This window comes from Vibrio sp. S12_S33, assembly GCF_963889785.1.
GTDB classification, from domain to species: Bacteria; Pseudomonadota; Gammaproteobacteria; order Enterobacterales; family Vibrionaceae; genus Vibrio; species Vibrio aestuarianus.
Genome location: NZ_CAWPQZ010000016.1, coordinates 1 through 57,671 on the forward strand (window position 1 = coordinate 1; position 57,671 = coordinate 57,671).

58 protein-coding genes and 1 rRNA gene (1 of these 59 running past the window's edge) are annotated in these 57,671 nt (G+C 44.5%); 37 read left to right on the plus strand and 22 right to left on the minus strand.

The features are described from left to right. Window positions 1-77: ribosomal RNA gene (locus AACW06_RS09420) — 16S ribosomal RNA — on the minus strand; the annotation flags it as partial. Between the two features lie 547 nt (window positions 78-624). Here AACW06_RS09420 and AACW06_RS09425 point away from each other — a divergent pair. Continuing rightward, window positions 625-1,173: a gamma carbonic anhydrase family protein gene (locus AACW06_RS09425; protein ID WP_192074873.1), complete on the plus strand. Its 549-nt coding sequence runs from the start codon at window positions 625-627 to the stop codon at window positions 1,171-1,173. A 1-nt stretch (window position 1,174) separates the two neighbouring features. Here AACW06_RS09425 and AACW06_RS09430 read toward each other — a convergent pair whose 3' ends face one another. From AACW06_RS09430 to AACW06_RS09445, 4 genes are all read right to left on the minus strand, one after another. Beyond that, a complete protein-coding gene (locus AACW06_RS09430; protein WP_168523794.1) occupies window positions 1,175-1,441 on the minus strand; it encodes a DUF1488 family protein in 267 nt (88 codons plus the stop codon). Then, on the minus strand, window positions 1,441-2,274 hold the full coding sequence (gene aroE / locus AACW06_RS09435; RefSeq protein WP_053312204.1) for a shikimate dehydrogenase: 834 nt from the start codon (window positions 2,272-2,274) through the stop codon (window positions 1,441-1,443). Before aroE ends, AACW06_RS09430 begins: the two co-directional genes overlap by 1 nt. Before the next feature lie 65 nt (window positions 2,275-2,339). Next, entirely contained in the window at window positions 2,340-3,254 is a 915-nt protein-coding gene (gene hemF / locus AACW06_RS09440) for an oxygen-dependent coproporphyrinogen oxidase (protein ID WP_053312203.1), read from the minus strand. Between the two features lie 20 nt (window positions 3,255-3,274). After that, a complete protein-coding gene (locus tag AACW06_RS09445) occupies window positions 3,275-3,832 on the minus strand; it encodes an L-threonylcarbamoyladenylate synthase (protein ID WP_192074874.1) in 558 nt (185 codons plus the stop codon). A 197-nt stretch (window positions 3,833-4,029) separates the two neighbouring features. On the opposite strand from AACW06_RS09445, the gene purE reads away from it, so the two are divergent. Together purE and AACW06_RS09455 are read left to right on the plus strand one after the other, a co-directional pair. Further along, the gene (gene purE / locus AACW06_RS09450; RefSeq protein ID WP_192074875.1) at window positions 4,030-4,515 is read left to right on the plus strand and encodes a 5-(carboxyamino)imidazole ribonucleotide mutase; all 486 of its coding nucleotides are present in this window, start codon (window positions 4,030-4,032) and stop codon (window positions 4,513-4,515) included. Between the two features lie 4 nt (window positions 4,516-4,519). Then, window positions 4,520-5,650, plus strand: a complete 1,131-nt coding sequence (locus AACW06_RS09455) for a 5-(carboxyamino)imidazole ribonucleotide synthase (RefSeq protein WP_192074876.1) — start codon at window positions 4,520-4,522, stop codon at window positions 5,648-5,650. Between the two features lie 77 nt (window positions 5,651-5,727). Here AACW06_RS09455 and AACW06_RS09460 read toward each other — a convergent pair whose 3' ends face one another. From AACW06_RS09460 to AACW06_RS09475, 4 genes are read right to left on the minus strand one after another with little or no spacing between them, the layout of a single operon-like run. Further along, window positions 5,728-6,300, minus strand: coding sequence for a DNA topoisomerase family protein (locus tag AACW06_RS09460; protein ID WP_141652931.1), 573 nt, complete (start codon window positions 6,298-6,300; stop codon window positions 5,728-5,730). A 26-nt stretch (window positions 6,301-6,326) separates the two neighbouring features. Next, the gene (locus AACW06_RS09465; protein ID WP_176312369.1) at window positions 6,327-6,803 is read right to left on the minus strand and encodes a DUF494 family protein; all 477 of its coding nucleotides are present in this window, start codon (window positions 6,801-6,803) and stop codon (window positions 6,327-6,329) included. A gap of 2 nt (window positions 6,804-6,805) precedes the next feature. Then, entirely contained in the window at window positions 6,806-7,915 is a 1,110-nt protein-coding gene (gene dprA / locus AACW06_RS09470; RefSeq protein ID WP_176312370.1) for a DNA-processing protein DprA, read from the minus strand. Beyond that, a complete protein-coding gene (locus AACW06_RS09475; RefSeq protein ID WP_192074877.1) occupies window positions 7,915-9,036 on the minus strand; it encodes a LysM peptidoglycan-binding domain-containing protein in 1,122 nt (373 codons plus the stop codon). Before AACW06_RS09475 ends, dprA begins: the two co-directional genes overlap by 1 nt. A 140-nt stretch (window positions 9,037-9,176) precedes the next feature. On the opposite strand from AACW06_RS09475, the gene def reads away from it, so the two are divergent. The 6 genes from def to AACW06_RS09505 all read left to right on the plus strand — a co-directional run bounded on the left by def (window position 9,177) and on the right by AACW06_RS09505 (window position 15,444). Next, window positions 9,177-9,686, plus strand: coding sequence for a peptide deformylase (def, locus tag AACW06_RS09480; protein ID WP_210731353.1), 510 nt, complete (start codon window positions 9,177-9,179; stop codon window positions 9,684-9,686). A 16-nt stretch (window positions 9,687-9,702) separates the two neighbouring features. Further along, window positions 9,703-10,650, plus strand: a complete 948-nt coding sequence (gene fmt, locus AACW06_RS09485; protein WP_192074878.1) for a methionyl-tRNA formyltransferase — start codon at window positions 9,703-9,705, stop codon at window positions 10,648-10,650. 57 nt (window positions 10,651-10,707) lie between these two features. Further along, on the plus strand, window positions 10,708-11,988 hold the full coding sequence (gene rsmB / locus AACW06_RS09490; protein ID WP_192074879.1) for a 16S rRNA (cytosine(967)-C(5))-methyltransferase RsmB: 1,281 nt from the start codon (window positions 10,708-10,710) through the stop codon (window positions 11,986-11,988). A 74-nt stretch (window positions 11,989-12,062) separates the two neighbouring features. Beyond that, on the plus strand, window positions 12,063-13,439 hold the full coding sequence (gene trkA / locus AACW06_RS09495) for a Trk system potassium transporter TrkA (RefSeq protein ID WP_192074880.1): 1,377 nt from the start codon (window positions 12,063-12,065) through the stop codon (window positions 13,437-13,439). Between the two features lie 12 nt (window positions 13,440-13,451). Then, window positions 13,452-14,897 (plus strand): TrkH family potassium uptake protein, encoded by a 1,446-nt coding sequence (locus tag AACW06_RS09500; protein WP_176312375.1) that lies wholly within the window; start codon window positions 13,452-13,454, stop codon window positions 14,895-14,897. Window position 14,898: 1 nt separating this feature from the next. Further along, window positions 14,899-15,444: a DUF3157 family protein gene (locus AACW06_RS09505; RefSeq protein ID WP_176312376.1), complete on the plus strand. Its 546-nt coding sequence runs from the start codon at window positions 14,899-14,901 to the stop codon at window positions 15,442-15,444. On the opposite strand, the gene trhA is transcribed toward AACW06_RS09505, so the two are convergent. Continuing rightward, window positions 15,441-16,094 carry a PAQR family membrane homeostasis protein TrhA gene (gene trhA / locus AACW06_RS09510; protein ID WP_192074881.1) on the minus strand — a complete coding sequence of 218 codons (654 nt, stop codon included), beginning with the start codon at window positions 16,092-16,094 and terminating at the stop codon, window positions 15,441-15,443. The genes AACW06_RS09505 and trhA overlap by 4 nt on opposite strands. Before the next feature lie 80 nt (window positions 16,095-16,174). After that, window positions 16,175-16,969, minus strand: a complete 795-nt coding sequence (locus AACW06_RS09515) for a sporulation protein (RefSeq protein ID WP_192074882.1) — start codon at window positions 16,967-16,969, stop codon at window positions 16,175-16,177. Between the two features lie 298 nt (window positions 16,970-17,267). On the opposite strand from AACW06_RS09515, the gene AACW06_RS09520 reads away from it, so the two are divergent. From AACW06_RS09520 to AACW06_RS09540, 5 genes are all read left to right on the plus strand, one after another. Next, complete coding sequence (locus tag AACW06_RS09520; protein WP_141652930.1) at window positions 17,268-17,435, plus strand: hypothetical protein; 168 nt, start codon at window positions 17,268-17,270, stop codon at window positions 17,433-17,435. 107 nt (window positions 17,436-17,542) lie between these two features. Continuing rightward, window positions 17,543-17,809 (plus strand): YihD family protein, encoded by a 267-nt coding sequence (locus AACW06_RS09525; protein WP_053312188.1) that lies wholly within the window; start codon window positions 17,543-17,545, stop codon window positions 17,807-17,809. Window positions 17,810-18,085: 276 nt separating this feature from the next. Next, window positions 18,086-19,504, plus strand: a complete 1,419-nt coding sequence (gene ccoG / locus AACW06_RS09530; protein ID WP_192074883.1) for a cytochrome c oxidase accessory protein CcoG — start codon at window positions 18,086-18,088, stop codon at window positions 19,502-19,504. A 46-nt stretch (window positions 19,505-19,550) separates the two neighbouring features. Then, window positions 19,551-20,537, plus strand: a complete 987-nt coding sequence (locus AACW06_RS09535; protein ID WP_053312186.1) for a serine/threonine protein kinase — start codon at window positions 19,551-19,553, stop codon at window positions 20,535-20,537. Between the two features lie 29 nt (window positions 20,538-20,566). After that, a complete protein-coding gene (locus AACW06_RS09540) occupies window positions 20,567-21,166 on the plus strand; it encodes a thiol:disulfide interchange protein DsbA/DsbL (protein ID WP_192074884.1) in 600 nt (199 codons plus the stop codon). A gap of 49 nt (window positions 21,167-21,215) precedes the next feature. Here AACW06_RS09540 and AACW06_RS09545 read toward each other — a convergent pair whose 3' ends face one another. Further along, window positions 21,216-22,094, minus strand: coding sequence for an acyltransferase (locus AACW06_RS09545; RefSeq protein WP_192074885.1), 879 nt, complete (start codon window positions 22,092-22,094; stop codon window positions 21,216-21,218). 194 nt (window positions 22,095-22,288) lie between these two features. Between AACW06_RS09545 and AACW06_RS09550 the strand changes: the two genes are divergently transcribed. Continuing rightward, window positions 22,289-23,251, plus strand: a complete 963-nt coding sequence (locus AACW06_RS09550; protein WP_192074886.1) for a DUF2860 domain-containing protein — start codon at window positions 22,289-22,291, stop codon at window positions 23,249-23,251. A gap of 9 nt (window positions 23,252-23,260) precedes the next feature. On the opposite strand, the gene AACW06_RS09555 is transcribed toward AACW06_RS09550, so the two are convergent. Further along, window positions 23,261-24,784, minus strand: coding sequence for a YifB family Mg chelatase-like AAA ATPase (locus AACW06_RS09555; protein WP_192074887.1), 1,524 nt, complete (start codon window positions 24,782-24,784; stop codon window positions 23,261-23,263). 479 nt (window positions 24,785-25,263) lie between these two features. On the opposite strand from AACW06_RS09555, the gene ilvG reads away from it, so the two are divergent. The 6 genes from ilvG (at window position 25,264) to acuI (ending at window position 32,676) form a co-directional block, all read left to right on the plus strand. After that, window positions 25,264-26,910 carry an acetolactate synthase 2 catalytic subunit gene (gene ilvG / locus AACW06_RS09560; protein ID WP_192074888.1) on the plus strand — a complete coding sequence of 549 codons (1,647 nt, stop codon included), beginning with the start codon at window positions 25,264-25,266 and terminating at the stop codon, window positions 26,908-26,910. Next, window positions 26,910-27,194 (plus strand): acetolactate synthase 2 small subunit, encoded by a 285-nt coding sequence (gene ilvM / locus AACW06_RS09565; protein WP_192074889.1) that lies wholly within the window; start codon window positions 26,910-26,912, stop codon window positions 27,192-27,194. Before ilvG ends, ilvM begins: the two co-directional genes overlap by 1 nt. A gap of 12 nt (window positions 27,195-27,206) precedes the next feature. After that, on the plus strand, window positions 27,207-28,145 hold the full coding sequence (gene ilvE, locus AACW06_RS09570) for a branched-chain-amino-acid transaminase (RefSeq protein ID WP_053308888.1): 939 nt from the start codon (window positions 27,207-27,209) through the stop codon (window positions 28,143-28,145). A gap of 16 nt (window positions 28,146-28,161) precedes the next feature. Further along, a complete protein-coding gene (gene ilvD, locus AACW06_RS09575) occupies window positions 28,162-30,003 on the plus strand; it encodes a dihydroxy-acid dehydratase (protein WP_053308887.1) in 1,842 nt (613 codons plus the stop codon). Window positions 30,004-30,006: 3 nt separating this feature from the next. Then, window positions 30,007-31,545, plus strand: coding sequence for a threonine ammonia-lyase, biosynthetic (gene ilvA, locus AACW06_RS09580; protein ID WP_192074890.1), 1,539 nt, complete (start codon window positions 30,007-30,009; stop codon window positions 31,543-31,545). A gap of 150 nt (window positions 31,546-31,695) precedes the next feature. Further along, the gene (gene acuI / locus AACW06_RS09585) at window positions 31,696-32,676 is read left to right on the plus strand and encodes an acrylyl-CoA reductase (NADPH) (RefSeq protein ID WP_192074891.1); all 981 of its coding nucleotides are present in this window, start codon (window positions 31,696-31,698) and stop codon (window positions 32,674-32,676) included. 70 nt (window positions 32,677-32,746) lie between these two features. Here acuI and AACW06_RS09590 read toward each other — a convergent pair whose 3' ends face one another. Both AACW06_RS09590 and AACW06_RS09595 read right to left on the minus strand, forming a co-directional pair. Further along, entirely contained in the window at window positions 32,747-33,691 is a 945-nt protein-coding gene (locus tag AACW06_RS09590; RefSeq protein WP_192074892.1) for a LysR substrate-binding domain-containing protein, read from the minus strand. Between the two features lie 135 nt (window positions 33,692-33,826). Further along, window positions 33,827-34,012: a hypothetical protein gene (locus AACW06_RS09595; RefSeq protein WP_192074893.1), complete on the minus strand. Its 186-nt coding sequence runs from the start codon at window positions 34,010-34,012 to the stop codon at window positions 33,827-33,829. A gap of 136 nt (window positions 34,013-34,148) precedes the next feature. On the opposite strand from AACW06_RS09595, the gene tusA reads away from it, so the two are divergent. Then, on the plus strand, window positions 34,149-34,397 hold the full coding sequence (tusA, locus tag AACW06_RS09600; protein WP_053308891.1) for a sulfurtransferase TusA: 249 nt from the start codon (window positions 34,149-34,151) through the stop codon (window positions 34,395-34,397). A 72-nt stretch (window positions 34,398-34,469) separates the two neighbouring features. On the opposite strand, the gene AACW06_RS09605 is transcribed toward tusA, so the two are convergent. After that, window positions 34,470-34,730 (minus strand): hypothetical protein, encoded by a 261-nt coding sequence (locus tag AACW06_RS09605; RefSeq protein WP_192074894.1) that lies wholly within the window; start codon window positions 34,728-34,730, stop codon window positions 34,470-34,472. Window positions 34,731-34,892: 162 nt separating this feature from the next. Further along, entirely contained in the window at window positions 34,893-35,447 is a 555-nt protein-coding gene (locus AACW06_RS09610) for a TMEM165/GDT1 family protein (RefSeq protein WP_053308882.1), read from the minus strand. A 414-nt stretch (window positions 35,448-35,861) separates the two neighbouring features. Between AACW06_RS09610 and glyQ the strand changes: the two genes are divergently transcribed. The 3 genes from glyQ (at window position 35,862) to AACW06_RS09625 (ending at window position 40,312) form a co-directional block, all read left to right on the plus strand. Beyond that, complete coding sequence (gene glyQ / locus AACW06_RS09615; protein WP_192074895.1) at window positions 35,862-36,779, plus strand: glycine--tRNA ligase subunit alpha; 918 nt, start codon at window positions 35,862-35,864, stop codon at window positions 36,777-36,779. A 1-nt stretch (window position 36,780) separates the two neighbouring features. After that, window positions 36,781-38,847 (plus strand): glycine--tRNA ligase subunit beta, encoded by a 2,067-nt coding sequence (gene glyS / locus AACW06_RS09620; protein ID WP_192074896.1) that lies wholly within the window; start codon window positions 36,781-36,783, stop codon window positions 38,845-38,847. 214 nt (window positions 38,848-39,061) lie between these two features. Further along, window positions 39,062-40,312 carry a valine--pyruvate transaminase gene (locus AACW06_RS09625; protein WP_192074897.1) on the plus strand — a complete coding sequence of 417 codons (1,251 nt, stop codon included), beginning with the start codon at window positions 39,062-39,064 and terminating at the stop codon, window positions 40,310-40,312. Between the two features lie 82 nt (window positions 40,313-40,394). Here AACW06_RS09625 and AACW06_RS09630 read toward each other — a convergent pair whose 3' ends face one another. The 5 genes from AACW06_RS09630 to dnaA form a co-directional block, all read right to left on the minus strand. After that, entirely contained in the window at window positions 40,395-40,832 is a 438-nt protein-coding gene (locus AACW06_RS09630) for an Hsp20 family protein (protein WP_192074898.1), read from the minus strand. A gap of 453 nt (window positions 40,833-41,285) precedes the next feature. Then, window positions 41,286-43,706, minus strand: coding sequence for a DNA topoisomerase (ATP-hydrolyzing) subunit B (gene gyrB, locus AACW06_RS09635; RefSeq protein WP_176246124.1), 2,421 nt, complete (start codon window positions 43,704-43,706; stop codon window positions 41,286-41,288). 18 nt (window positions 43,707-43,724) lie between these two features. Then, window positions 43,725-44,804 (minus strand): DNA replication/repair protein RecF, encoded by a 1,080-nt coding sequence (gene recF / locus AACW06_RS09640; RefSeq protein ID WP_192074899.1) that lies wholly within the window; start codon window positions 44,802-44,804, stop codon window positions 43,725-43,727. 9 nt (window positions 44,805-44,813) lie between these two features. Then, on the minus strand, window positions 44,814-45,914 hold the full coding sequence (dnaN, locus tag AACW06_RS09645) for a DNA polymerase III subunit beta (protein ID WP_192074900.1): 1,101 nt from the start codon (window positions 45,912-45,914) through the stop codon (window positions 44,814-44,816). Between the two features lie 73 nt (window positions 45,915-45,987). Further along, complete coding sequence (gene dnaA / locus AACW06_RS09650; RefSeq protein WP_053308874.1) at window positions 45,988-47,391, minus strand: chromosomal replication initiator protein DnaA; 1,404 nt, start codon at window positions 47,389-47,391, stop codon at window positions 45,988-45,990. Window positions 47,392-47,699: 308 nt separating this feature from the next. Here dnaA and AACW06_RS09655 point away from each other — a divergent pair, with 308 nt between their 5' ends. From AACW06_RS09655 to AACW06_RS09710, 12 genes are all read left to right on the plus strand, one after another. Continuing rightward, window positions 47,700-48,449: an amino acid ABC transporter substrate-binding protein gene (locus AACW06_RS09655; protein ID WP_168523843.1), complete on the plus strand. Its 750-nt coding sequence runs from the start codon at window positions 47,700-47,702 to the stop codon at window positions 48,447-48,449. A 67-nt stretch (window positions 48,450-48,516) separates the two neighbouring features. After that, entirely contained in the window at window positions 48,517-49,188 is a 672-nt protein-coding gene (locus AACW06_RS09660; RefSeq protein WP_192074901.1) for an amino acid ABC transporter permease, read from the plus strand. Beyond that, window positions 49,185-49,922: an amino acid ABC transporter ATP-binding protein gene (locus AACW06_RS09665; protein ID WP_053308871.1), complete on the plus strand. Its 738-nt coding sequence runs from the start codon at window positions 49,185-49,187 to the stop codon at window positions 49,920-49,922. The genes AACW06_RS09660 and AACW06_RS09665 overlap by 4 nt, the downstream gene beginning before the upstream one ends. Window positions 49,923-50,128: 206 nt before the next feature. After that, window positions 50,129-50,266, plus strand: coding sequence for a 50S ribosomal protein L34 (gene rpmH / locus AACW06_RS09670; protein ID WP_010319951.1), 138 nt, complete (start codon window positions 50,129-50,131; stop codon window positions 50,264-50,266). Window positions 50,267-50,278: 12 nt separating this feature from the next. Further along, entirely contained in the window at window positions 50,279-50,635 is a 357-nt protein-coding gene (gene rnpA, locus AACW06_RS09675; protein WP_080996273.1) for a ribonuclease P protein component, read from the plus strand. After that, entirely contained in the window at window positions 50,602-50,862 is a 261-nt protein-coding gene (yidD, locus tag AACW06_RS09680; protein ID WP_080996272.1) for a membrane protein insertion efficiency factor YidD, read from the plus strand. The genes rnpA and yidD overlap by 34 nt, the downstream gene beginning before the upstream one ends. Before the next feature lie 2 nt (window positions 50,863-50,864). Beyond that, window positions 50,865-52,484 carry a membrane protein insertase YidC gene (yidC, locus tag AACW06_RS09685; RefSeq protein ID WP_192074902.1) on the plus strand — a complete coding sequence of 540 codons (1,620 nt, stop codon included), beginning with the start codon at window positions 50,865-50,867 and terminating at the stop codon, window positions 52,482-52,484. Between the two features lie 113 nt (window positions 52,485-52,597). Beyond that, window positions 52,598-53,959 carry a tRNA uridine-5-carboxymethylaminomethyl(34) synthesis GTPase MnmE gene (gene mnmE, locus AACW06_RS09690; protein WP_192074903.1) on the plus strand — a complete coding sequence of 454 codons (1,362 nt, stop codon included), beginning with the start codon at window positions 52,598-52,600 and terminating at the stop codon, window positions 53,957-53,959. Between the two features lie 43 nt (window positions 53,960-54,002). After that, entirely contained in the window at window positions 54,003-54,437 is a 435-nt protein-coding gene (gene mioC / locus AACW06_RS09695; RefSeq protein ID WP_192074904.1) for an FMN-binding protein MioC, read from the plus strand. Between the two features lie 481 nt (window positions 54,438-54,918). Continuing rightward, window positions 54,919-56,817 (plus strand): tRNA uridine-5-carboxymethylaminomethyl(34) synthesis enzyme MnmG, encoded by a 1,899-nt coding sequence (gene mnmG / locus AACW06_RS09700; RefSeq protein ID WP_192074905.1) that lies wholly within the window; start codon window positions 54,919-54,921, stop codon window positions 56,815-56,817. Further along, on the plus strand, window positions 56,814-57,446 hold the full coding sequence (gene rsmG, locus AACW06_RS09705) for a 16S rRNA (guanine(527)-N(7))-methyltransferase RsmG (RefSeq protein ID WP_192074906.1): 633 nt from the start codon (window positions 56,814-56,816) through the stop codon (window positions 57,444-57,446). Before mnmG ends, rsmG begins: the two co-directional genes overlap by 4 nt. A gap of 15 nt (window positions 57,447-57,461) precedes the next feature. Beyond that, window positions 57,462-57,671: the start of a ParA family protein gene (locus AACW06_RS09710; RefSeq protein WP_053308864.1), read on the plus strand. Its footprint extends 564 nt past the window's final position; only the first 210 of its 774 coding nucleotides appear in the window; the start codon lies at window positions 57,462-57,464; its stop codon lies beyond the right edge, outside the window.

Here is a 57,671-nt window from a genome sequence, read left to right on the forward strand (position 1 = left end):
AAATGTTACCGCTCGACTTGCATGTGTTAGGCCTGCCGCCAGCGTTCAATCTGAGCCATGATCAAACTCTTCAATTAAAGTTTTGTTGGTCCTAAGACCGGCTCAATGAATACTGACTTCAAAACTGCTCTTACTCGAAAGTAAAAGTAATTTTAAAGCTATTGTTGTTCCAACAGAACAACAATGAATTGACTGTGCCAAAATCAAGTAAACTTGATTCTGATTGGTCACTCAGTTCATTGATAAATCTTTTTCGATTATCATCAACGAGTGCCCACACAGATTGATAGGTTTATATTGTTAAAGAGCGTTCTTCGTTTGGTTGCCGTAGCTCCCTTGGAAGAGGCGGCCATTCTAGCGAGATAATTTTTTGTGTCAAACACTTTTTTAAATTATTTCGTCTTACCGATTTGGCCTACTGATTGACTGGCTAGTGGGCTTGAACCCTTACTGGCTGTGCCGTGTCAGTGAGGCGGCATTATAGAGATCGCCATCACATTGGCAACCCCTTTTTGCGTTTTTTTTTGATTTTTTGTTTGTTGGTGTATTTTTTATTCAAATAGGTTGTTTTTACCACTATTTCTGTTTCATTTACCCATCTCATCACTATAAAAGGAAACAACTATGTCATCGATTCGCAGTTATAAAGGTATCTCTCCAAAAATTGAACGCAAGGTTTATATAGATAGCAGTTCAGTACTTGTGGGCGATATTGTACTAGAGGAAGATGTCAGTATATGGCCATTAGTGGCTGCCAGAGGTGATGTTAACCATATCTACATTGGTAAGCGCTCCAATATTCAAGATGGTAGCGTTTTACATGTTACGCATAAAAACAAAGAGAACCCGAACGGTTATCCATTACTGATTGGTGAGGATGTGACTATCGGACATAAGGTGATGCTTCACGGTTGTACAATTCATGATCGCGTTTTAATTGGTATGGGGGCGATAGTATTAGATGGTGTGATCGTGGAATCAGACGTTATGGTTGGGGCTGGCAGTTTAGTACCACCTAATAAGGTACTTGAAAGTGGCTACCTCTATGTTGGGTCTCCAGTGAAACAAGCGCGCCCATTAACTGATAAAGAACGCGCTTTTTTACTTAAATCTTCCGCAAACTATGTGCAAAACAAGAATGACTATCTAACAAGTGTCAAAACAGTGGAATAGCCTACTCGCTAATTTCAACCTGGCCTTGCACATTAAACTCTTCATCTTCTATTAATGTTTCCGCTAGCTCTTCCAGATCAAAACGCCATTGTGCGAAGACTTGAAGAGCTTGTTGGCTATTCTCTATTGCTTCACCAGAAATTTTGCTCAAAACAGAAATAGAAACAACACACTCGATCAGCGCTCCCACATGTTGTGCAGGAAACACCACACTTTGACTTGCTTGATGCCAATATTGCATATCTGGAAATAAAATGGCTTGGTTCATTATTGTCCTTCTAAGTTTTTTCTAAGTTCTCTCAAGATCTGTCTAGAGCCAGGTCTTAAGCCACGCCATAACATAAAGCTTTCCGCCGCCTGTCCAACCAACATACCCAAGCCGTCATAGACATGAGCACAACCGTTGTTATGCGCCCACTGATTAAAACTCGTTAGCCCCTTACCATACATCATGTCATAAGCAACTGTATTATCACCAAATATTTTGACGGAAATATCAGGACACTCACCATTTAAACTCGCTGATGTCGAGTTAATCACAACATCAAATGACTGATCAATCTGATCCATTGGGATAGCATCGATATCACCAAAATCTTGGAAAACATCTGCAAGTTGCTGCGCCTTAATAAAAGTTCGATTAGTGATGACCAGTTTCTTTGGCTGTTGGTCTAGGAGATCTTTAATCACACCTCGAGCAGCTCCACCTGCGCCCATTAATAAAATGGTTGCTTCTTTTATTTGCACTTGGTGTTGCAACAAATCCTGAACTAATCCTGCGCCATCGGTGGTATCGCCAATGATCTCACCATCATCCAGTTTCTTTAACGTATTCACGGCACCAGCTAGTTTCGCACGTTCAGTCAAGCGATCCGCAAACTGATAAGCATCTTCTTTGAATGGCGCAGTCACATTGCAGCCTCGGCCACCATTAGTAAAAAAAGTATCAGCCGCATTCCTAAAACCATCAACAGGAGCAAGCAATGCCTGATATTTCATTTCCTGATTGGTTTGACGAGCGAAAAGCGTATGGATAAAAGGAGATTTACTATGTCCAATTGGGTTACCAAATACTGCATATTGATCAATGTGATGAGCCATATCCCTGCCTACCTAAAATCAAAAAGGATCACTGTTGTGACCCTACCATTGGAATACGCTTTTTGTCACCACTCTCTTGGGACTAAAAACTGTTTTAATTTTGCTTCTGCGCTATTTTCATCAGGTTGATAGCTATATTCCCAACGAGCCAAAGGAGGCATCGACATTAAAATTGATTCGGTCCGGCCACCACTTTGTAAACCAAACAATGTTCCGCGGTCATACACTAAGTTGAATTCAACATAACGTCCACGGCGGTAAAGTTGAAATTGACGCTCTCTTTCACCATATTCCATCTCTTTACGGCGTTCAATGATCGGTAAATAAGCATCGGTATATCCTTGACCTACCGCCTGCATATAAGCAAAGCATCGCTCAAAACCCCAAGCGTTTAAATCATCGAAAAACAAACCACCAATACCGCGTGTTTCATTGCGGTGCGGAAGAAAGAAATACTTATCACACCATGCCTTATGCTCGGCATAAACGCTCTCACCAAATGGAGTACACAACTGTTTCGCAGTGTCATGCCATGACTGGGCATCTTCTTCGAAGGGATAGAATGGCGTAAGGTCAAACCCACCGCCAAACCACCAGATAGGCGCTTCACCTTCTTTTTCTGCTATAAAAAATCGCACGTTTGCGTGTGAAGTCGGTATATAAGGGTTATTAGGATGCATCACTAATGAAACACCCATTGCTTCAAATTTTCGACCCGCTAATTCAGGACGATGAGCCGTAGCCGATGCTGGCATTTCTTTGCCTGCAACATGGGAAAAATTAACACCACCTTGTTCAAAGACATGACCATTTCGCATCACACGAGTTCGACCACCGCCACCTAGTCGCTCTCCCGGCTCGCGATGCCACGCATCTTCCTCAAACAGGGCTTGCCCATCGGCTTGCTCTAATTGCAAACAAATGGAATCTTGCAGCTCAAGCAAAAATTGCTTCACTGCTTGTTTATCAATGGTTGGCATCGCTTACTTCCTTGGCAGGGTTAGCCCTGTCTTAATACTTGTGATGTTTTTGCGTCACGAATCTCACTTGGTTTATTTCGACCGCCAGTCTCACCGTCTAAAATCGCCACCAGTCGTTCACCTAATTGCAATTCGACTTCTTGCGTGGTCATGCAAGGGGGAAGACCCGTCAAATTCGCGCTGGTAGAGGTTAACGGTTTTCCATAAGCATTACACAGCTTTTGAACCAAAGGATGATCCGTCACACGTACAGCAATTGAATCAAATTGGCCACTCACCCATTCCGACACTTTATCGCTGGTTGGCATAATCCAAGTCACAGGCCCAGGCCAAGTAGCATGGACACGTTCAAGCTGCTCTTTGGTCAACTGGCTTTCATCAATATAAGGCAGCAATTGCTCATAAGATGCGGCAATTAAAATTAAGCCTTTATCCACTGGGCGCTGCTTCAACGTTAACAATTTTTGAATGGCATCAGGGTTATCTGGGTCACACCCCACCCCAAACACGCCCTCGGTTGGGTAGGCGATAACTTCACCATCACGCAATGCTTGCAAGGTATGCTCAAAATTATTCACAAAAACATCCATAAGTTAGATCTGATCTTGAGGCTAAGTGTACAAACTCTGATGGAAACAGGCTAAAGCTATTTGTTGATAAAATGTATCAATCGATAAATTAGGCCGACGCAAACGTTTTCCTAAAGAAAAAATACTCGTATAATGCGCGCAAATCACCTGATCACCCAATTTTAAGATGTTTGAAGGAGTTTGAGATGAAAGTCGGAATTATCATGGGTTCTAAATCCGATTGGCCAACCATGAAGCTAGCAGCCGAGATGTTGGACCAATTTGGCATCGCTTACGAAACCAAAGTGGTTTCAGCACACCGCACTCCTCAACTTCTGGCCGATTACGCTAGCGGTGCAAAAGATCGCGGTATTAAAGTGATTATCGCTGGAGCTGGCGGTGCGGCGCACCTTCCAGGAATGACAGCGGCTTTTACAAGCCTACCTGTTTTAGGCGTTCCGGTGCAGTCAAAAGCCTTAAAAGGGATGGACTCATTACTCTCTATCGTACAAATGCCAAAAGGCATTGCTGTAGGTACACTAGCGATTGGTGAAGCGGGCGCAGCCAATGCTGGGCTATTAGCAGCACAGATCATTGGAACCAGTGATAAAACGGTAATGACCAAAGTGGAAGCCTTTCGCACCCAACAAACAGAAACGGTCTTAGCTAACCCTAACCCAGCTGAGGACTAATACTATGCACGTTTTAGTATTGGGGGCAGGTCAACTCGCTCGCATGATGGCCTTAGCTGGTGCCCCACTGAATATTCAAATATCCGCTTTTGATGTCGGGAGTGGCAATATCGTACACCCGCTGACTTTGCATGTTATTGGTCACGGGCTAGAGAATGCCATCCAGCAAGCCGATGTAATAACAGCGGAGTTTGAACACATCCCACATGACATTCTCGCTATTTGCGAGCAAAGCGGGAAGTTTTTACCTAGCGTAGAAGCTATCAAAGCTGGTGGCGATCGTCGTCTTGAAAAAACGCTACTGGATGAAGCTCACGTCAAAAATGCCAAATATTTTGTGATTAATTCACGTGAAGATTTCGATGCAGCTATTGCTCACATCGGCCTTCCTATGGTGTTGAAAAGTGCCTTGGGTGGTTACGATGGTAAAGGTCAATGGCGTTTGAAAGGTGCACAACAAGCCGATGAAATTTGGCCTGAAATGCAAGCTTGTATCGACGCAACACCAACTCAAGCTATCGTCGCTGAAGAGTTTGTTCCTTTTGACCGAGAAGTATCGCTGGTTGGCGCACGCGCAAAAGATGGCAGCATTGCCGTTTATCCGCTAGCTGAAAACGTCCATACCGATGGTGTATTAAGCTTATCGACAGCCATTGATGACCTTGAACTACAGCAGCAAGCCCAAGAGATGTTCAGCGCGGTAGCAAAACGATTAGATTATGTTGGGGTTTTAGCGTTAGAGTTTTTTGATGTGCAAGGAGCGTTACTGGTTAATGAGATTGCCCCACGCGTACACAACTCAGGTCACTGGACACAACAAGGCGCTGAAACTTGTCAATTTGAGAACCACTTACGTGCGGTGTGTGGCCTTCCTTTAGGGAGTACAAAACTGGTTCGCCCGACAGTGATGATTAATATTCTAGGCGAAGATACCTTACCTGAAGAAGTGCTCGCAACCGAAGGTTGTCACGTACACTGGTATGGTAAAGAGAAACGTATTGGACGTAAAATGGGACACATCAATGTCAGCGCTGACTACAGTGCAGAGCTGCAACGCACGCTTTGCCATTTAGCAGACGTACTGGATGCAAATGCATTTCCTGCCGTGCATCACTTTGCAAAGCAGTTAAAATAGAGCAATACCTTAGAGAATGCGCTGACGGTTGTATTCTCTCGCTAAGATCTAAAATGGCACGTTAACCGTGCTATTTTTTATTCGTTTTCAACTTGAGTATGTGCACATTTTCGATCGGCACATTGGTGTTTAACACCACTAGCCAGCTTTTTCTCTACCAATAATCCAAATCCACACTTTTCACATTTACCGGCTACTGGTGGCTGATTAACGGCAAACTTACATTTAGGGTAGTTATCGCAGGCGTTAAAAGTTTTACCATGACGGGTTTTTCGCTCAACCAAGTGTCCTTTCAAGCATTCGGGGCAAAGCAGTTTTTGGTGTGATGTGTCTTCTTCTGGAGTATCTAAACTCTGAATATGATGACAGTTAGGGTAATCACTACAGCCAATAAACATCCCATAACGACCTTGGCGCAGTACAAGCTCATGCCCGCACTCAGGACAAGGGACTCCTAACTCTTTGATTATATGCCCGTCATTTTGGTGCAATGAACGAATATAGCCGCACGCAGGATACTGTGTGCAGCCTAAAAACGGGCCATGTTTGCCATGGCGGATCTGTAACTCTCCGCCACATTGAGGACAAGGCTCGTGCTGCAACGCATGTTCATGCGCGGAAAAAAGTTGTTGATCAATTTTACGGCTCATAACGCTCAACTAGATGGACGGTGAGATCAATGCAAAATGCCTTGCTCTTTGGTGTACAACAACTCTTCCATAAGCGTATAAGCATTTTCATTGCCTGGTACGTTAAACAGCACCATTAAAATGATCCACTTTAAGTCATCCAACTCAAATTCATTGGTTTCTAACCCCATGATTCGATCTATCACCATCTCGCGAATCTCAGGCGTTAGAACTTCAACCTGTTCAAGGAACAAGAGAAAGCCTCGGCTTTCTAGATCCAATCTTTCCATCTCTTGCGGGGTATACATCCGCATGGATGTGGTTGCACTGGTCGCAATCGCAGAATGAGCATCAGTTTGCTGTAATGCTGCCAGCTCTTCTAACCAGTTAAGGGCTTTGTAGATATCTTTTTGGTGAAAGCCTGCTCGAAGCAATTCATCTTCAAGCTCATCTTGGTCTACTTGTAACTCTGCATCGCTATGGATGTAGGTTTCAAACAGATACATCAGTATATCCATCATCATAGCTAGCCCCTCCCCTTACGAATATAGCCACCGGAAACTGCAACAACATGCCCTGAAAGCTCAAGCTCTAAGAGCTGCATCATGACTTCATGCACAGGTATATGGGTCCTACTGGCAAGAATATCAACTGGCGTAGCCTCTACTCCTACGTTAGCTAACAGTTCGGCAAATGGCAATTGCTGATCACATTCTGCGGCAAATAAATCTGGTTGCGCTATCTGTTGGCGTAATGACCAATCAACTAAAGTACCAATTTCATCCAGCACCTGTTGTGCATTTTGTACTAAACAAGCCCCAGTTCGGATCAATTGATTACTGCCACGGCTACTTAGATTGGCAATAGAGCCGGGGATCACAAACACATCTCGGCCTTGTTCTGCCGCATAACGCGCAGTGATCAGTGAACCGCTTTTTTCAGCCGCCTCTACCACCACGACTCCGGTCGATAAACCGCTAATGATACGATTACGCCTTGGGAAATTATCAGGACGCGGTTTGGCATACGGGCGAAATTCAGACACAAGAGCGCCGCTTGCCGCCACACGCTCTGCTAATTTTTTATGGCGAGCGGGGTAAATACACTCAAGTCCAGAGCCAAGTACGGCAATGGTTTCACCACTGCCTTGCAAAGCTCCGTCATGGGCATGACCATCAATACCTAATGCCAACCCACTGGTGACTATCAAGCCATGTTGCACGAAATCACGAGCAAATTGGTGCGCAATACGTTGCCCATCAGGGCTGGCATTGCGGCTCCCTACCATTGCAATTTGTGGATCCGATAACGCTTCAACTCTTCCTTTAATAAACAGTAACGGTGGTGCTGAATCTATTTCTTTCAATAACGGCGGGTAATGAACACATTGCGATGTCACTATATGATGAGACGTACTGGCTTGTAGCCATTTCAAACACTTATCCGCTTCTTGCGGCGCATGATGACGCAGGTAGTCGATCTGTTCAGACGTTAAACCAACCGCTAGCAGTTGACTGGTTGAATATTGAACCACATTAGTTAAAGAATCTAATGTGGCTAAACGCGAAAGTTTTTTTCCTCCCAGCTTGGGAATAGAACTTAACATCAGCCATGCGGCTAAATCTGTGGTTTGCATTAACTGGCGCTTTCAGATTGAGGTTTTGACTCAGACTCGCTAGAGGCTTCTGATACCAGTGGCGATACCGCTAAAATATCCCGGCTAATCGGTATTCGGCTATTGGTTATCAAGGCTAAGCTAAAATACTCATAGCAATGAAGTACCATTAAGCTACCTACGCTATTACCTGGCAGTTGAATTTCATCCTCTGCTGACATCTTGACATCATTATTTTTCTCTTTGAGAACGGGCACCGCTGCTCCTTCTTGCCTCAAATCAAACATACTGCCTTGACGAAGTTGATCTTGCGCGCCCTTATCAATCACCACCACTTGATTCTGTCCCGCATAATCTCCCCCAGTGAGTGAACCTAAAATATGCGCGACACTATTTATCGGTGACGGGGATGGATAAAAAGTCGTGGCGAATGTTAACGCCGTGCCCTCTGTTTCTGGCAAGGCAATATCATTAAGCCTAATCTCTTGTTGCAAAGCGGTAATCGTTAACTCTGAATACGCATGCTCGGTCGCCGCAAGCTCAGCGGTCGCAATCAAACGCAGAGCGATCATCTCGTTACTGGGGATAGTTTCATCGTCACGCACAAACTGGCCAACTTGACGATAAATACCCCAGCGGCTGTGGTTCTGTTTACCAGAGATGTAAAGCGGCTCTTGCGCAGTAAGATAGCGATGACCACTACTTGCTCCTAACACGCGCTGACTACGTTGCACTACTTGTTTCTCGACTAGACGGTCAGTATGCAGGTATCGCAGCAGTAGACTCTCTTCAACAATTGGTAACGCACTTTTCGCAAGCACCCGAACTTTGGGGCTCAGCTTTACCCGCGGTTTTACACTCAGTTGTGGCTGGCTCCGCTGCCAGATCAATACCAGCTTATCTCCCGGATAAATTAAATGTGGGTTCTCAATGCTGGGATTCATCTGCCACAATTGTGGCCACTGCCATGGCGTGTCGAGGTAAAGTGTCGAGATTCCCCACAATGTATCACCGTCCTCGACAACATACGTTTTGGGTGCATCTGGCTTTATTTTGATCGCTATTTCATCAACCGCCAAGGTATATCCAGCCCAAAACAATGGCCAACAAATGAGGGAAAAATGGCGAGTAAATGATGACATGACCTCAGTTCCTTGGTCGAAATAAATAAGAATGAATCCGATTATTAACATTTGGATGCTGTCATTTGGGTCATAAAATGTCTAGAATTGAGCCAACAAGCTTTAAGCTGTTTCGGCACAGTTCAATTTTTCGAGTGTATATGTCTGTATTACAAGTATTAACATTTCCAGATGATCGCCTTCGCACCGTGGCAAAACCGGTAGACAAGGTGACACCTGAGATTCAAAAAATCGTTGATGACATGATTGAGACCATGTATGACGAGGAAGGTATCGGCCTTGCCGCAACGCAAGTCGATATTCATCAACGTATCGTGGTCATCGACATTTCAGATAGTCGCGATCAGCCAATGGTGCTGATCAACCCTGAGATCATTAATAAGAGCGGTGAAGATGGCATTGAAGAAGGCTGTCTATCGGTTCCGGGTGCAAGAGCACTGGTTCCTCGCGCTGCTGAAGTGACGGTAAAAGCATTAGACCGTGACGGAAAAGAGTTCTCATTTGAAGCGGATGACCTGTTAGCAATTTGTGTTCAGCACGAGCTTGATCACTTACAAGGCAAACTATTTGTAGATTACCTCTCGCCTTTAAAACGTAAGCGCATCAAAGATAAGCTAGAGAAAATCAAACGCTACAACGAAAAAAACTAATTTAAGTGAGGTTACCTTGAGCCAATCATTACGTATTGTGTTTGCAGGTACTCCGGACTTCGCCGCCCGTCATTTGGCGGCGTTGTTGTCTTCGGAGCATGAGGTTATTGCCGTTTATACTCAACCAGACCGCCCAGCAGGTCGAGGCAAAAAGTTGACAGCGAGCCCAGTAAAACAGATCGCTATTGAGCATAACATTGAGGTTTATCAGCCAGAAAACTTTAAATCGGATCAAGCCAAGCAACAGTTGGCTGAGCTTAACGCCGATTTAATGGTCGTCGTAGCTTACGGTTTACTGCTTCCTCAAGCGGTATTAGATACACCAAAATTGGGCTGCATTAATGTACACGGTTCCATTTTGCCACGTTGGCGTGGAGCGGCTCCAATACAACGTTCTATTTGGGCTGGCGACAGTGAAACTGGCGTCACCATTATGCAGATGGATATTGGCCTTGATACAGGTGATATGCTGAAAATTGCCACCTTGCCCATCGAAGCGACTGACACCAGTGCCTCTATGTATGGCAAACTGGCAGAATTAGGCCCACAAGCTTTGGTCGATTGCATCGCAGATATTGCCAGTGATAAGGCCATTGCCACTAAGCAAGATGACGCTTTAGCCAACTACGCTAAAAAACTCAGCAAAGAAGAAGCAAAAATCGATTGGTCGATGGATGCCGCTTTCATTGAGCGCTGCGTGCGTGCCTTTAACCCATGGCCAATGAGCCATTTTGACGTTGCAGAAAACACTATCAAAGTATGGCAAAGCCGCGTTGAAGCACAAACAAGCAACCAACCAGTTGGCACTATTGTTAAGGCTGATAAGTCTGGTATTTATGTTGCGACAGGCAATGGGCTATTGGTACTTGAACAACTGCAAGTGCCAGGCAAAAAAGCGCTGCCAGTACAAGATATCCTTAATGCTAGAGCAAGCTGGTTTGAAGTGGGTACACAACTTAGCTAAACCTTCGCGAGGGTAGAGATACCCTCATTAATTTCATTTTAAAATTCGGTATTACTCATGAATGTTCGCGCTGCTGCTGCCAATGTTTTGTTCCAAGTTGTCGATAAAGGCCACTCTCTTTCTCACGCCCTTCCTGCGGCTCAAAAAACCATTAAGCCAAGAGACCATGCCCTACTGCAAGAGATTTGCTACGGTGCTTTACGTTATTTACCTCGTTTAGAATCGATTGCTAACGAATTGATGGATAATTCATTAAAAGGCAAAAAACGCGTTTTTCATCACCTTATTTTGGTTGGCATTTATCAACTCAGTTTTATGCGTATTCCAGCACACGCTGCCGTTGCTGATACGGTAGAAGGCACAAAAACGCTACGAGGACCAAGCCTTGCAGGCTTAATCAATGCCGTATTGCGTAGCTATTTACGCGATCAAGAAGCCTTAGATGCGCATGCTGTCAGCCATAATGCAGGTAAATATGCTCATCCAAGTTGGTTACTGAAACTGTTACAGCAAGCCTATCCCGACCAATGGCAACAGATCGTTGAAGCCAATAACAACAAAGCACCAATGTGGCTGCGTGTTAATCGCCAACATCACACCAGAGATGAATATCTAGCGCTGCTGAAAAATGAAAACATTGAATGCGATGTACATTCTCACGCTTCTGACGCCATAAAATTGCTCACGCCTTGCGATGTGACATTATTGCCTGGCTTTGATCGTGGCTGGGTGTCGGTACAAGATGCTGCCGCACAATTGGCTGTCGATTACTTAACACCAAAAGAGGGCGAATTGATCTTAGATTGTTGCGCAGCTCCTGGTGGTAAAACGGCGCATATTTTAGAGCACACCGTCGATACTGAAGTGGTTTCAATTGATAGTGATGCCACCCGCCTTGAGCGTGTGTATGACAACCTTGAACGCTTACAACTACGTGCCGATGTTATTTGTGGTGATGCACGCTATCCTGAAGAGTGGTGGCATGGCGAGCAATTTGACCGAATTTTGTTAGATGCGCCGTGTTCAGCAACCGGTGTAATTCGCCGCCACCCTGACATCAAATGGTTGCGTCGTGGCAGCGATATTGAGGCATTAGCTGAATTACAAAGCGAAATTATGGATGCAATGTGGAAGCAATTAAAAGTCGGTGGCACTATGGTTTACGCGACTTGCTCGATTACTCCGCAAGAAAATAGCCTACAAGTAAAAGCATTCTTAGCGCGTACCGCAAACGCACAGCTTGTTGGATCGGATAAAGAACAGCCGGGACGTCAAATTCTTCCTGGTGAAGAAGATATGGATGGTTTCTACTACGCAGTATTAACCAAACAAGCCTAAAATCAGCGAACATTGGCAGCCTTGTGCTGCCTTTTCGGTTACCGAAATTCGGTAGTTAAAGAAGAGAAAACAATATGAAAATCATTATTCTTGGTGCAGGTCAGGTCGGTGGCACACTGGCTGAAAACTTGGTCGGCGAGAACAATGACATCACCATTGTCGATAAAAACAGTGATCGCTTACGTGAGCTGCAAGACAAGTATGACTTACGGGTCGTCAACGGCCATGCCAGTCACCCTGATATTCTGCGTGAGGCAGGTGCTCAAGATGCTGACATGCTGGTTGCAGTGACTAACACCGATGAAACTAACATGGCCGCGTGCCAAGTGGCATTCTCTTTATTTAACACACCCAACCGAATTGCACGGATTCGCTCTCCTGAATATTTGGCTGAAAAGGAAACGCTTTTCCAATCGGGTGCGATTCCTGTCGATCACTTAATTGCCCCAGAAGAACTGGTTACCAGCTACATCGAACGTTTGATTCAATATCCAGGCGCACTGCAAGTTGTCAGCTTTGCCGAAGAAAAAGTCAGCCTAGTAGCAGTCAAAGCCTACTATGGCGGGCCTTTGGTAGGGAATGCGTTATCGGCATTACGTGAGCATATGCCCCATATTGATACTCGCGTTGCTGCTATTTTTCGGCAAGGCCGTCCGATTCGACCACAAGGCACTACCATTATTGAAGCGGATGATGAGGTCTTTTTTGTCGCTGCGAGTAACCATATTCGTTCGATCATGAGTGAACTACAAAGGCTTGAGAAAACGTATCGCCGCATCATGATTGTCGGTGGTGGTAACATTGGTGCAAGCCTAGCCAAACGCCTTGAACACTCTTACAGCGTCAAACTGATTGAGCGTCATTACCTACGCGCTGAACAGCTATCCGAAGAGCTAGAGAACACCATTGTGTTTTGTGGTGACGCAGCAGACCAAGAACTGCTCACGGAAGAAAATATCGACCAAGTTGATGTCTTTATCGCTCTAACGAATGAAGATGAGACCAATATTATGTCAGCCATGCTCGCAAAACGCATGGGCGCAAAAAAAGTGATGGTGCTAATCCAGCGCGGTGCTTATGTTGACCTTGTGCAAGGTGGGGTCATTGATGTTGCCATTTCACCGCAACAAGCCACTATTTCAGCGTTACTGACCCACGTACGTCGAGCCGATATTGTCAACGTATCATCACTGCGCCGTGGTGCCGCTGAAGCGATAGAAGCGATCGCTCATGGCGATGAAAGTACTTCGAAAGTGGTTGGTCGCGCGGTCGGTGATATCAAACTACCACCAGGCACAACCATCGGCGCCATAGTGCGTGGTGAAGAGGTGTTGATTGCTCACGATCGTACCGTTATCGAACAAGATGACCACGTCGTTATGTTCCTGGTCGACAAGAAATACGTGCCTGATGTCGAAACCCTATTCCAACCTAGTCCATTCTTCCTATAGGCTATTGGCGTTATGTTGAATTTACGCCCCATTTTATTTGTTATTGGGTTAGTCCTTTCTAAACTAGCCCTCTTTATGTACGTGCCAACGTTAGTTGCTTTTTTTACAGGTACCAGCGGTTTTTTAGATTTTGCCCAAGCGGTCATAATCACTCATGTCGCTGCCTTTATTTGTCTAAGCCTTGGACGCACCAGTCACTTCAAGCTCAGTGTACGTGACATGTTTCTCATCACTAGCTTAGTGTGGACTATCGCCAGTGCGTTTGCGGCACTACCCTTTGTGTTTATCAACCACATTAGTTTCACCGATGCTTACTTTGAAACCATGTCTGGCATTACAACAACCGGTTCAACCGTTTTAAGTGGCCTTGATAATATGGCTCCAAGCATTTTGCTGTGGCGATCCATCTTGCAATGGTTGGGTGGGGTCGGCTTTATCGTGATGGCGGTAGCAGTACTACCAATGCTTAACGTGGGTGGCATGAAACTATTCCAGACTGAATCATCTGATTGGTCAGACAAAAGCAGCCCAAGAGCCAAAACTGTTGCTAAAAATATCGTTGTCGTTTACTTAGTTCTTACCTTGCTGTGCCTCATTGGCTACATGTTAACTGGCATGACCTTTTTTGAAGCGATCAACCACTCGTTTACCACCCTTTCAACCGGCGGATACTCGACCTCGGATGGGTCAATGAACCATTTTTCTAACGGGGCACACTGGGTTGCGACCTTGTTTATGTTTCTGGGTGGCTTGCCGTTTTTATTGTTTGTCACCGCCTTACGCAAGCGAAAACCTCAAGCACTCTACAAAGACGCGCAAGTACGCGGTTTTACTTATCTCTTTTTGGTCTCAAGCCTAATCATCACCGTGTGGTTAATCGTACGAGATGGTTATAACTGGCTTGATGCTCTACGCGTGTCAATGTTTAATATTATCTCTGTCGTCACAACCACAGGGTTTGGCTTAGAGGACTTTACCGCCTGGGGAGCATTACCCAGCACACTGTTTGCTTTCCTAATGATGGCAGGAGCCTGTTCAGGCTCGACATCCGGAGGCATCAAGGTGTTCCGCTTTCAAATCGCCATGACCTTACTCAACAAGCAAATGATGAAACTCATTCATCCATCAGGGGTATTTGTTCAGCGATACAATCAACGCCCAGTCAATGATGACATAGTGCGTTCTGTGGTTGCATTTGGTATCACATTTTTCATCACCATCATTGCTATTGCTGGCTGTTTAAGTGCCATGGGGCTTGATCCTATCACCAGCATTTCAGGCTCTATCACTGCGGTTGCCAACGTTGGGCCTGGAATGGGTTCAGTGATAGGTCCGACAGGTAATTTTGCACCACTGCCAGATACCGCTAAATGGGTATTAAGTTTCGGCATGCTGATGGGGCGCTTAGAAATTTTGACTATTCTAGTATTATTTTTTCCTGCATTTTGGCGACGTTAATATGACCATAAAACACGTAATAGCAGCATTACTTAGCGTTGCGACCAACGGTGCTTTCGCAGCGCAATCAGTCACTTTAGATGATGGACGTCAAGTTCAGTTAAACGATGACTTTACTTGGCAATACATTGCCAAAGAAAACACCTTACCAACAGCCGCAGCCATAGCAACACCGATTGCGCAAAAAACGCAGGGGACAGTGTTTAACATCGGTTCAGAGAAATCGATTATGCAATTGTCAGACTCAGGAGTTGACGTTGTGCTTGGTGCGGCAAGTTATCAAAATGGTGAGCTTATTATTCCAACCGCCCTCACTAATCAAAGCTCTCAGTCAGTGATTGAAGTGACACTAGCAGTAACGATTTTTAATGAGCAAGGCCAAGAGCTAGCTACTGGACAAGCCACTGTTTGGCAGTCAATCAAACGGATGGCAGAAAGCTACCTACGTCCACAGACTCAAACGCAAGGTAGGCCGATTAAGCTTAAAGTCAGTAAGCAAGATAGCTACCACATTGATGCGAAAGTTGAGAAAATCGAAACCCGCTAGACAGGATTAACGTACCAGTAAATCGCAAAATAGTGGCAAGCGCTTCCTGCCAAAACAAACAAATGCCAAATGGCATGATTGTATGGAATGCGCTTCGCCACATAGAAAACCACCCCTAACGAATAAACCAAACCACCCACAGCAAGTAGCACAAGTCCACCGGTATCAATATGCAGTGCCAGTTGATAAATCACAATTAATGACAGCCATCCCATCGCCAAGTAAGTCACTAAAGAGAGTTTTTTAAAGCGATAAACAAAAGCGATTTTCATGATGATGCCAATCACAGCCAACAACCAAATCACCACCATTAAACCAATTGCCAAGGGCGTTCTTAAACTGACCAATAAAAAGGGCGTGTAACTTCCTGCTATTAGTAAATAAATAGCACAGTGATCGAGCGTTTTAAGCCAACGTTTTGTTTTTGGAGAAGAAAAAGAATGGTAAAGAGTTGAGGCAAAAAAAAGAGCAATCATACTGCCACCATACACACTCATACTGATCAACGTCAGTGCGTCAGCTTGATGGTTTATTGATTTGATCAGCAGCAAAACCAGACCGATAGCACTGAGCACCAATCCCAACCCATGACTCAGCGCGTTCGCCGCTTCTTCACGAACACTATAGCTACTGCTGTGGGGTACCGACATAAAAGACCTACGCTGGAGCAATCGAATATTTGCTCCAGTATCGCACAATTCAGCTTACAGTTGTAAACCCAAATTTAATTTTATTGTGATGATCTATCGAGATAATCCAACACTTGCTGACCAGCCCTAGAAGGAGAGATTTCAGCTGCAATCGTCAGTTGCCGTTTTAATTCACCCATTCCCAGTAGGTTAGCGAGCATGCCGCTTGCACCTGTGCGATGTCTGTCAATCTCAAACCATAAGGTTAAGCCATCCTCATCACGAAACGCGACGACTTCCAGTTCACGCCATCGCCCATGAAAAGGACCAGTCGTCGGCACGAATTCAAACTCTTGCACAAAAGGTAATGCCATCCCTTTCACAGCTTCACATTCGACTTTGCGAATTCTGAGTCCGTGCTCCTCTAACGCATTAAAAATACCGTCCATTAATGGATCTGGGCGTACGGTCAGAATGTCTTTATCGGTAGGATCAACAGCCATTGCGATATCAAGTCCCGTTTCTAACCAAACTTTCGCATCACCAATCGTCACAGGAGTGTTCCAAGGCACGTTCAGCTCAATATCAAAATCCCGCGTCTCACCAGGCTGAATAGTAAAAGCGTAAGGTAGCGTCCAGCGCGTCAAAATATAGGTTTGATTGACTCGTCGAGTATGGCCATTTTCTCGTTGACTGTTGTTAAGTGGCACTTCTGCCACGTACTGACAACAAAGCTTCAGCTCAATATTGTCAATCTCTTGGGCACTTGCCCCTCCATAGACATGAATAGTGACATTCACGTTTTGGCCAGGGTACAACACCTCTTGGTGAAGCACTGAATCCACCCGTGCCGAACCAATTCCAAAACTCGCGAGGGTTTTCTTTATAAACGACATAGGTACCTCCAATTATCTTCAATCCAGTGTAATGCGGATCAGATTACAAACTCAATCGTGCGCTTCACACAATTTTAGCCTTTATTTTCATTAATATTGACAAGAACAACTGCTCAACTATCGATCAATTTAAAACTTGGTGCTAATCTTATTTCGATATCAATGCATATCGTTATTCCTGAGTAATTATTTGGATTGGCGAGAGCCAAAAGAGCCACCCTTCATTTTTTGAAGCTCAACTCATGGTTATTCAGGCCATTAAATTGGCAATGGATGTGCCTGACCGTTAGGTTAATAAATGCGCCCAACAGCTGTCAGGTGTTCGCACACAAACCGTAGTGCAATGCGTCGTCGTAGTGGCTTTGCCGCTGCTCCGGTTGCAAAAAAAGTCGCTCCTGCAATGACTTTAGTTGAAAAAAATGCTCTCACTGCATCAAGTCCAACTAATGTTGTTCAGGCTGCATAATTAAAAAGCGCAGCTAAAACTGCGCTTTTTTCTTTTCTCTCAACTGGACTTCAATCGGCAATTTGATACCTTTAGCTCAAAATACTTATAAAAAATAGGGAAAAGAAATGCAATGCCACAGAATTGAAGAGCTACTTGAATTGCTTGAGCCAGAATGGCAAAAAGATCAACAGCTGAACTTACTGCAATTTGTCGTAAAACTCGCTCAAGAAGCGGGCTACCAAGGTCCGCTTGAAGAATTAACGGATGATGTGTTGATCTACCATCTAAAAATGCGCAACAGTGCTAAAGATGAGATGATCCCAGGGCTAAAAAAAGACCAAGAAGATGATTTCAAAACAGCCCTACTACGCGCGCGTGGCATCATAAAGTAACCAAATTCACTCTCTCAAAGCGACCTTTTCTGGTCGCTTTTTTATTGCGACAAATACAGCTGTTTGTCGCTTTATTGTTAAAGGTTGATAGTGTTAAAGAAATGAAGTTGTTATTGACGTTATAATTGTTATCTCAATTCAACTGTTAAACCTATTGCTCATCAAGGTAACAGCGTTAATCACAGTCGCAAGCAATCGCCGACTGTGTGTAAAAGCAATGTCGTAGAGTGTGAACTAATAGAAATCACACCTTAGCAGCCCAAAAAGGATCATTTAATGAGTCAGAATAAAATCGATATAAAGGATGTGACTCCAAAAACATTTAACCCCAAAACTCATAAAGGGAATGGGGATAGGTTCAACCCTAGCAATCGAATTTATGTACGCGAAAGTAAAGGAGCTTATCAACAACTGCGTCGCTATGGCGGTTGGTTTTTGCTACTACTATTCACCCTCGTCCCTTGGATTTCATTTGGTGATCGCCAAGCGATTTTATTGGATATCGGCAACCAACAATTTAACTTTTTTGGCACCACTCTTTATCCACAAGATCTGACCTTACTCGCCTTACTGTTCATGATTGCCGCTTTTGGGCTCTTCTTCATTACCACCTTTCTAGGACGAGTATGGTGTGGTTATTTGTGCCCACAAACCGTCTGGACTTTTATGTACATCTGGTTTGAAGAAAAATTGGAAGGTTCTGCCAATAAACGGAAAAAGCAAGATTCCACGAAACTCACCGCTAACTTAGCCATGCGTAAAATGGTCAAACATGTAGCTTGGTTGGCCATTGCCCTAGCGACTGGTTTTACTTTTGTTGGCTACTTCGTGCCAGTGCGTGAATTAGTAGTGGATTTCTTTACTTTAGATGCAAGCTTCTGGCCTGTGTTTTGGGTACTGTTTTTTACTATCTGTACTTACGGAAATGCGGGTTGGATGCGTTCTATCGTGTGTATTCACATGTGTCCTTATGCTCGCTTCCAATCAGCGATGTTTGATAAAGATACCTTTATCGTCGGCTATAACAGCAAACGTGGTGAAGCTCGCGGCCCCCGCTCTCGCAAAGCCGATCATAAATCGCTAGGCCTAGGTGACTGTATTGATTGTGATTTATGTGTTCAAGTGTGCCCAACTGGAATCGATATTCGTGATGGTTTGCAGTATGAATGCATTAACTGTGGAGCCTGCATTGATGCTTGTGACACCACCATGCAGCGTATGGGTTATGAGAAAGGCCTGATCAGCTATACCACTGAACACCGTTTATCAGGCCATCACACCAAAATCATGCGTCCGAAACTGTTGGGCTATGGTGCGGTGCTACTGGTGATGCTTGGTTTATTTGTCGCACAAGTTGCCAGCGTTGACCCAGCAGGTTTAAGCGTTTTGCGTGACCGTAGCCAACTATTTAGAACCAATAGCAGTGGCGAAATAGAGAATACTTACACGCTCAAAATCATCAACAAAACACAGCAAACACAGACATATAAGTTAGATGTAACCGGGCTTAGTGACGTATCTTGGTATGGTAAACAAACCATTGAGGTCAAACCGGGCGAAGTATTAAGCCTACCGATGAGCCTTGGGGTTAATCCCGACAAACTCAGCTCTTCTGTTTCAACGATTCAGTTTATACTCTCGGATAGCAACCAATTTACGATAGAAGTTGAGAGTCGATTCATCCAAAAACTCTAGCTTCTCAACTAATGGAAAAAGGCTCAGCAATGAGCCTTTTTTAATCATGACCAAACCATCTTTTCATTTTGATGCTCTCACTCCAGATTTAATGTGGTATGCCTTAGAAAGTATCGGCATTCGCGCTGAATCTGGTTTTCTTGCCCTTAATAGTTATGAAAACCGCGTCTATCAGTTTACAGATGAAGAACGTCAACGCTACGTCGTGAAATTTTATCGCCCAGAGCGTTGGAGCACTGAACAGATCCAAGAAGAACATGATTTCACACGCGAACTTTATCAAGCAGAAATCCCTATAGCTGAACCACAACTACTCAATGGTGCAACCTTGCATCATTACCAAGGTTACTGTTTTGCGCTATTCAACAGTATGGGCGGACGTCAGTTTGAAGTAGACAACATGGACCAATTGGAAGCGGTGGGGCGTTTTCTGGGACGTATTCATAGCATTGGCGCTAAACGTACTTTTCACCACCGCCCAACTATTAGCTTAGATGAATACCTCTACCAACCAAGACAACTGCTCGAAAACGCATCGTTTATTCCCCAGCACTTACAAAATGCTTTTTTCAATGACTTGAATCTGTTGATCAAAGCCATTGAAAACCAATGGCCTAAAAACTCACCGCAAATCCGCTTACATGGCGATTGCCATCCAGGAAATATTTTGTGGCGTGATGGACCAATGTTTGTCGATTTAGACGACGCGCGTAACGGGCCTGCAGTGCAAGATCTGTGGATGTTGCTCAATGGCGAACGCCAAGATAAGCTAATGCAACTGGATATTATTCTGGAGTCATACCAAGAGTTTCATGATTTTAATGCTAGCGAATTGAAACTAATTGAGCCATTACGTGGTCTACGAATGGTGCATTACATGGCATGGTTGGCAAAACGATGGCAGGATCCTGCCTTTCCACTCGCCTTCCCTTGGTTTAATGACCCAAAATATTGGGAAAGCCAAGTTCTAGGATTTAAAGAACAAATAGCAGCGTTAGACGAGCAACCGCTCTCACTAATGCCACAATGGTAAGTCGCCTTAAAGAAAAAATGGAGTACACAATGAAGAAGCTGTTTGCACTCGTGGCAACCTTGATGTTGAGCTTATCTGCTCATGCAGCCCAATTTAACGAAGGTGAGCACTATAAAGTGCTGGATCTTGAACCATCTAAAAACCCAACAGTGACTGAGTTTTTCTCATTCTACTGCCCACACTGCAACACTTTTGAACCCATTATCGCGCAGTTAAAAAAGCAACTTCCTGATGGCGCAAAGCTACAAAAAAATCATGTATCATCCATGGGTGGCTCTATGGGTAAGTCAATGAGCAAAGCTTATGCGACCATGATTGCTTTAAAAGTTGAAGATAAAATGATCCCTGTGATGTTTAACCGTATTCACAATATGCGTAAGCCGCCAAAGGATGATGCAGAACTACGTCAAATTTTCCTCGACGAAGGGGTTGATGGAGCAAAATTCGACGCGGCATTTAACGGTTTTGCGGTCGATTCCATGGTGCGTCGTTTTGATAAACAATTTCAGGATAGTGGCCTAAGTGGTGTACCAGCCGTGGTGGTAAACAACCACTACCTAGTACAAGCACAAGGCCTAAAATCTACAGATGAGTATTTTGCTTTGGTTAATTACCTATTAACAAAATAGCCACCAATCTTAATCCATAGCAAAATGGGGAGCTACTGCTCCCCATTTCTCATTTATATATTGTTTTCAATAATTCATCTTTTTGCTGCCACAACTGACCAAGCCACATCTGGAACTGTCTTTTGTATGGCTTATCATTAAAATAATCACCTAAAACTTGCTCATCAACAGGCAATATCTTCACTCTCACGACAATCTTACTCATCCGCCCCATCAACATGTCTCGAAATGGTTTATCTCGATTTTGTGGGTAAGCCAAGGTAACATCAATGATCTTTTCAAACTGTTCTCCCATCGCAGCTAATGTGTAAGCAATACCACCAGACTTGGGTTGCAGTAAATGTTGATAACCAGCTTTACTTTGGCGTTGTTTTTCCGGAGTAAAACGCGTTCCTTCAACATAATTAACCACGGTCGTTGGGTGATGTTGAAACTTAGCGCAGGAGCGACGAGTCGTGGCCAAATCTTGGCCTCGCTTATGCGGGTGACGCAGTAAATATTCTCGTGAGTAGCGGCGCATAAAGGGCATATCCAACGCCCAACATGCCATTCCGACGAAAGGGACATACAACAACTGCTGCTTGAGGAAAAACTTAGGCATCGGAATTCGGTCTTTAAACACGCAGCACAGCACCACAATATCAGTCCAACTGAGATGGTTACTAATCATCAAATACCAACCTTGCTTTTTAAGGTCATCAACGCCTTCAACATCCCATTCAATCCGGTTAGATAATGCCATAATACCCGCATTGAATGTCGCCCATAACCACATAGTTTTATTGGCCGCTTGAGTCATTTTATGCTGCAAAAATGCGCTTGGAGAAAGTGCTTTTAAAACCGCAAACAGACAGATAAAAATAGAACAAAATGCAGTATTTAAAATAACTAATGCCACATTGAATACCAATATTAGATAAGCCCACATAACTTCCCAATTCAGTGTTACTGTGAAGAAAAAACAACGAGTGATTATACAATCCCCTCTCAACATTGGAATATTTCATAAAATGGTCAGATTAGTTTTATTATGTTGTAATACTATGTTGTAATACTATGTTGTAATCATGAACAGTTCAGTTAGGTAAACCAGTCATCACTCTAGAATATGGATATTTAGACATGAAAAAAACCGTTCCAGTCATCATTGTGAGCCTGATATTTTCGTTACCGGCAGCCGCAAGACCAGCCCCACCAAAAGGTATAAGTGGCGAGATATCAATTAATGCTCTTTTTTCGTCATCAACGTCCAATTTCAACACCGATGGTGAAGAAGTCCTAACATCAATCAATCAAAGTGCAAGTAGTGAGTCTGGTTTCGTTATCGCACCACTAGGTAATATTGCTTATACCTTTGGCAAACGCAGTGAACAGCAGCTCTTTGCTGGTACTACACGCTCTGATGTTGCTATCGGCACGCTTGCTTTAGAGTTGGGATACAAATATCAATTAGCTTCAGGTACTAGCGTCAGTATCGCTTACTTACCGACCGTAATGTCTAGTAAAACGTGGGCAGACCCATATAAAGTTGGTACCAAACGTGAAGAGACTGATGAATCAGGCAATGCCTACCGCCTGAGATTTGAGAACATTCAAGGTTCACCACTCTCTCTTGATTTCGCCTATGCCACGAAAGATATCGACAATGAGCAAATCACGCGTTCAGAGTTACTCAGAAATGGCGAAAGTTATTACCTCAAAGGTCAGTATCGTCTAATGCTCAATCGAGGCACTATATTGATGCCCGCTTTAACCTATGTCGACCATCAGGCTGACGGTAATGCCAACTCTTACCAATCTTATGCGCTCGATCTCTCTTACTTTCAATTGATGGGTAGGCATCAACTGGCATTAACTGCGGGTTATACCTACAGAGATTACGATGGTGAAAACTCTCTTTACAACAATACAGTACGTAGTGATGATGAATTCAGTCTGTTCGCCGCTTATGAATACAATCAATTAATGGGGTGGCAGAACTGGTCGTTAATTTCACTAGCAGGTTACGGCAATTCCAATTCAAATATTACCTTTTACGACGAATCACAACTCTTCGCCTCAGTCGGTATCAACTTTAAGTTCTAAAATTACGCGTTATACCGCTTGAGCCGTTAACTGCTTTAGTAAACGATCCATGGCTCGATAACCGAGCGCTTCAGCGAGATGGGGTTTGGCTATCTGCTCAACCCCTTCCAAATCAGCAATCGTGCGCGCCACTTTGATGATGCGATGATAAGCACGAATCGAAAGCCCTAGACGGTGTAGTGCATTTTCTAAGAATTCAGCATCCGTTTTAGTTAGTGGGCAGTGGCGCTCAATTTCTCGACTACCGAGCAAAGCATTCACTTTACCATTGCGCGCCAGCATCCGCTCACGAGCAATAAAGACACGCTCTTTAACCACCTCGGTACTTTCACCGCGATCTCCACCACTAGCTAACATCCCCTTCGGCAGTAAGGGGATTTCAATCGACATATCGAAACGATCCAGTAATGGACCAGACAAGCGCCCCAAGTAACGTAAAATACTTTGTGGGTTAGCCCTAGCTTGCGTACCTTCATAATAACCAGTTGGACTTGGGTTCAGCGCGCCAACTAATTGAAAGCGTGCCGGAAAGCGAGTTTTACCCTGAGCTCTTGAGATAATGATCTCTCCAGACTCCAAGGGTTCACGCAAAGAATCTAAGACTTTTCTTTCAAATTCCGGCATTTCGTCAAGAAACAATAACCCGTTGTGCGCTAAAGAGATTTCACCAGGTCTTGGAATAGAACCCCCACCGACAAGCGCCGCCATGGAGCTTGAATGGTGAGGCGAACGAAAAGGCCGTTGCTTCCAATTGTGCTGATTGATTTCTTGCTGCGTCAACGACGCCACCGAGGCAGTCTCCATTGCTTCATCCTCATTCATCTCTGGCAATAAATCGCATAGGCGTGAAGCCAACATGGTTTTACCGGTACCAGGTGGCCCGAGAAAAAGCAGGTTATGATTACCTGCGGCGGCTATCTCTAATGCACGCTTTCCCTGCTGTTGACCAATAATATCTTGCAAATTTCGAAGGCTCTTAGCGTGAAGTGGTTTAGGTTCAGTCTGAAATAGAGAAAGTGTCTGCTGACCACATAAATCGGCGCACACTTCCAATAAGGTTTGTGCTGATTTATGTAATTCTTTTCCAACCAACGCCGCTTGATCACCATTACCTTGCGGCACGACCAAACAACGCTTAGCTCGGTTGGCCGCCAATGCTGCTGGCAGCACGCCTTTGACAGAGCGAAGTTCGCCAGACAGCGCAAGTTCACCAATAAATTCATAGCCTTCAAGCTTGGTCAATGCGATCTGCTCGGAAGCCGCTAAAATACCTAGAGCAATCGGTAAATCAAAACGCCCCCCCTCTTTAGGGAGATCTGCGGGCGCGAGATTTACCGTGATACGTTTAGCTGGGAACTCAAAACGAGAGTTAATGATGGCGCTACGCACTCGATCGCGAGATTCTTTGACCGTGGTCTCCGGCAGACCAACTAAAGTAAAGCCAGGCATTCCATTGCTAATGTGGACCTCAACGGTCACATTTGGTGCTTGCACGCCAACACTGGCGCGACTGTGGATGATCGCAAGTCCCATTTCATTCCTTTGTCTTTGATTAAAAAGCATTCACTCGAGTAATTGTATCGTTATGAAGCACGGTTATTTGTTATATAACCCGCCCTGATGCTGAGAGAATGTGAAAAAAGAATGAGTTTTTGCTTGTCATTTAACGGAAATGTATGTTACCACTAGAGACACAAACAATTTCGTAAGATATTACGGCAACTATTTTAAGAATTAAGTGATGAATTTGAACGCCCGCATTAACCTACTGCTAAGCCTGATTATCGTGGTCATTATTGATTCCGCGCGGGGGCTGGTGGGCGCTAAGTAACCACAAGATTTTAAAAACCCCCGCACTGAAAAGTCCGGGGGTTTTTTTACAACTATTAAACCAAAAAGTGCATACTGGTTGGGGATTATCTAACCAGAGATGAACAGGAAGAATGGGAGCCGCACATGACGTGCAAACACAACATATTTGGCTGTGCTAAACACAGCTTGGGAGGGTTACGATGACAGGAGCACAACTGGTTGTAGCCGCATTGACACAACAAGGCATTAAAACCGTTTTTGGTTACCCCGGCGGAGCCATCATGCCCATTTACGATGCTTTGTATGACGGTGGCGTAGAACATATTTTATGTCGCCACGAACAAGGCGCCGCAATGGCCGCTATCGGGATGGCGAGAGCCACTCAGGACGTTGCGGTATGTATGGCAACCTCCGGCCCAGGAGCCACCAACCTTGTTACCGGCCTTGCCGACGCTTTTCTTGATTCAATTCCCCTCGTAGCCATCACAGGCCAAGTCGCTAGCTCTCATATTGGTACCGATGCTTTCCAAGAAATGGATGTGATTGGCATGTCGCTGTCGTGTACCAAACATAGCTACCTCGTTACCGATATCCACGATCTCGCACCAACGCTTGCTGAAGCATTTGAGGTTGCCAAGGCTGGCCGACCAGGTCCAGTGATTGTGGATATCGCTAAGGATGTACAACTCGCACAAGCTCCGGTATCACAACTGCCTGCTTTTACGCCACCAGCGCTTCCTGTAGCCAACGAAGAAGAGTTGAGTAAAGCGCAGCAACTGCTTGCACAAAGTTCACGCCCAGTACTGTATGTGGGCGGCGGAGTACAACTAGCCAAAGCAACAGATTCAGTACGCGAATTCCTACGCCTTAACCCGATGCCGTCGGTGAGTACCTTAAAAGGGCTGGGCAGTATTGAGCGTAATGACCCCCATTACCTTGGTATGTTGGGTATGCACGGCACAAAAGCTGCGAATATAGTGGTGCAAGAAAGTGATTTATTGATCGTGGTCGGTGCGCGTTTTGATGACCGAGTAACAGGAAAATTAGATACCTTTGCACCACACGCTAAAGTTATTCATATCGATATTGATGCCGCAGAGTTCAATAAACTGCGCGTAGCTAATGCGTCACTTCGTGGCGACATCAACGTCATTCTTCCACAACTTGAACTGACTCGTGACATCACTCCTTGGCTTTATCACAGTGAAAGTTTGCGCAGTGGTTTTAAATGGCGCTATGACCACCCAGGCGATCTCATTTTTGCTCCCCTATTGCTTAAGCAATTGTCAGACATGATGCCCGACTCTGCAATCGTATCAACTGACGTCGGCCAGCATCAGATGTGGGCAGCGCAGCATATTCAGCCACGCGCACCACAAAACTTCATCACCTCAGCCGGCCTTGGCACCATGGGGTTTGGTTTGCCAGCATCAATGGGCGCCGCTGTTGCTCGCCCTGATGACCAATCCATTCTTATTTCTGGTGATGGCTCGTTCATGATGAACGTTCAAGAACTTGGCACACTAAAGCGCCGTCAAATTCCAGTAAAAATGGTGCTATTGAATAACCAACGCTTAGGCATGGTGCGTCAATGGCAATCGCTGTTCTTTGATGGCCGCCACAGCGAGACGATTTTGGATGACAACCCAGATTTCGTAATGCTAGCTAAAGCGTTCGACATTCCAGGTAAAACAATTACCAAAAAAGAAGAAGTTGAGCCAGCACTTAAAGAGATGCTGGCAAGTAAAACTGCTTATCTACTTCACGTTTTAATTGATGAAGAAGAAAACGTATGGCCGCTCGTACCACCGGGTGCCTCAAATAGTGATATGTTGGAGAACACCTAATGGATAGATACCTATTAGACATCAAAGCCGATGATAAACCGGTGCTATTGGAGCGTGTTCTACGCGTTATTCGCCACCGCGGTTTTGTGATAAAACAAGTAGCGGCCACTCAGAACCACTCGAGTAAAGTCGCCAGCGTTGAGATCATTGTTGATAGTGATCGCCCCATCAGCACACTGATCAACCAAATTGAAAAATTGTGGGACGTTCGCACTGTCGATGTCACCCCAATCAAAAATAACGAACTACCGAATAACAATTTACAGCAAAAGATTTGTGCATAAGGAAGGCAATAAATGGCAACAAAAACTGCAGACTACATTTGGTTCAACGGTGAAATGGTACCGTGGGCAAATGCTAATGTTCATGTACTCACACACGCTATGCACTACGGTACTTCGGTATTTGAAGGCGTACGCTGTTACAACACCCCTAAAGGCCCAATAGTCTTCCGTCATAAAGAGCACGCTCAACGCCTAAAAGATTCGGCAAAAATTTATCGCTTCCCGATTCCTTACACTCTTGATGAAATTATGGAAGCCACGCGTGAAACATTGCGTGTCAATAAATTGGAATCAGCCTACATTCGCCCACTCGGTTTTGTCGGTAACGTCGGCCTTGGCGTTTGTCCACCTGTAGATACAGAAATGGACCTCATCATTGCAGCCTTCCCTTGGGGCGCATACTTAGGTGATGAAGCATTAGAAAATGGCGTAGATGCAATGGTGTCGAGCTGGCACCGTGCCGCGCCAAATACCATACCAACCGCAGCAAAAGCCGGGGGTAACTATTTATCTTCACTACTAGTTGGTGGTGAAGCTCGTCGCCACGGTTATGCTGAAGGTATCGCCTTAAGTGTTGATGGCTATCTTTCTGAAGGTGCAGGCGAGAACATTTTTGTCATCAAAAATGGCGTAATTCTAACTCCCCCAACCACTAGCTCTATCCTACCGGGGATTACTCGTGACTCTATCATGACACTGGCTAAAGATATGGGCTACGAAGTGCGCGAAGCCAACATTGCGCGCGAAGCTCTCTACCTTGCTGACGAAATTTTCATGACCGGAACGGCTGCAGAAATTGTCCCTGTGCGTAGCGTTGACCAAATTACGGTTGGAGAAGGCAAACGTGGCCCTATCACAAAAGTGATGCAAGAAGCTTACTTTGGCCTATTTAACGGCACCACAGAAGATAAATGGGGCTGGTTAGATTACGTGTACCCACAACAGAAGTAATAGAGGACGATAGACAATGCCAAAGTATAGATCCGCCACCACTACACACGGACGTAATATGGCTGGAGCACGCGCATTGTGGCGTGCTACAGGCGTGAAAGATGAAGATTTCGGTAAACCGATTATTGCGGTGGTTAACTCGTTCACTCAATTCGTACCGGGCCACGTTCATCTTAAAGATATGGGTCAATTGGTCGCAGGTGAAATCGAAAAAGCAGGCGGCATCGCCAAAGAATTTAATACCATCGCAGTAGATGATGGTATCGCTATGGGTCATGGTGGCATGTTGTATTCACTGCCATCACGTGAATTGATTGCAGACTCTGTCGAATACATGGTCAATGCGCACTGTGCTGATGCGATGGTCTGTATCTCTAACTGTGACAAAATCACCCCAGGAATGATGATGGCAGCACTGCGCCTCAATATTCCTGTTATCTTTGTTTCTGGTGGCCCAATGGAAGCGGGTAAAACCAAGCTTTCAGATCAAATCATCAAACTCGATTTAGTCGATGCAATGATCCAAGGTGCTGATCCTAAAGTTTCGGATGAACAGAGCGAACAAATTGAACGCTCTGCCTGCCCAACTTGTGGCTCATGTTCAGGGATGTTTACCGCTAACTCGATGAACTGCTTAACTGAAGCACTTGGCCTTTCTCAACCGGGTAATGGCTCCATGCTGGCAACACACGCTGATCGCGAAGCGCTATTCCTCAATGCGGGCAAACGCATTGTTGAATTAACCAAGCGTTACTATGAGCAAGATGACGCATCTGCTTTGCCGCGTAATATTGCCAATAAAGCCGCCTTTGAAAATGCCATGGCGCTCGATATTGCTATGGGGGGCTCAACCAACACGGTATTGCACCTATTAGCAGGCGCTCAAGAAGGTGAAATCGATTTTGACATGGATGATATCGACCGCATGTCTCGCCGCGTTCCTCATCTGTGTAAGGTGGCACCATCGACCCAGAAATACCACATGGAAGATGTACACCGCGCAGGTGGCGTGATGGCGATTCTTGGTGAACTTGACCGCGCTGGTCTCATCAATAATCAAACTCGCACCGTGTTGGGTTTAACGATGAAAGAGCAGTTGGCTCAGTACGACATCATGCAAACGGAAGACGAAGACGTCTTAACCTTTTTCCGTGCCGGTCCTGCGGGTATTCGTACCACAAAAGCCTTCTCACAACAGTGCCGTTGGGATCGCCTAGATGATGATCGTAAAGAAGGTTGTATTCGCACCAAAGAGCATGCTTTTAGTCAAGATGGTGGTCTGGCAGTACTGTCAGGCAACATTGCCGTTGATGGCTGTATTGTAAAAACAGCTGGGGTTGATGAAGGTAGCCTGAAATTCCAAGGCCCAGCCGTAGTCTTTGAAAGCCAAGAAAGCGCTGTTGATGGCATCCTTGGTGGCAAAGTCAAAGCTGGTGATGTTGTCGTCATCCGCTATGAAGGTCCGAAAGGCGGTCCGGGCATGCAAGAAATGCTCTACCCAACCACCTACCTCAAATCAATGGGACTGGGCAAAGAGTGCGCACTATTGACTGACGGCCGTTTCTCTGGCGGCACTTCAGGGTTATCGATTGGTCACGTTTCTCCAGAAGCGGCTAACGGCGGCACGATCGGCTTGGTCAACTCTGGTGATATTATTGCCATCGATATTCCAAACCGCTCAATTACGCTCAACGTTTCTGAAGCTGAACTTGCTGAGCGCCGCGCGAAGCAAGATAAGCTTGGCTGGAAACCGGCCGATCGCCAGCGTGAAGTCTCTTTTGCACTGAAAGCTTACGCAAGTATGGCCACCAGCGCAGATAAAGGGGCTGTTCGAGATAAATCTAAGCTAGAGGGCTAGCTTATGAGTAGCTCTGACCAAGGGACCCAAACTGGCGCAGATTATCTGCGCCAAATCCTGCGCGCGCCTGTGTATGAAGTAGCAACGGTTACGCCATTGCAAGATATGCCTCGCTTATCCGCGCGCATTAAAAACCGAGTCCAACTTAAGCGTGAAGATCGCCAACCAGTGCATTCGTTTAAGCTACGGGGTGCCTACAATATGGTATCAAGCTTAACGGAAGCGCAAAAACAGGCTGGCGTTATTGCAGCCTCTGCGGGCAACCACGCCCAAGGGATGGCGCTCTCGGGAACAAAATTAGGCATTAAGACCACAATTGTGATGCCAAAAACAACCCCTGATATCAAAGTTGAAGCAGTGCGAGGGTTCGGTGGACACGTTGTTTTACATGGTAACAATTTTGATGAAGCCAAAACCGAAGCTGAGCGTTTATCTCGCGAACAAGGTTATACCTTCGTACCACCGTTTGATCACCCATTGGTGATCGCAGGCCAAGGCACCATTGGTATGGAGATGCTGCAACAAAATGGCCACCTCGATTACATTTTTGTTCCCGTCGGTGGTGGTGGTTTAGCTGCAGGTGTGGCGGTACTCATCAAACAACTGATGCCCGAAATCAAAGTGATTGCAGTTGAACCAGAAGATTCAGCCTGTTTAAAAGCAGCATTAGATGCAGGTGAGCCAGTAGTGCTTGATCAAGTCAGCATGTTTGCCGACGGTGTCGCGGTAAAACGCATTGGCGATGAAACCTTCCGTTTATGCCAGCAATATATTGATGGCCACATTACTGTATCAAGCGATGAAATCTGCTCTGCGGTTAAAGATATCTTCGAAGATACTCGTGCCATTGCTGAACCTTCAGGTGCGCTTGCATTAGCAGGTCTGAAGAAGTTTGCTGAGAAAAATAAGTTGGTGGACAAACAACTTGGTACCGTGCTTTCGGGCGCAAACACCAATTTCCATGGTTTGCGTTATGTTTCTGAACGCTGTGAATTAGGTGAAAAACGTGAAGGTCTTCTGGCGGTTACTATTCCAGAACATCAAGGGGCTTTCTTCGAGTTTTGCAACATCATTGGTGGCCGAGCGGTTACTGAGTTCAACTACCGTTATAACGATGACAAGCTAGCGAACATTTTCGTTGGTGTACGCCTAATGGGCGGGCAGGAAGAGCTTAACAGCATCATTCACGATTTGCGTAATGGTGACTACCCTGTGGTTGACCTCTCTGACGATGAAATGGCAAAACTACATGTGCGTTATATGATTGGTGGCAAACCGTCGAAGCCACTCAAAGAACGCCTGTACAGCTTTGAGTTCCCTGAATATCCTGGCGCATTACTTAAGTTTTTAAATACGTTAGGAACACATTGGAATATTAGCTTATTCAATTATCGTAATCATGGTGCTGATTATGGACGAGTATTGTGTGGTTTTGAGCTCGATGAAGATGATTTAACTCGCTTCTCTGCCCACTTACGTGAGCTTGGTTATCAATGTAAAGATGAAACTGATAATCCTGCCTATCAGTTCTTCTTATCTTAAACAGCAAAATGCCAGTCGATTGACTGGCATTTTTATATCAACCATGCGTAATACGCATATATCTAATGCTAAAGTTTCATTTTATTCATAATGAATTCAGTACTACACTAATCTGCATATTTTCTTTGCTGCGCAAATCTGGAGATCAGAATGTTTAATGCTTTAATCCTTAACCAACAAGACAAACGCACCCTAGCGGCTATCGAACAGATCGACGAATCACAGCTGCCTGAAGGCGATGTATTGATTGCTGTCGATTATTCATCACTAAATTATAAAGATGGTTTAGCGATTACAGGCAAAGGCAAAATCATTCGTAATTTCCCTATGGTGCCAGGTATTGACCTTGCAGGTAAGGTAATTGAATCTCAAGATGAACGCTACCAAGCGGGTGACGAAGTTGTCCTTACCGGCTGGGGTGTTGGTGAAAATCACTGGGGCGGAATGGCACAAAAAGCCCGTTTGAAAGCCGACTGGTTAGTTCCACTAGCGCAAGGCCTTGATAGCAAAAAAGCGATGATGATCGGTACCGCTGGTTTTACCGCCATGCTTTGTGTACAAGCTATTTTAGATGCGGGTATTAAACCAGAAAATGGTGAAATTCTAGTGACAGGTGCAAGTGGTGGCGTTGGTTCAGTTGCTGTAACGCTATTAGCTAGCCTAGGCTATAACGTTGCTGCGGTAACCGGTCGTGTTGAACAAAATGGCCCACTACTAGAAAAACTAGGAGCAAGCCGCATCATTGATCGTGTTGAATTTGAAGAGCCAACTCGCCCACTGGAAAAACAAATTTGGGCTGGTGCTGTTGATACCGTTGGTAGCAAAGTATTGGCAAAAGTATTGGCGCAAATGGATTACAACAGCACAGTTGCAGCGTGTGGCTTAGCAGGCGGTTTTGACCTACCAACCACGGTCATGCCATTCATCTTACGCAACGTTCGCCTACAAGGTGTTGATTCGGTTTCGTGCCCATTAGAAAAACGTATTGCCGCTTGGGAAAGCTTAGCCAAACTACTACCAGCTAGCTACTTTGAACAAGCGTGTAATGAAATCGCACTTGCAGATGCACCACAATACGCCGAAGCCATTACCAATGGTCAAGTAACGGGTCGTGTTGTTATCAAGCTTTAATCAGTGATTAACCCATTGATATAGTCATGAGGCTTTGGTGATTTCCAAAGCCTTAAATTTATCTATATATCTAAATATCTAATTTCATCTCTTCGACACGTTTTGCGATCAAACGGCTGCATTCTTGTTTCACTATCCGCCTTAACCACTCTTGTGCTGGAGAATGCTCGCATCGTGAATGCCAAATCATCGAATATTCAAAAGAAGTAAACTGGAAAGGTAAAGGTTTTACCACCAAGTCATAACGTTCTGCGACCAGGTATGCGAGATCCGCTGGGACAGTGATAATCAGTGGCATGGTATCTACAATCGCTAATGCCGCTTCTAAATGATAAGCCCGCAACACCATTTTACGCTTAGGTTGGTCAAATAACGCTTGTTCAATTAATGCTTTAACCCCATCACTAATGGCAATCATCGCATGTGGATAGGCTAAATAGTCCTTCAACGTCATCTGTTGATTGACTAATGGATGCTGCCGAGAAAACAAACAGAGCACACCCACACGGCCAAGCACCTCACTTCTCAAGGGCGCAACCGGAGAGGTGGGTCGGCAAATGGCTAAATCCGCACCCTCATAAGTCAATTGATCAGCCAATCTATCATGCTGCAAAGGCAAAAACTCAAGTGAGACATTGGGCGCTTCTTGATAAATCCTTGGTAAGGCAAACGGCAAGATGGTCTGCATTGCATAATCGGTCGTCGCAATGCTAAATGTCTGATCACACAGCCTGGGATCAAACTCAACAGGGGAAAGGAGCTGACGAAGTGATTCTAAAGGCTCACCTAAAGCGCGATCAATTTCGAGCGCTTTTTCTGTTGGAATCAGATGCTGGCCTTGACGAGTAAATAACGGATCATTTAACAACTCACGCAATCGACCAAGAACTCGGCTCATGGCTGATTGACTGAGGTTTAAACGATTCGCTGCTTTGCTGACACTGCTCTCTTCTATCAGCACACGCAGCGCGACAAATAAATTAAGATCTCGACGATAAATATCTTCCAATTCCACACAAATACTCAGCTTTCTATCTATGAATGGGTTAATTGTACGCCTTGGATAAAAAAAATCCCGCCTTTCAGCGGGGAAGCCCAAGAAAATGGGGATAGTGTCGGAATGTATTTTGTGTAGTGCAAGTGCGGTAGGTTAATGTTTCTGCTCTTCAGATACACCTTTCCAGAGGTGAATTTCAAGCCAAATTCCTACAATAGAAGCGCCAACACCCGCAAGTGGTATTAGTGACGTCTCTGCTGGTGTACGCATAACCAAAGCACAGAACGAAATAAAGCAAAGAACAGAATAGATGGTCAGCCTGTCTAGTGCTGTTAACATGTTCGTACCTCGCATTAATTGTTACCAATTTGTTAACTAAATTAAAACAAAAAGATCACTTTGCCAAGTGGTTATTGAATATTTTTTCTTCACCAGTATTATCTACACCTTATTCTTATATCCATTAGGTTTAATCATGACATTTGATCCAGCACTAGCCACACGTATACTCGAAGCAGAGGGATTACGTTGCCCAGAACCGGTAATGATGGTCAGGAAGACAATTCGAACCATGGATGATGGCGAAATATTATTAGTGAAAGCGGATGACCCTTCGACAACTCGAGATATTCCGAGTTTTTGTCGCTTTATGGATCACCAACTGATTGCGGAAAAAACCGATCAACTGCCGTATCAATATTTGATTAAGAAAGGCTTAAACTAATCATTACTTACCAAATACAAAAAGGCTGTCCCCATATAGGTGACAGCCTTTTTGTATTCATTACACGCGAAATTATTCTCTGTATTCGATCTCACGGAGCTCAGATTGCAGCTTGTTTATCTGCTTCTGCATGGTCCGTAACTCCTCGTGCATTGGTATTAGGTGAGCAACTCGGATCCATGACTCAACCGTTAAGCCAGCTAAAATAATGGCTCCTGCTACCATGGGCAACCACATCTCGGTTAATGCCATTCCTAACAGCGTCAATGCAAAGCCGAATGTAAACAAGTAACTTTGGCTCTTGGCACTCATTCCCATATAACGTGTCAGCATAAGTTTTCCCTCTTATTAGGATCGTCATGCATTACACTAGCATGACAATCATGACACGACCATGTCAGCCATCACGCAATGATAGGACATGAGTAACAAAGTGTGATTGAGCCAAAATCATCTTGGTTTTACTGATAATAACATGCGATAGCCATGAGACTTTTACCAAATAGCAGCGCCCACAGCTAACGCTACAAATAACACTGCCGTCACTTTACGAATAAGTGCGAGTGGCATTTTATCAGCGGAAAGTTTACCGATAATAACAACTGGCACGTTCGCCAATAACATACCAATAGTAGTGCCTAAAACGACCAATGTCAGTGCATCAGCATATTGCGCGCCTAAAATTGACGTTGCGATCTGCGTTTTATCACCAATTTCTGCGACAAAAAAAGCAATAAAACTGGCGATAAACGGTCCCCGATTAGAAATCGATTCATCTTCATCCAGCTTATCGGGAATTAACACCCATGCAGCCATGGCGAGAAAACTCACCACCACGACCCACTTCAGAACTTGTGGAGAAAGGTAATCAGCCACTACCACACCCAACCAAGCCGCTAAAGCATGGTTAGCAATCGTGGCAAGGAAAATGGCTGCGATAATAGGAATGGGTTTACGATAACGACTGGCTAACAGTAAGGAAAGCAGTTGGGTTTTATCGCCAATTTCAGCTAAGGCGACAGTAGTAATTGAAATAGCTAATACGCTCATGACATGCTCAACGGGGTGGGATAATTATAATAACCATAGACAAACGCCACCCCCCACCCCGGTTAGTGATGTTTGTCTAAGGTCTTGCTAAGCTAAAATGACTTTAGCCTCGAACGCCATGGTGATTTGGCACCAATTATGTTGACGGACGAACCATTAAGATAAGAAATCTCGCCGGTAAGCTACTCCCCAAAGACGGCGCAATTCTAAGCAGCTAGTCACTAAATCTCAAGTTATAAACTGGTTAAAACATCTCTTTTAAGAAAATTTGGCACAATTAGGTCCATAAATTCCACTAAAAGAGATTTTCGACTATTAATTAAGCAAGATTACCCCTACTCGCTGAGCGAATATCTGGGTATACTTGTTCGTTATTTTCATCCATTCAGATAGAAGAATCGCGCGAACCTGACTATGCAAAAATACGATATCAAAACCTTTCAGGGTATGATCCTCGCGCTGCAGGATTATTGGGCCCAACAAGGCTGTACCATTGTTCAACCATTAGACATGGAAGTAGGTGCAGGGACTTCTCACCCAATGACATGTCTACGAGCTTTAGGTCCAGAGCCAATTGCTACAGCGTATGTTCAACCTTCTCGTCGTCCGACCGACGGCCGCTATGGTGAGAACCCAAACCGCCTGCAACACTATTACCAATTCCAAGTTATCATCAAGCCATCACCAGACAACATTCAAGAGTTGTATCTTGGTTCTTTAGAAGCGCTTGGCGTTGACCCACAAGTACACGATATTCGTTTCGTGGAAGATAACTGGGAAAACCCAACTCTAGGGGCATGGGGTCTTGGCTGGGAAGTGTGGCTAAACGGTATGGAAGTGACTCAGTTTACTTACTTCCAACAAGTTGGTGGCCTTGAGTGCAAACCTGTAACCGGTGAAATCACTTACGGTATCGAGCGTCTAGCAATGTACATTCAGGGTGTCGATTCAGTCTATGATTTAGTCTGGACAGATGGCCCATTAGGTAAAGTGACCTACGGTGACATTTACCACCAAAATGAAGTCGAGCAGTCGACTTACAACTTCGAGCATGCTGATGTTGATTTCCTTTTCACCTTCTTCGATCAATGCGAAAAAGAGTGTAAACATCTGCTTGAGCTAGAAAAGCCACTGCCTCTTCCTGCCTACGAACGCATTTTGAAAGCAGGTCACGCCTTCAACCTACTGGATGCGCGTAAAGCGATTTCGGTGACGGAACGTCAACGTTACATCCTACGAATCCGTAACCTAACTAAAGCGGTTGCAGAAGCGTACTACGCATCTCGTGAAGCACTAGGCTTCCCAATGTGTAAAAAGGGTGAGGACAAATAAGATGGCAAAAGAATTTCTAATTGAATTAGGTACTGAAGAGCTACCACCGAAACAACTTCGCACCTTGGCAGAAGCGTTTGCTGCCAATTTTGAAGCGGAATTGAAAACGGCGGATCTGGCTCATGATGGTATTAAATGGTTTGCAACCCCTCGTCGTTTAGCACTGAAAGTAACCAACCTAGCACAAGGCCAAGCCGATAAAGTCGTTGAAAAACGTGGCCCTGCTATTTCAGTGGCTTTTGATGCCGATGGTAATCCAACCAAAGCAGCACAAGGCTGGGCTCGTGGTAACGGTATTACCGTTGAACAAGCAGAGCGCCTAAAAACCGAACAGGGCGAATGGCTGCTGTTCAAACAAGAAGTGAAAGGCCAACAAGCTAAAGCGATTGTGGTTGAATTAGCCGCAAAGGCACTGGCTAACCTGCCTATTGCAAAACCGATGCGTTGGGGTGATAAAGAAACACAATTTATCCGCCCAGTAAAAACACTGACTATTTTGATGGGTGATGAACTGATCGAAGGTGAGATCTTAGGCGTAGCCTCTGCGCGCACTATCCGTGGTCACCGTTTTATGGGTGAGGCAGAATTCACCATCGACGATGCATCACAATACCCTGCGATTTTAGAAGAACGCGGTAAAGTGATCGCTGATTACGATGCACGTAAAGCAACCATTATTGCTGGCGCTCAACAAGCAGCGCAACAAGTGGGTGGCGCAGCGGATCTCGAAGATGATCTGGTTGAAGAAGTCACGTCATTGGTTGAATGGCCAGTGGTTTTAACCGCTAAATTTGAAGAAAAATTCCTCAAAGTGCCGTCAGAAGCTTTGGTTTACACCATGAAAGGTGACCAAAAATACTTCCCAGTGTATGACGCAAATAAAAATCTACTACCTAACTTTATCTTCGTTTCTAACATCGAGTCGAAAGAGCCTCGTCATGTTATCGAAGGTAACGAGAAAGTGGTTCGCCCACGCTTAGCGGATGCTGAGTTTTTCTTCAACACGGATCTAAAGAGCAAACTGGTTGATCGTCTGCCTCAGCTTGAGACGGCTATTTTCCAAAAGCAATTAGGCACGATTAAAGACAAAACAGACCGTATCACTGAGCTTGCAGGCTACATTGCAGAGCAAATCGGCGCAGACGTTGAAAAATCAAAGCGTGCGGGCTTACTCGCTAAATGCGATTTGATGACATCAATGGTATTTGAATTCACCGATACTCAAGGTGTCATGGGCATGCACTATGCGCGTCACGATGGTGAAGCAGAAGAAGTCGCCATTGCTTTGAACGAACAATACATGCCTCGTTTTGCTGGCGATGATCTGCCAACAAATGGTGTATCCTCTGCGGTTGCTATGGCGGATAAACTGGACACCATCGTAGGTATCTTCGGTATTGGCCAAGCACCAAAAGGCAGCGACCCATTTGCTCTACGTCGTGCTTCTTTAGGTGTGCTACGTATTATCGTTGAATACGGCTATAACTTGGATTTAGTTGACCTAGTTGCTAAAGCTAAGTCTCTATTCGGTGATCGCCTAACTAACGACAGTGTTGAGCAAGATGTGATTGAGTTTATGCTCGGTCGCTTCCGTGCATGGTATCAAGATGAAGGTTTCAGCGTAGACATCATCCAAGCCGTACTTGCTCGTCATCCAACCAAACCAGCCGATTTCGACAAACGTGTTAAAGCGGTTTCTCACTTCCGTGAACTGGAAGCAGCAGAAGCACTGGCAGCGGCAAATAAACGCGTTGGTAACATTTTGGCTAAATTCGATGGTCAATTAGCCACGGAAATCAACCTAACCCTGCTTCAAGAAAATGCAGAAAAAGCGTTAGCGGAAGAAGTGGAAGTGATGAGTGAAGCGCTTGAACCCGCCTTTGCCACTGGTGATTACCAGCAAGCATTGAGCAAACTAGCAGCACTACGCGAGCCAGTTGATGCCTTCTTCGATAACGTAATGGTGATGGCAGATGACGAAGCATTGAAGCAAAACCGCTTAACGCTTCTCAATAACTTGCGTAACCTATTCCTGCAAATTGCTGACATTTCACTGCTGCAGAAGTAATGAATTAAGTCAACGACCACAGGTTAAACTATTGAAGCCCAACACCATAGAGTTGGGCTTTTTTTTTCGCCGCCATTCCTATTTTCACTCCGCACACAAATAGTGCTTTGCCTCACAAAAACATTGCGGTATGTTCAAAGACTATCCGATTGGCATGGGACGGTTCCATGCTCCGTTACGTAAGCAAATACAATAATGAATTAGGCAATAAGCAATGCAGTTTTCGAAATTTGGTGAAAAATTTAATCAGTATTCTGGTATTACCCAACTAATGGATGATCTTAATGATGGCCTACGCACCCCAGGAGCCATCATGCTCGGTGGTGGTAACCCAGCCGCCATTCCCGCAATGCTCGATTACTTTCACAAAGCTAGTGCCGATATGCTCAGCAGTGGCGAATTGCTCACTGCATTAGCCAACTACGATGGCCCGCAAGGTAAAGACCTGTTCATTAAATCACTCACCAAGTTGTTACAAGAGACTTATGGCTGGGATATCAGCGAAAAAAACATTAGCCTAACCAATGGCAGTCAAAGTGGCTTCTTCTACTTATTTAACTTATTTGCTGGCCAACAGCCTGACGGATCACACAAGAAAATTTTGCTCCCCTTAGCACCGGAATACATCGGTTATGGTGATGCTGGCATTGATGAAGATATTTTTGTCTCTTACCGCCCTGAAATTGAAATGCTCGATAATGGTCTCTTTAAATACCATGTCGATTTTGAAAAGCTGACAGTCGATGATTCCGTCGCGGCTATTTGCGCCTCTCGCCCGACCAACCCAACCGGTAATGTGTTTACGGAAGAAGAGATCCATAAACTGGATAAACTTGCGCGCGCTAACAATATCCCTCTGATCATCGACAACGCTTACGGTGTTCCCTTTCCCAATATTATTTTTGAAGAGATTGAACCCTTTTGGAATGACAACACCATTCTGTGTATGAGTTTATCGAAATTGGGGTTACCCGGCGTACGCTGCGGTATTGTGATTGCCAGTGAGACTATCACCCAAGCATTAACCAATATGAATGGCATTATTAGCCTAGCGCCTGGCAGTATCGGCCCTGCTATCGCCAACCATATGATTGAAAATGGTGATCTATTAAGGCTTAGCAGCGAGGTTATTAAACCATTCTACAAACAGAAATCGCAACGAGCCGTAGAGTTACTACAACAAGCGATTAGCGACCCACGTTTTCGCATTCACAAACCGGAAGGTGCGATCTTTTTATGGCTTTGGTTTGATGAACTACCTATCACTACGATGGAGCTTTACCAACGCTTAAAAGCACGCGGGGTATTGATTGTACCGGGAGAGTATTTCTTTATCGGTCAACAAGATGATTGGCAACACGCGCATCAATGCTTACGTATGAACTACGTGCAAGACGATGCCGCGATGCAAAAAGGCATTAAAATTATCGCACAAGAGATTGCACTGGCTTATCAGCAATCATAGTGATTGAGCAGAAATAGATGCAGCCACCATTAAAAAGAGCGCCAATTGGCGCTCTTTCACTACTTTATGCTTAATAGGTTACTTAGTTATTCTCAAGTAAGCTTTTACCATTAATCGCTATTTTACGTGGCTGCATTGCTTCAGGTGTTTCACGTTCCAAATCAACGTGCAGTAAACCATTTTCCATCGTTGCACCGATCACTTTAACGTAATCCGCTAATTGGAATTTACGCTCAAAATCGCGTTCAGCAATACCTTGATAGACGTAATTTTTATTCTCTTCAGCTTTACGCTCACCACGAACAATCAACATATTTTCTTGCTGAGTAATATCGATATGCTCTTCAGCAAAACCAGCAACCGCCATGGTGATACGGTACTTATTTTCACCTTGTTGTTCGATATTGTACGGAGGGTAACCCGCTGAAGTGTTTTTCGCTGAGCTGGCTTCCATCATATTTAATAGACGGTCAAAACCAATTGCGTTGCGGTATAAAGGAGTGAAATCTACAGTTCTCATATTACTATCCTCATCATAAGCAATAGTCCTAGCTGCGAGTTTCCAACAAAGCAAAGCTCTGCGGCAGCTAAGGGATTCTCAGTCATTCCACTGGCGATATTACGCAGGGACATGGTTTAGAATCTAGGTCCAAATTAGTGTGCTAAACGATACATCCTCTTATGAGCGATGTTGTTCTAGCAATTCCAGAGGTCTGTTTCTTCTCTATTGAGCAAGACAGCAACCCTCTTCACAACTAGATATATGGATTGAATAAAATAGTTTCAAGAGAAAATTTTAAAAATTTTTTCAAACTCATATTTTTCAATATTTTAAAAACAAAAATACCGCCTTAAAAGACGGTATTCTCAATAAACTTAGCTTTCTTTATCGAAGCTAGATGGGATTAATTCAAGGAGAAGGCGCAGAATTTATAGATATAAATGCACACCTTCGAAACAAAAATCAGTTCATCTATACGTCGAGGTTGGCCACTTTCAGTGCATTCTCTTCAATGAATGCACGACGCGGCTCAACTTGGTCACCCATTAGCGTAGTAAACAGTTCATCAGCGCCAACAGCGTCCTCAATGGTGACTTGCATCATACGGCGAGAGTCTGGGTCCATAGTGGTTTCCCAAAGTTGGTCAGGGTTCATTTCACCCAAACCTTTGTAACGTTGTAGTGAAAGACCACGACGCGACTCTTTGATCAACCAATCTAATGCTTCTGTGAAGCTAGAAACTTCTTGAGTACGCTCGCCACGTTTTACATAAGCGCCATCTTCAATCAAACCATCTAATGCTTCTGATAGATCCGCTAAACGACCGTATTCTTTCGAGTTTAATAGATCCAAAGAGACCACATATTCGTGCATCACACCGTGAGTACGAACCACCAGCTTAACAATGCTCACACCCAACTCTTCGTGTTTTTCCACTTCAAGTGAGTATTGGCTTGCACCGACTTCTTTGGCGTTGAGTTGCTCTACCAGTTTTTCACCCCAAGCCTGCACTTGGTTGGCATCTTTAGACATCTCTGCTGTTAAACGAGGGATGTAAGTTAACTCGTTGATCATTGCATATGGGTAACGACGACTCATGCGTTTAACCAGTTTCATACATTGATTGTATTGAAGCACCAGTTTTTCAAGTGGGCCACCCGCTAAAGCAGGAGCATTGGCGTTGACGTAAAGCTCTGCATTATCCAAAGCAAGACCTGCTTGATACAACTCCATCGCTTCTTCATCTTTAATGTATTGCTCTTGCTTACCTTTCTTCACTTTGTAAAGTGGTGGCTGAGCAATATAGATGTAACCACGTTCAATCAACTCTGGCATTTGACGGTAGAAGAAGGTCAATAGTAGCGTACGGATGTGAGAACCATCGACGTCCGCATCGGTCATGATGATGATGTTATGGTAACGCAGTTTATCTGGGTTGTATTCGTCACGACCAATACCACAACCAAGGGCAGTGATAAGCGTGGCAACTTCTTGAGAAGAAAGCATTTTATCAAAACGTGCTTTCTCAACGTTTAGAATTTTACCTTTCAACGGCAAAATCGCTTGGTTTTTACGGTTACGCCCCTGCTTGGCTGATCCGCCAGCAGAGTCTCCTTCCACTATGTACAGTTCAGAAAGAGCAGGATCTTTTTCTTGGCAATCGGCCAGTTTACCCGGCAGACCAGCTAAATCTAACGCGCCTTTACGACGAGTCATGTCGCGAGCTTTACGCGCCGCTTCACGAGCACGAGCCGCATCAATAATTTTGCCACACACGATTTTTGCTTCAGTTGGGTTTTCAATTAAGAATTCCGACAACTTCTCACTCATCGCTGATTCAACCGCCGATTTCACTTCTGATGAAACCAGTTTGTCTTTGGTTTGGCTGGAGAATTTTGGATCTGGCACTTTTACCGATACAACCGCCGTTAAGCCTTCACGAGCATCATCACCCGAAGTCGCCGCTTGCGCTTTTTTCGAGTAACCTTCTTTGTCCATGAAGTTATTGAGCGTACGTGTCAATGCACCACGGAAACCGGCTAAGTGAGTACCACCATCTCGTTGTGGGATGTTGTTGGTAAAACAGTACACCCCTTCCTGGAAACCATCATTCCATTGCATCGCAACTTCAACGGTAATGCCATCTTCTTCACGAGTATGGTCAAAGTAGAAAATCTTTTGGTGAATTGGGGTTTTATTGCGGTTTAGATGCTCAACGAAAGCACGTATACCACCTTCAAACATGAAGTGATCCGATTTATCTTCTTCACGCTCATCGGTTAATTTGATCGATACGCCAGAGTTTAGGAAAGAAAGCTCACGTAGACGTTTAGCCAGAATTTCGTAATGGAATTCAATGTTGGTGAAGGTTTCTTCACTTGGCCAGAAACGGATGCGAGTACCAGTTTCTTCGGTTTTACCGATCACAGCCAATGGCGCTTGAGGCACACCATGATGATAGATTTGTTGGAATATTTCGCCTTTACGCTTAATGGTCAGTTCCACTTTTTCAGACAGGGCGTTTACCACAGAAACGCCTACACCATGCAGACCACCAGAAACTTTGTATGAGTTATCATCAAACTTACCACCCGCGTGGAGTACCGTCATAATAACTTCAGCAGCAGAAACACCTTCTTCTTCGTGCATTTCCGTTGGAATACCACGGCCGTCATCGCTGACCGATACCGAGTTATCTTCATGGATGGTTATTATGATGTCTGAACAATGGCCTGCCAACGCTTCATCAATTGAGTTATCCACCACCTCAAAAACCATGTGGTGCAGACCGGTGCCATCATCAGTGTCGCCGATGTACATACCTGGACGTTTACGTACCGCATCCAGACCCTTCAGTACCTTAATACTCGATGAATCGTAATTATTCGACATCAGTTACTCTCTCACTATTTATCCGTGTCCTATTGTGCCATGTTCCACATGAAACATCTTGCTGTTTGACTCAATCATGTCTGCAACTTGGCTTTCAGTAATAGAACTTACAAAAACCTGAGCCCCCGTCGCTTTTAAGCAGTCCGCTAAGCGCTGACGACGTTGGCTATCTAATTCAGAAGCAAAGTCATCTATCAAATAGATGCATTGCTTACCTGTCAATTGAGTAAGGTGCTGTCCTTGTGCAACACGCAGTGCACACACCATTAACTTCAACTGACCTCGTGATAGAACGTCTTCTACTGGCGTTCCATTCACTTTAATTCTTAAATCCGCTTTATTCGGGCCACTGAATGTGTAACCAAGCGATTGATCACGCTCGAAGTTATTTTCGAGGATTTGTTGATAAGGCGTGTCCTTATCCCAGCCTCTTGAATACTTCAATTGAATATCAAATTCGGGTAAAAAACCTTGGCATAACTCTTCAGCAACGAGTTTCATCTGTGCAACGTACGCACTACGCCAAACATCAATCTGTTCCGCTAAACGCGCCATTTCTTGATCCCAATAACTGAGTTCACGATAACTGGTCGCGGTTTTTAATAACGCATTACGTTGCTTATTGAGGCGCTTAAAACGCCCCCATGCATCATAGAAAGCAGGTTCAGTATGAAACACCCCCCAATCGATAAATGCACGCCGTTGTTTTGGTCCATCAGTCAGTAGATCAAACCCTTCTGGGTGAATCAACTGCAATGGTAAAACTTGCGCCAACTGTGCCAATTTTTGCCCAGATTGACCGCCTATTTTAACCTCTGTCGAGCCATCACGCTGCTTATTAATGCCAATTGGTAGCTCAAATTGATCCGAGGTCAAAAAACGCCCATGAACAAACAGTTCCTGACACTCGTTTTGGATCACTCGCCCCGTTAATGCGCTCTTAAATGAACGCCCATGACCGAGTAAATAGATCGCTTCCAATACACTAGTTTTGCCGCTGCCATTCGGACCAATAAGAAAGTTAAAGCCTGCTGATAATGGAATATCACAGGCTTTAATATTACGAAATTGTTGAACGATGAGACGTGTAAGTGGCATTAAGCAAACTTAAAGTCGGATCGGCATCACGACATACATAGCACTGTCGTCATCGCGATTTTCAATTAATGCACTGGCATTGGCATCCGACATAGAAACACGTACCTGCTCACAACGTAATGTATTGAGTACATCCAAGACATAGCTAACGTTAAAACCAATTTCGATAGCCTCACCTTCAAAGGTGACGTCCAACACTTCCTCGGCCTCTTCTTGCTCTGGGTTGTTGGCGGTGATACGCATTTCGTTATTAGCTAAATTCACGCGAACACCACGGAATTTTTCATTAGACAAAATCGCCGCTCGCGAAAATGCCTGACGTAGTTCATCGCAACCTGTTTCTAGCGTTTTGTTGGTATGTTGCGGCATTACGCGGCGATAATCTGGGAATCGGCCATCGACAAGCTTAGAAGTAAAGACAAAGTTATTCACTTCCGCTCGTAGATTGGAACTACCAATTTGCAGTACGACAGGTTGTTCTGGTGCATCAAGCAGCTTCACTAATTCTTGTACCCCTTTACGCGGCACAATGATCTGCTTATTGGAGAAATCGGCAGCTAATGAAGTTTGAGAAACCGCCATACGGTGACCATCTGTTGCCACTGAACGTAATATTGAACCATCAACTTCAAATAGCATACCGTTCAAGTAATAACGCACATCTTGGTTGGCCATTGAAAACTGAGTTTTTTCAATCAAGCCACGCAGCTCTGCTTGTGTCACTTCAACTTCGACTTCACTTTGCCAATCTTCAATGTTTGGGAAATCACTGGCTGGCAAAGTGGCAAGAGAGAAGCGACTACGACCAGAACGCATTTGGATACGATCACCTTCTAAAACCACAGTGATCACAGCACTGTCCGGTAAACCTCGACAAATATCCAAAAACTTACGTGCAGGAACCGTAATATTGCCCGCTTCACAATCCCCTTCTAGGGTTACTCGGCTAATCAGCTCAACTTCAAGATCGGTGGCTGTCATCGACAACACATTTTCTTCCACTTTAAGCAGTAAGTTACCAAGAATAGGCAAAGTTGCACGTCCGCCTAACGTGCCAGAAACTTGCTGAAGTGGCTTAATGAAGTGGCTACGTTCAATAGTAAATTTCATAGTTAGCTCTTACGATGTTATCGGGCGATACCCAGACTGTGGGTAAAAATAGCTTATATCTGCAGCTTGTACATCAAGAAGAAAGCGTACGAATCAAATTCGAGTAATCTTCTTTAATGTCATGACTCTCTTCACGCAACTGCTGTATTTTACGGCAAGCATGCAGCACTGTGGTATGGTCTCGACCACCAAATGCATCACCAATTTCAGGTAAGCTGTGGTTGGTGAGTTCTTTTGCGAGTGCCATCGCTAATTGACGAGGACGTGCTACGGAACGAGAGCGGCGTTTAGAAAGCAGATCCGCGACTTTGATTTTGTAATATTCCGCCACAGTCTTTTGAATATTGTCTATGGTGACTAATTTTTCTTGTAACGCCAGTAGATCACGCAGTGCTTCACGAACAAAATCAATCGTAATAGGACGACCTGTGAAGTTAGCGTTAGCAATAACGCGGTTCAAAGCACCTTCTAGCTCACGAACATTAGAACGCAGACGTTTTGCAATAAAGAAAGCCACTTCATCGGCTAGATGAATTTGGTGATCTTCAGCCTTCTTCATTAAAATCGCGACTCGCGTTTCAAGCTCTGGTGGCTCAATGGCAACCGTTAGACCCCACCCAAAGCGCGATTTAAGGCGATCTTCCACACCGTTAATCTCTTTTGGATAGCGGTCGGAAGTAAGAATGATTTGTTGGTTGCCTTCTAATAGCGCATTGAAAGTATGGAAAAACTCTTCTTGAGAACGCTCTTTATTAGCAAAAAATTGAATGTCATCGATCAATAACGCATCAACACTACGGTAATAGCGTTTGAATTCTTCAATTGCATTATTTTGTAATGCTTTAACCATATCTTGCACAAAACGCTCTGAGTGCATGTAGATCACTTTTGCATTCGGATTGTTATCGACAATCGCATTGCCGACTGCGTGCAATAAGTGCGTTTTACCAAGGCCAGTGCCACCGTACAAAAATAGTGGATTATAAGCAGCTCCAGGGTTATCTGACACTTGACGCGCAGCAGCCAAACCCAGTTGGTTTGATTTACCTTCAACAAAGTTATTGAACTTGTGCTTAGGGTTAACGTTTGAACGGTGGTTGATATCTGCCACCACTGTATCGTTTTCCCAAGTTCGGTGCACTGGCTTGCGCGCTTGCAATTGCGCCGGAGCTGACGACTCGGCCGCAACATCGGCAGGCGTACGTACAGGCGCTGTTTTTGGCGCGCTGACTCGACGACTGCCCACTTCAAAACGCAAGCTTGGAGTATCGTTGCCACAATGCTCCTGCAATAAACGGTTAATGCTATTGATGTACTTATCACGCACCCAATCCAACACAAAACGGTTTGGGGCAAACAAAGTGAGAGTATTGTCATTAAGTTCCGCTTGTAACGGACGTACCCACATACTGAATTCTGCTGCAGGTAATTCTTCTTGAAGCTGTTGCAAACATTGCAACCATAGCGAAGATGACACGGTGCTCTCACTCTAAGTAAATGATCGAAAAGACTGGCGATTTTACCTGTTGATAACCAAGATCGCCAGCAATTGATCGAGGATCCAGTGAATAAGATCTAAGTTATTCACACAATTTAGGCTTGATTTTTGTAGATCTTCACAACTAACCTCTATTTTACCCACATAATGATCCACATATACAAAGATCAGTGTTAGTTATCCCCATTTTGCGATTACCTTCGGTTATGGCTAATAACAACTGGTTATTTATTCTATTGTGTCATTTACCAGTAACATCCTGCTCTATAAATATAAGGAGTCACAAGATGAAAAACTGGATTAAAATCGCGATAGCTGCAATTGCGCTATCGACAGCAACCGTACAAGCCGCCACTGAAATTAAAGTCGGTATGTCAGGTCGTTATTTCCCTTTCACTTTCGTAGAAAAAGACAAACTACAAGGCTTTGAAGTGGATGTATGGGATGAAATAGGTAAACGTAACGACTACCAAGTCGAATATGTTACATCAAGTTTTTCTGGGCTGTTTGGTTTACTCGAAACGGGACGAATTGATACCATTTCAAACCAAATCACCATCACGGATGCTCGCAAAGCGAAATATCTATTTGCAGACCCTTATGTGATTGATGGTGCTCAAATTACAGTGCGTAAAGGTAATGACAGCATTCAGGGCATTGAAGATTTAGCTGGCAAAACTGTCGCGGTGAATTTGGGTTCGAACTTTGAACAACTACTTCGCAGCTATGACAAAGAGAATAAAATCAATATCAAAACCTACGATACAGGTATTGAGCATGATGTTGCGCTTGGCCGTTCTGATGCGTTTGTGATGGATCGTTTGTCAGCACTTGAGCTGATTAAAAAAACTGGTTTACCGCTACAACTAGCAGGCAAACCTTTTGAAACCATTGAAAATGCTTGGCCATTCGTCAACAACGAAAAAGGTCAAAAGTTGCAATCTGAAGTGAACAAAGCATTAGCATCAATGCGTGCTGATGGCACTCTAAGTAACATTTCTGAAAAATGGTTCGGTGCTGATATCACCAACAAATAAGTCAGCATATCTTATATGGAGGTGGAATGGTTCATTCCACCTTTTCTTTTTATCTAAAGGTAAGTGCATGGGATTTGATTTTAACTACATGCTGGAGTTGATACCGATACTGCTCAAGTATTTAAGCACCACAATGGAAATGGCAAGCTGGGGCCTAGTCTTTGCTCTGATTTTATCGGTCATTTTAGCCAATATTCGAGTGTTTAAAGTTCCGATTTTAAACCCATTAAGCCAGCTATATATCAGTTTTTTCCGTGGTACGCCTTTGCTGGTTCAACTATTTCTGCTGTATTACGGTCTACCGCAAGTCTTTCCTTTCATGGTCGGATTAAACGCCTTTAGCGCTGCGGTGATTGGTTTAACCTTACACTTTGCCGCATACATGGCCGAAAGTATTCGTGCCGCGATTATCGGCATTGACCGCAGTCAAATGGAAGCAAGCTTGTCGGTGGGAATGACCACCAGCCAAGCCATGCGTCGTATTATTTTGCCGCAAGCAACACGTGTTGCTCTGCCTTCGTTGATGAACTATTTCATCGACATGATCAAATCCACCTCGCTTGCTTTTACTTTAGGTGTGGCGGAAATAATGGCAAAAGCGCAAATGGAAGCTTCTTCAAGTTTTCGCTTTTTTGAAGCTTTCTTAGCTGTCGCATTAATTTATTGGGCTGTAGTGGTGATACTCACCCGCATCCAGATTTGGGCTGAAGAGAAACTCAATAAGGCGTATGTACGATGATCAAACTTGAAAACATTCATAAGCGTTTTGGGGAAACCGAGGTACTAAAAGGAATTAATCTCTCTATTGAGCAAGGTGAGATCATCGTCATTATCGGTTCTAGTGGAACTGGGAAATCAACCTTACTGCGCTGCGTAAATTTTTTAGAGCAAGCTGATCAAGGCAAGATAACCATTGATGATGTGACCGTCGACAGCCAAAAACCGACCAAAGCCGAGGTGCTTGCTCTGCGCCGCAAAACTGGGTTCGTCTTCCAAAACTACGCCCTATTTGCTCATATGACCGCCAGACAAAATATTGCCGAAGGGCTAATAACTGTGCGAGGTTGGAAAAAGGATCAAGCTTTAGCTCGTGCACAACAAATTTTGGATGACATTGGTCTGAGTGATAAAGGCGATAGTTATCCTGCCGCGCTTTCCGGTGGACAGCAGCAACGTGTAGGTATTGGCAGAGCAATGGCGCTACAACCAGAATTGCTATTATTTGATGAGCCAACGTCTGCTCTTGATCCTGAATGGGTCGGCGAAGTACTTGCTTTAATGAAGAAATTAGCAACACAGCATCAAACTATGCTGGTGGTGACTCATGAAATGCAATTTGCTAAAGAGGTCGCGGATCGCGTGATATTCATGGCAAATGGCCACATTGTAGAACAAGGTTCTCCACAGGATATCTTCGATAATCCACAAGATCCTAAACTCAAGAAATTTTTAAATCAGGTCGGGATCGACTAAGGATCCTTGTGCTTTTAAGGAGACTGCGTATAATCGCCCGACCGGAATTTTAGTAAACCCAATCGTTGACACTTATTGTGACAGTGATTACAATTCCGCCTCTTTGTTGAGAGGCGTCGGATTCCTTTCTTTATATAAAGAAGAGAAATAGGCCCACGCCGGGTTTCATTGAACCTAAAAACTACTGATCAGTAAGGTAATTACACATGTCTAAACGCACTTTTCAACCTACCGTTCTAAAGCGCAAGCGTACTCACGGCTTCCGTGCACGCATGGCAACTAAGAATGGCCGTAAGGTTATTAATGCACGTCGTGCTAAAGGCCGTGCGCGCCTGTCAAAATAATTCGCGATTATTTTGAATACGTACGCGTTCAATCGGGAGTTACGTTTGTTAACTCCCGAGCATTATAAAAAAGTCTTTCAGCAAGCGCATAGCGCAGGCTCCCCCCATTTCACAATTATTGCTCGCGAAAATTCTCTCTCTCATCCAAGATTGGGACTAGCCGTTCCGAAAAAACAGATCAAAACCGCTGTTGGTCGTAACCGCTTCAAGCGTCTCGCTCGCGAAAGTTTTCGCAACAAACAACATCAACTTCCAAATAAAGATTTTGTTGTCATTGCTAAAAAGAGCGCGCAAGATTTAAGCAATGAAGAAATGTTCAAACTATTAGATAAATTATGGCATCGCCTGTCTCGCCCTTCACGTGGTTAGCAATCGGATTCGTCCGTCTTTATCAAGGAATCATTAGTCCTCTCCTTGGACCACGCTGTCGTTTTACTCCAACCTGCTCTACATATGCGATAGAAGCGTTGAAAGGTCACGGTTTTGTAAAAGGGTGTTGGTTATCAGGCAAACGTCTATTAAAATGCCACCCTTTGAATGAAGGGGGTTTTGACCCCGTTCCACCACCAGTCCAAACACAAGACAGAGATAAATAACGATGGATTCTCAACGTAATATCCTGTTAATCGCCTTGGCATTGGTTTCTTTTTTACTTTTCCAGCAATGGCAAGTAGCTAAGAACCCAGCACCTCAAGCGGTTGAGCAGGCACAAAATAGCAGTACTTTACCTGCACCATCTATTGCTGATGAGTTAGACCCAACACCTACACAGAATGTGTCGGCAAAAACTATCACCGTCACGACTGATGTACTGAGTCTGTCAATTGACACAGTTGGTGGTGATGTAGTTTCAGCTGAACTAAATCAGTACAACGCTGAACTTGATTCAGAAGACTCGTTTGTTCTACTTAAAAATATTCCTGGTCACCAATTTATCGCGCAAAGTGGTTTAGTGGGTCCTCAAGGTATCGATTTAAGCAGCAACAATCGTCCAAACTATGCAGTTAGTGCTGACAGTTTTTCCCTAGCTGACGGTCAAGACGAACTGCGTATTCCAATGACGTATCAAGCTAATGGCCTTGAATACACCAAAACATTCATCCTTAAACGTGGTAGCTACGCGTTAGATGTTGAATTTGATGTACTCAACAAGTCAGGTAACAATGCGACACTAGGTATGTATGCTCACTTACGTCAAAATCTATTAGACGCTGGTGGCAGCCTAGCAATGCCAACTTACCGTGGTGGTGCTTATTCAACAGAAGAAACACGCTACAAAAAATACAGCTTCGACGATATGCAAGAGCGCAACCTATCTCTTCCATTAGCCAATGGACAAGGTTGGGCGGCGATGATCCAACACTACTTTGCAACGGCGTGGATCCCACGTAACGAGGCAGGTTCAAATCTGTACACTCGTGTGATCGGCAATTTAGGTGATATCGGCGTACGTATGCCAAACAAAACCATCGCAGATGGTGACAAAGCGACGTTTTTAGCAACCCTGTGGGTTGGTCCAAAACTGCAAGATGAAATGGCTGAGGTTGCACCTAACCTTGACCTAGTGGTTGACTACGGTTGGCTCTGGTTTATTGCTAAACCACTGCACATGCTACTTTCATTTATTCAAAGCTTTGTGGGCAACTGGGGTGTGGCAATCATCTGCTTAACCTTCATCGTTCGTGGTGCAATGTACCCACTAACCAAAGCACAATACACTTCAATGGCTAAAATGCGCATGCTGCAACCTAAACTGCAAGCAATGCGCGAGCGTATCGGCGATGACCGCCAACGCATGAGCCAAGAGATGATGGAACTGTACAAAAAAGAGAAAGTAAATCCACTCGGTGGTTGTTTACCTATCTTCCTACAGATGCCAATCTTCATTGCGCTTTACTGGTCATTAATGGAATCTGTTGAACTGCGTCATTCACCATTCTTTGGTTGGATTCATGACCTTTCAGCACAAGACCCATACTACATCTTGCCATTATTGATGGGTGTAAGTATGTTTATGATCCAGAAGATGAGCCCAACAACGGTAACAGATCCGATGCAGCAGAAGATCATGACCTTTATGCCGGTTATGTTTACGTTCTTCTTCTTGTTCTTCCCATCAGGCCTTGTTATCTACTGGTTGGTATCGAACATCGTAACTTTGATTCAACAAACTTTGATTTACAAAGCGTTGGAGAAAAAAGGCTTACATTCTAAGTAGTCACTGATTGATGAAGTAAGACCGAACAAATTGAACAAAGGCGGCCAAAAGGTCGCCTTTTTGTTTTTGGCTGATTACAATTGCGCTAATCCAATCCTATTTTAGGTACAGTTATGTCTACAGATACCATTATCGCCCAAGCAACAGCCCCTGGCAGAGGTGGCGTGGGCATTATTCGCGTATCCGGCCCTCAAGCGGCCCAAGTGGCACTTGAAGTCACAGGTAAAACGCTAAAGCCTCGCTACGCTGAATATTTGCCGTTTAAACATCAAGATGGCAGCGAGCTTGACCAAGGCATCGCGCTCTATTTTCCTAACCCTCACTCTTTCACCGGCGAAGATGTCCTAGAACTACAAGGACACGGTGGTCCTGTGGTGATGGATATGCTAATCAAACGCATTTTGGCTATTCGTGGCGTGCGTGCAGCTCGCCCTGGTGAATTCTCTGAGCGTGCCTTTTTAAACGATAAAATGGACCTTACTCAGGCTGAAGCAATTGCAGACTTGATCGACGCAAGTTCTGAAGAAGCGGCAAAGTCAGCTCTCCAGTCGCTGCAGGGGCAATTCTCAAAACGCATTCATACTTTGGTTGAATCTCTCATTCACCTTCGTATTTATGTTGAAGCGGCGATTGATTTTCCAGAAGAAGAGATCGATTTTCTTGCTGATGGCAAAGTCGCAGGTGATCTACAAACCATCATCGATAACCTAGCGGCTGTGCGTAAAGAAGCCAACCAAGGCGCAATTATGCGTGAAGGTATGAAAGTGGTTATTGCTGGTCGTCCTAATGCGGGTAAATCAAGTTTACTTAATGCCTTGTCAGGCAAAGACTCGGCAATCGTCACCGACATCGCAGGAACAACACGTGACGTACTGAGAGAGCATATCCATATCGATGGTATGCCACTGCACATTATCGATACCGCAGGCCTACGCGAAGCCTCAGACGAAGTCGAAAAAATCGGCATTGAACGCGCTTGGGATGAAATAACTCAAGCTGATCGCGTGCTATTTATGGTCGATGGTACAACCACAGATGCAACCGATCCGAAAGATATTTGGCCTGATTTTGTTGATCGCTTACCAGACAACATCGGTATGACAGTGATCCGCAATAAAGTCGATCAAACCAAAGAAGAATTAGGTATTTGTCACGTGAACTCACCAACGCTTATCCGCTTGTCAGCGAAGACTGGTGGAGGTGTTGATGCACTGCGTACCCACTTAAAAGAGTGCATGGGCTTTGCAGGTGGCAATGAAGGCGGTTTTATGGCTCGTCGTCGACATCTCGATGCCTTAGAGCGTGCTGCGGAACACCTTAGTATTGGTCAGCAACAACTTGAAGGTTATATGGCTGGTGAAATCCTAGCGGAAGAGTTGCGTTTATCGCAACAGCATTTAAATGAAATTACCGGTGAATTTAGTTCAGATGACTTACTTGGCCGCATTTTTTCTTCGTTCTGTATTGGTAAATAATCACAAATAGGGCTTCATTCCCTATTCGATAAAAGGCAATATTATGATCCATATAATTACAGGTAGTACATTAGGTGGTGCCGAATACGTGGGAGATCATCTTAACGATCTGCTACAAGAGCAAGGTTATACCACAACTATCCACAACCAACCTAAGCTGGATGATATCCCTGCTCAAGACATATGGTTGATCGTCACATCTACTCACGGTGCGGGAGACTATCCCGATAATATCCAACCTTTTATTGCTGCTCTTCAAACAACACCACCTAATACCAGCGCATTGAAATACGCGGTAGTGGCCATTGGCGATTCAAGCTACGACACGTTCTGCGCCGCTGGTAAGCATGCATTTGAACTGCTGGAAGATATCGGAGCCACTCCGCTCACTGATTGCCTCACTATTGATACGTTAGAATATCCAGTTCCAGAAGACGCGGCTGAAGCGTGGTTGAAGCAACATATCGAACGATTCTAATCTTAATCTCTGTTGAGAAAGCGGCTGACTAGCCGCTTTTTTTATATCTATGCAGATGTGAATAACTTTAAGCAAAACACCTAAAATCATTTAGTACATAAATCAAGCAATCTAATGTGTATAACTATACTCTTATCCGGTGATCAACCTATAGTTATCCCAATAATAACTTATGCATTACACAGAGGATGTGTATAAGTGTCTGTTTTGATCCCAGGTAATACCGAGGTAGATCATGTTAAGATCACAGTTTACGATCCTATTAAGATCCATGATCTTGTTGATCATTTATTAGTTATCCACAGAAAAGCATGATCCTAATAATAGATCTAATAAAAGATCTCTATATAGATCTTATATATTATTAACTTATCAAGCCTTTAATTAAAAAGTCAGAAAGCGATTTTCTAGGCAAAGGAAAGAAGGTAGAATACGCCTCTTTTGTCAGTCCATACCTTCATTGAATACCTAAGGTCGGTGCATGCTTTATCACGAAAAATTTGACGTCATTGTGGTCGGTGGTGGCCACGCAGGAACGGAAGCCGCTCTCGCAGCAGCTCGTACTGGTCAAAGTACGTTATTGCTTACTCACAACATAGATACGCTAGGTCAAATGTCTTGTAACCCAGCCATTGGCGGTATCGGTAAAGGGCACCTAGTCAAAGAAGTCGATGCCATGGGTGGCCTTATGGCTCAAGCGATTGATCATGCAGGTATTCAATTTAGAACGCTAAACGCCTCAAAAGGCCCAGCGGTTAGAGCTACTCGCGCGCAGGCTGATCGCGCTCTGTACAAAGCGTATGTGCGTGATGTTCTTGAAAACACTCCCAACTTAACTTTGTTTCAGCAAGCTGTAGATGATCTTCTCGTTGAGAATGATCATGTGGTGGGTGTCGTTACTCAAATGGGCCTCAAATTCCACGCTAAAGCCGTTGTATTGACCGTTGGGACTTTCCTTGGAGGAAAGATCCATATTGGGTTGGAAAACTTCTCAGGAGGCCGCGCAGGCGATCCTCCATCGATCGCACTGGCTGATCGTCTACGAGAATTACCTTTCAGAGTTGATCGTTTAAAAACAGGGACCCCACCACGCATTGATGCACGCAGCGTTGACTTTTCTGTTTTAGAAACTCAACACGGCGACAACCCAACACCAGTATTTTCATTTATGGGCCAGCGTAGTCACCACCCGCGTCAGATCCCGTGTTACATCACACACACCAATGAAAAAACACATGATGTGATCCGTGCCAATTTAGATCGCAGCCCAATGTATGCTGGGGTTATTGAAGGTATCGGACCTCGTTATTGCCCATCGATTGAAGATAAAGTGATGCGCTTTGCTGACAAAAATAGTCATCAGATCTTTATCGAACCGGAAGGCTTAACTACAACCGAATTATATCCAAACGGCATCTCCACCAGCTTACCGTTTGATGTACAAATACAGATTGTTCGTTCAATGAAAGGCTTCGAAAACGCGCATATTGTTCGTCCGGGCTACGCAATTGAGTACGATTTCTTTGACCCACGCGATCTCAAACAAACCTATGAAACTAAATTTATGAATGGGTTGTTTTTTGCTGGTCAAATTAATGGCACTACCGGCTATGAAGAAGCTGCAGCACAAGGCTTGATGGCCGGATTAAACGCAAGTTTATATAGCCAAGACAAAGAAGGTTGGAGCCCACGCCGTGATCAAGCCTACATGGGTGTGTTGATTGATGATCTTTCAACTATGGGTACCAAAGAACCTTACCGTATGTTTACTTCACGTGCGGAATATCGCTTGCTATTACGTGAAGACAACGCCGATTTACGTTTAACAGAACAAGCTCGAGAGTTTGGTTTGGTTGATGATGCTCGTTGGGCTCGTTTTAACCAAAAAATCGAAAATATGGAACTAGAGCGCCAACGCTTGAAAGAAACGTGGATGAATCCAAACTCAGTCGGTATCAACGAACTGAATACACTTTTGAAAACGCCAATGTCGCGTGAAGCGAGTGGTGAGGATCTATTGCGCCGCCCTGAGATCACATACCAACAACTGACTTCTCTTGAAGCTTTTGCGCCAGCTCTTGAGGATCTTCAAGCGGCAGAGCAAGTTGAAATTCAGGTTAAATACGAAGGCTATATCCAACGACAGCAAGATGAGATCAATAAATCTTTGCGTCATGAGCACACCAAATTGCCGCTAGATTTGGATTACAAGCAAGTCAAAGGGCTGTCGAATGAAGTCATTCTTAAACTGAATACCGCACAGCCTGAAACCGTTGGTATCGCTTCTCGAATTTCTGGTATTACGCCTGCTGCTATCTCTATCCTATTGGTTTATTTGAAGAAGCAAGGTGTTCTTAAAAAAGGAGATGATGCGGCATGAGTGAATTAAGAACGCGTCTGGATCAACTCGTTAGCCAAACCGATCTCGAAGTCAACGAACAACAACGCAACCAACTCGTTGGTTATGTTGAAATGTTGGATAAGTGGAACAAGGCTTACAATCTCACTTCTGTGCGTAACCCGATGGATATGCTTGTGAAACATATCCTAGATAGTATAGTGGTAAGTCCTCACTTACAGGGTGAGCGTTTTATTGATGTTGGCACAGGTCCTGGTTTACCGGGTATCCCTCTTGCAATCATGAACCCAGATAAAACATTTTTCTTACTCGATAGTTTGGGCAAACGCATTCGTTTTATTAAACAAGTTCTTCATGAGCTTGGTATTAAAAATGTGACTACAATCCAAAGTCGAGTAGAAGAGTTCCAGCCTGAAGTAAAATTTGATGGCGTACTTAGCCGTGCATTTGCTTCAATGCTGGACATGGTCGAATGGTGTCATCATTTGCCAAAAGAACAAACGGGCCTATTTTTAGCCCTGAAAGGACAACTGCCAGAAGAAGAAATAGCCACACTACCAGAGTGGTGTTCTGTGACCGATGTCAAAGGTTTGAAAGTTCCAGAGTTGGAAGGTGACCGTCATCTTGTAATCTTATCTCGCAAGGGATAACAGCGAGGCATATTTGTGGGCAAAATCGTAGCTATCGCCAACCAGAAAGGTGGCGTTGGAAAAACAACAACGTGTATCAATTTAGCGGCGTCTATGGCGGCGACTAAACGCAAAGTATTGGTGATTGATCTCGATCCACAAGGTAATGCAACAATGGCAAGTGGGGTTGATAAGTATCAAGTTGATGCGACAGCCTACGAGTTATTGGTTGAAGATACACCATTT

What these genes read in the sequence shown, in the direction of transcription:
- acuI (WP_192074891.1), top strand. Translation starts at nt 31,696, where the DNA reads ATGTTTAATGCTTTAATCCTTAACCAACAAGACAAACGCACCCTAGCG.
- glyS (WP_192074896.1), top strand. Translation starts at nt 36,781, where the DNA reads ATGGCAAAAGAATTTCTAATTGAATTAGGTACTGAAGAGCTACCACCG.
- AACW06_RS09540 (WP_192074884.1), top strand. Translation starts at nt 20,567, where the DNA reads ATGAAGAAGCTGTTTGCACTCGTGGCAACCTTGATGTTGAGCTTATCT.
- trhA (WP_192074881.1), bottom strand. Translation starts at nt 16,094, where the DNA reads ATGTCGGTACCCCACAGCAGTAGCTATAGTGTTCGTGAAGAAGCGGCG.
- AACW06_RS09655 (WP_168523843.1), top strand. Translation starts at nt 47,700, where the DNA reads ATGAAAAACTGGATTAAAATCGCGATAGCTGCAATTGCGCTATCGACA.
- AACW06_RS09460 (WP_141652931.1), bottom strand. Translation starts at nt 6,300, where the DNA reads ATGAGCCGTAAAATTGATCAACAACTTTTTTCCGCGCATGAACATGCG.
- ilvM (WP_192074889.1), top strand. Translation starts at nt 26,910, where the DNA reads ATGGATAGATACCTATTAGACATCAAAGCCGATGATAAACCGGTGCTA.
- glyQ (WP_192074895.1), top strand. Translation starts at nt 35,862, where the DNA reads ATGCAAAAATACGATATCAAAACCTTTCAGGGTATGATCCTCGCGCTG.
- tusA (WP_053308891.1), top strand. Translation starts at nt 34,149, where the DNA reads ATGACATTTGATCCAGCACTAGCCACACGTATACTCGAAGCAGAGGGA.
- dnaN (WP_192074900.1), bottom strand. Translation starts at nt 45,914, where the DNA reads ATGAAATTTACTATTGAACGTAGCCACTTCATTAAGCCACTTCAGCAA.
- AACW06_RS09455 (WP_192074876.1), top strand. Translation starts at nt 4,520, where the DNA reads ATGCACGTTTTAGTATTGGGGGCAGGTCAACTCGCTCGCATGATGGCC.
- mnmG (WP_192074905.1), top strand. Translation starts at nt 54,919, where the DNA reads ATGCTTTATCACGAAAAATTTGACGTCATTGTGGTCGGTGGTGGCCAC.
- mioC (WP_192074904.1), top strand. Translation starts at nt 54,003, where the DNA reads ATGATCCATATAATTACAGGTAGTACATTAGGTGGTGCCGAATACGTG.
- ilvA (WP_192074890.1), top strand. Translation starts at nt 30,007, where the DNA reads ATGAGTAGCTCTGACCAAGGGACCCAAACTGGCGCAGATTATCTGCGC.
- AACW06_RS09465 (WP_176312369.1), bottom strand. Translation starts at nt 6,803, where the DNA reads ATGATGATGGATATACTGATGTATCTGTTTGAAACCTACATCCATAGC.
- def (WP_210731353.1), top strand. Translation starts at nt 9,177, where the DNA reads ATGTCTGTATTACAAGTATTAACATTTCCAGATGATCGCCTTCGCACC.
- gyrB (WP_176246124.1), bottom strand. Translation starts at nt 43,706, where the DNA reads ATGTCGAATAATTACGATTCATCGAGTATTAAGGTACTGAAGGGTCTG.
- hemF (WP_053312203.1), bottom strand. Translation starts at nt 3,254, where the DNA reads ATGCCAACCATTGATAAACAAGCAGTGAAGCAATTTTTGCTTGAGCTG.
- rpmH (WP_010319951.1), top strand. Translation starts at nt 50,129, where the DNA reads ATGTCTAAACGCACTTTTCAACCTACCGTTCTAAAGCGCAAGCGTACT.
- AACW06_RS09425 (WP_192074873.1), top strand. Translation starts at nt 625, where the DNA reads ATGTCATCGATTCGCAGTTATAAAGGTATCTCTCCAAAAATTGAACGC.
- AACW06_RS09535 (WP_053312186.1), top strand. Translation starts at nt 19,551, where the DNA reads ATGACCAAACCATCTTTTCATTTTGATGCTCTCACTCCAGATTTAATG.
- AACW06_RS09665 (WP_053308871.1), top strand. Translation starts at nt 49,185, where the DNA reads ATGATCAAACTTGAAAACATTCATAAGCGTTTTGGGGAAACCGAGGTA.
- AACW06_RS09515 (WP_192074882.1), bottom strand. Translation starts at nt 16,969, where the DNA reads ATGTCGTTTATAAAGAAAACCCTCGCGAGTTTTGGAATTGGTTCGGCA.
- AACW06_RS09475 (WP_192074877.1), bottom strand. Translation starts at nt 9,036, where the DNA reads ATGTCATCATTTACTCGCCATTTTTCCCTCATTTGTTGGCCATTGTTT.
- ccoG (WP_192074883.1), top strand. Translation starts at nt 18,086, where the DNA reads ATGAGTCAGAATAAAATCGATATAAAGGATGTGACTCCAAAAACATTT.
- dprA (WP_176312370.1), bottom strand. Translation starts at nt 7,915, where the DNA reads ATGCAAACCACAGATTTAGCCGCATGGCTGATGTTAAGTTCTATTCCC.
- AACW06_RS09430 (WP_168523794.1), bottom strand. Translation starts at nt 1,441, where the DNA reads ATGAACCAAGCCATTTTATTTCCAGATATGCAATATTGGCATCAAGCA.
- yidC (WP_192074902.1), top strand. Translation starts at nt 50,865, where the DNA reads ATGGATTCTCAACGTAATATCCTGTTAATCGCCTTGGCATTGGTTTCT.
- AACW06_RS09660 (WP_192074901.1), top strand. Translation starts at nt 48,517, where the DNA reads ATGGGATTTGATTTTAACTACATGCTGGAGTTGATACCGATACTGCTC.
- rsmB (WP_192074879.1), top strand. Translation starts at nt 10,708, where the DNA reads ATGAATGTTCGCGCTGCTGCTGCCAATGTTTTGTTCCAAGTTGTCGAT.
- AACW06_RS09550 (WP_192074886.1), top strand. Translation starts at nt 22,289, where the DNA reads ATGAAAAAAACCGTTCCAGTCATCATTGTGAGCCTGATATTTTCGTTA.
- mnmE (WP_192074903.1), top strand. Translation starts at nt 52,598, where the DNA reads ATGTCTACAGATACCATTATCGCCCAAGCAACAGCCCCTGGCAGAGGT.
- ilvG (WP_192074888.1), top strand. Translation starts at nt 25,264, where the DNA reads ATGACAGGAGCACAACTGGTTGTAGCCGCATTGACACAACAAGGCATT.
- AACW06_RS09500 (WP_176312375.1), top strand. Translation starts at nt 13,452, where the DNA reads ATGTTGAATTTACGCCCCATTTTATTTGTTATTGGGTTAGTCCTTTCT.
- AACW06_RS09595 (WP_192074893.1), bottom strand. Translation starts at nt 34,012, where the DNA reads ATGTTAACAGCACTAGACAGGCTGACCATCTATTCTGTTCTTTGCTTT.
- purE (WP_192074875.1), top strand. Translation starts at nt 4,030, where the DNA reads ATGAAAGTCGGAATTATCATGGGTTCTAAATCCGATTGGCCAACCATG.
- rsmG (WP_192074906.1), top strand. Translation starts at nt 56,814, where the DNA reads ATGAGTGAATTAAGAACGCGTCTGGATCAACTCGTTAGCCAAACCGAT.
- AACW06_RS09610 (WP_053308882.1), bottom strand. Translation starts at nt 35,447, where the DNA reads ATGAGCGTATTAGCTATTTCAATTACTACTGTCGCCTTAGCTGAAATT.
- trkA (WP_192074880.1), top strand. Translation starts at nt 12,063, where the DNA reads ATGAAAATCATTATTCTTGGTGCAGGTCAGGTCGGTGGCACACTGGCT.
- AACW06_RS09525 (WP_053312188.1), top strand. Translation starts at nt 17,543, where the DNA reads ATGCAATGCCACAGAATTGAAGAGCTACTTGAATTGCTTGAGCCAGAA.
- AACW06_RS09520 (WP_141652930.1), top strand. Translation starts at nt 17,268, where the DNA reads ATGCGCCCAACAGCTGTCAGGTGTTCGCACACAAACCGTAGTGCAATG.
- AACW06_RS09545 (WP_192074885.1), bottom strand. Translation starts at nt 22,094, where the DNA reads ATGTGGGCTTATCTAATATTGGTATTCAATGTGGCATTAGTTATTTTA.
- ilvD (WP_053308887.1), top strand. Translation starts at nt 28,162, where the DNA reads ATGCCAAAGTATAGATCCGCCACCACTACACACGGACGTAATATGGCT.
- yidD (WP_080996272.1), top strand. Translation starts at nt 50,602, where the DNA reads ATGGCATCGCCTGTCTCGCCCTTCACGTGGTTAGCAATCGGATTCGTC.
- aroE (WP_053312204.1), bottom strand. Translation starts at nt 2,274, where the DNA reads ATGGCTCATCACATTGATCAATATGCAGTATTTGGTAACCCAATTGGA.
- AACW06_RS09625 (WP_192074897.1), top strand. Translation starts at nt 39,062, where the DNA reads ATGCAGTTTTCGAAATTTGGTGAAAAATTTAATCAGTATTCTGGTATT.
- ilvE (WP_053308888.1), top strand. Translation starts at nt 27,207, where the DNA reads ATGGCAACAAAAACTGCAGACTACATTTGGTTCAACGGTGAAATGGTA.
- recF (WP_192074899.1), bottom strand. Translation starts at nt 44,804, where the DNA reads ATGCCACTTACACGTCTCATCGTTCAACAATTTCGTAATATTAAAGCC.
- AACW06_RS09505 (WP_176312376.1), top strand. Translation starts at nt 14,899, where the DNA reads ATGACCATAAAACACGTAATAGCAGCATTACTTAGCGTTGCGACCAAC.
- AACW06_RS09605 (WP_192074894.1), bottom strand. Translation starts at nt 34,730, where the DNA reads ATGCTGACACGTTATATGGGAATGAGTGCCAAGAGCCAAAGTTACTTG.
- AACW06_RS09630 (WP_192074898.1), bottom strand. Translation starts at nt 40,832, where the DNA reads ATGAGAACTGTAGATTTCACTCCTTTATACCGCAACGCAATTGGTTTT.
- AACW06_RS09555 (WP_192074887.1), bottom strand. Translation starts at nt 24,784, where the DNA reads ATGGGACTTGCGATCATCCACAGTCGCGCCAGTGTTGGCGTGCAAGCA.